The following is a 57,671-nucleotide window of genomic DNA, read 5'->3' as shown; positions in this document are numbered from 1 at the left end:
TCCCGCGGTTGCGTCGAGCAGGATTTCGCCATTGGCGAGGCTGACAAGCTGATAGCGTGCGCGCAAAGTGCGCCGTTCGCGGCCCACGGTATCGTCACTTAACACGCCCAGCCCTTCGAGCTGATCGTCGAGCCGCACCACCAGCCGGTATTGCGGGGTTTCCTTGCCGCCCGCTTCCAGCCGGTCGGTCAGCGCATTGCGGACCAGCCAGCCCGCCTGCCCTTCGATAGCGGGCACTTCCACTGCCGCCAGACCGCGCGCAACCGCTCCGCTGGAGCCACCGGCATACATTGGCTGCAACCCGCAGGCAGACAGCCCGGCCAGCAGCATCCCGGCGGCGAGGAGGCGCAGCGTCGCCATCATGCGACGATATTCACCAGCCTGTCGGGCACCACGATCACTTTGCGTACCTCCGCACCATCGAGCGAACGCTGAACCTTCTCGCTGGCGAGTGCAAGCGCTTCCAGTTCTTCGCGGGGCATCCCCTTGGCAACGGTCAGCGTATCGCGCAGCTTGCCCTTCACCTGCACGGCGATGGTCACTTCGTCATCGACCAGCAGCGCCGGATCGACCGTGGGCCAGTCCGCTTCCGCCACCAGCCCGCCGGTGCCGAGCGCTTCGGCCATCGATTCGGCCAGATGCGGCATCATCGGGGATACCAGACGCGGCAGCGTAGCGACCGCTTCGGCGCGTTCGGGCGAAGGCCCGGCTTTCTCCACCGCGCCAGTCAGTTCGTAGATCTTGGCCACCGCCTTGTTGAACTGCAACGCCTCGATATCGGCGGCGACCCCGGCAATCGTGCGGTGCATCAGCTTGGCGAGTGCCGGATTGGCATCGCCCGCTGCATCGGGCGCACCATTGGCGACGATGCGCCACAACCGCTGCACAAAACGCCCGCAGCCCTCGATCCCCGCTTCGGACCACGGCAGATCGCGTTCGGGCGGGCTGTCGCTGAGCATGAACCAGCGCACCGCGTCGGCCCCGAAGCGATCGACCATCGCATCGGGATCGACCACGTTCTTCTTCGATTTCGACATTTTGACGACTTTGCCGATATCGACTGGCTGGCCATCGGCCACCAGCACCGCGCCATCGCTGCTGCGTTCGATCTCTTCGGGGCCGTACCATATGTCGCGGTCGCCTTCGCGGCGCGAATAGGTTTCGTGCGTCACCATCCCTTGCGTGAACAGGCTGGCAAACGGTTCGGCAAAGTCGATCATCCCGCAATGCTGCAACGCGCGGGTCCAGAACCGGGCATAGAGCAAGTGCAGGATCGCGTGTTCGATCCCGCCGATATACTGTTCCACCGGCAGCCATTTGGCCACTTCATCGCGGTCGAACGGTTTATCCGCGGGCTGGCTGGCGAAACGCAGAAAATACCAGCTCGAATCGACGAACGTGTCGAGCGTGTCGGTTTCCCGCCGCGCCGCCGCGCCGCATTGCGGGCAATCGACATGCTTCCACGTGGGATGACGTTCGAGCGGGTTGCCCGGCGTCTTGAAATCGACATCGTCTGGCAGCGTCACCGGCAGCTGATCTTCGGGCACCGGCACGATCCCGCAGGCGTCGCAATGGATGAACGGGATCGGCGTGCCCCAGTACCGCTGGCGCGAAACGCCCCAGTCGCGCAGGCGCCACACTGTCTGTCCTTCGCCCCAGCCACCGGCTTCGGCGCGAACGATCACTGCGGCAATCGCTTCCTCCACCGCCATCCCGTTGAGGAAATCGGAATGGACCAGAACCCCGTCGCCCGCTTCGGCCTCGCCCGCGAACGGCGCATCGGCGTCGTCCGCGCTTCTGGCGACGACGCGGGTGATTGGCAGTTCGTATTTAGTGGCGAATTCGAAATCGCGCTGATCGTGCCCCGGCACACCCATCACCGCGCCGGTGCCATAATCCATCAGCACGAAATTGGCGATGAACACCGGCAGATGTTGCCCGGTGAACGGGTGCACCGCACCGATCCCGGTATCGAAGCCGAGCTTTTCCGCGGTTTCCAGCGCCGCGGCGGTGGTCGCCCCGCGCTTGCACTGGTCGATAAACTTCGCAGCATCGCAATTGTTGGCGGCGACACCTTGCGCGATCGGATGATCGGGCGCGACCGCGACGAAACTGGCGCCGAAAATGGTATCGGGCCGGGTGGAATAGACCTCCACCTGATTGCCATCGGAGAGATCGAAACGGAATTGCAGGCCCTGGCTCTTGCCGATCCAGTTTTCCTGCATCAGCCGAACCTTGTCGGGCCATTTGTCGAGCGTGCCCAATCCATCGAGCAGCTCTTCCGCGAACTGCGTGATCTTGAGGAACCACTGGCTCAGCTTGCGCTTTTCGACTTCGGCACCCGAACGCCAGCCCTTGCCGTCGATCACCTGTTCGTTGGCCAGCACGGTCATATCGACCGGATCCCAGTTGACCTCGCTTTCCTTGCGATAGACCAGCCCGGCTTCGTACAGGCGCAGGAACAGGGCCTGTTCGTGGCCGTAATATTCGGGATCGCACGTGGCGAATTCCCGCGTCCAGTCGAGCGCGAAGCCGATCCGTTTCAGCTGCGCTTTCATGTTGGCGATATTGTCGCGCGTCCACCCACCGGGATGCACGCCCTTTTCCATCGCCGCGTTTTCGGCGGGCATGCCGAACGCGTCCCACCCCATCGGGTGCAACACTTCGTGCCCGGTCATCCGTTTATACCGGGCAAGCACGTCGCCCATCGTATAGTTGCGGACGTGCCCGATATGGATGCGCCCCGATGGATAGGGGAACATCTCAAGCACGTAACTTTTGGGTTTGCTGCTGTCGCTGTCGGCAGTGAACGTCCCGGCTTGTTCCCAGGCACGCTGCCAGCGCCCGTCCGCCGCCGACGGATCGAAACGCTGATCGGTCATGTACTATCCTCCGGCTGGGAAATCAGCCCGCGATGGCCTGACGGCGCAGTTCGCGCGCCTTGGTCAGGATGATATCTTCCAGTTTCTGCACAGTGGCCGCCTGCACCGGAGCATCGACCCAGGCGCCGTTCTGGTTCACTTCACGGCTGGCGGCGACGCGGATGGCATCGGCGCGCAGATCCTGATCGAGGATCGACACGGTCACCTTCACCCGTTCGCCGGGGTTCTGCGGGTTGGAATACCAGTCGGTCACGATCACGCCGCCGTTGCTGTCCGCCTGAAGCAGCGGTGCGAAGCTGACCGTTTCCAGCGCCGCGCGCCAGAGATATGAATTGACGCCGATCGTCGTCACATTGGCAGCGGCAAGGTCCGCCTTGGGCCGGTCACGACCGCCGCAGGCAGCGAGGGTGGCGATGGCCGCAACGGCAATGGCGGCGCGGGCGATACGGGTGGTGGTCGAACTGGCGGTCATGATGGGGGTCGATCGTCCTCGATAAGTCTCTGTCGAGCCTCTAGAGCGCGCGGCTCCGGCAAGCAAGGTGTCGCGCAGTAAATGCGTTTGTTGGCGGTGAATGGCCGCTGAACCTCTATTCGGTGGACCGGTTGTGGAAAAGAGGCAACAGGTAAACCGGCAAAGCCACGCGGTGCATCGAAAAACTTGTAAAAACTGGCGCGTTTTCGTTATCGTTCGAATTAACCCAGATCCGGAGGCGAGTCGATTTTTCAACCGCCATCGCGAACGGGGCAAGGGGTGGCCGGTAACCGAGTCGCTCATTGAAGGTTAAGGTCGGCAGGCGTTGAATAGTACGCCGCCCGTAATAGGGCCGGTCGCATAAGGGACGAGACAGGGTTTTACCGTGGGCAGGCGTGGCAACAGCATCGGCAGCAAGGCGTTCAAACGCTTCGGCACGCCTGCTGTTCTGGGCGCTGCCGCCGCGGCCGCTCTGGCCGTCCCCACCGCAGGGCTTGCAGTGACCGCAGTCGGTTCGCAGACTGCCGGGGGCGAACGCCCGCTCGGCTCGATCGCCACGTTCACGCCTGCCAATGTCGATCCGGCAATCGCCCGGCGGCTGGCCGCCAAGATCGCGGCAAGCGGCAAATCGCTGCGCTTCACCCCTGCGGCATCGCCCGCCAGCGACGCCCGCACGGTAACCGTCGCCATCCGCATCGACGATGACAGCGCCCGCGCCATTTCGGTGCACAACGCCATCGCTTCCGCCAAGGGCGAAGCGGGCAACGGCCCGTCGATCGCCAGCCTGGCGTCAACGCGGTACAATCTGGGCATCGCCCGCGGATACCAGTCTTTCGCGAAGCCCGATCCGGTCAAGCTCGACATATCGGATACGCCGATGGCCGACCTGTCTACATTCGATTCAGGCGACAAAAAAGACGACAAACCCAGCCGGTTGCAGGCGCGCATTTCGGTGGAGCGCGACGGAAACGTTGGCCGCGCACCGCGCACTCTGGGCGCAGCCGGCCAGCAATCGGTCGATGTCGGCGGTGCATTCCGCGTATCGCGCAACCTCGACGTGACAGCGGGCGTCCGCCTGTCGCAGGATCGCGACCGCCTGGCGCCGCTGACCGATTCGGTTCAGGATAATCAGGCGGTCTATGTCGGCACTCAGTTCCGCTTCTGATCGCATCGTTTAACCGCATCGCTGGCACTTGTTCGTGCCGAATATAGCGAATTCGTATGAACAGCCCCGCTGCCAGCGGGGTTTTTCTTTGTCCCCGGCGACTGTTCGCCTAGGTTCGACTTTGGAGAGTCGAGACAACCTGAACAGGCACGGGAGTAATTATGACACGCGTTGCAATCGTTACCGGGGGCACCCGCGGGATCGGGGAAGCGATCAGCCTTGCGCTGAAAGAACAGGGCCGCACAGTCGTCGCCAATTATGCAGGCAACGACACGAAGGCGAAAGAATTTGCCGATCGGCACGGCATCGCCGTGATGAAGTGGGATGTGGGCGATCACGATGCCTGCATCGAAGGCTGCAAACAGATCACCACCGATTTTGGCGATGTCGATATCGTCGTCAACAACGCCGGGATCACCCGCGACGGTACTTTACACAAGATGACCTTCGACGACTGGAACGACGTGATGCGCGTCAATCTGGGTGGTTGCTTCAATATGGCCAAGGCCTGCTTCCCCGGAATGCGCGAACGTGGCTGGGGCCGGATCGTCAATATCGGCAGCATCAACGGGCAGGCGGGCCAGTATGGCCAGGTCAACTATGCCGCTGCGAAGAGCGGGATTCACGGCTTCACGAAAGCGCTGGCGCAGGAAGGCGCTAAATTCGGTGTGACAGTAAACGCCATCGCCCCCGGCTATATCGACACCGATATGGTGGCCGCCGTGCCGGACACGGTGCTGGAGAAAATCGTCGCCAAAATTCCGGTGGGCCGCCTCGGCCATGCCGAAGAAATCGCCCGCGGGGTCGCTTTCCTGACCAGCGAAGACGGCGGCTTCGTCACCGGATCGACCATGAGCATCAACGGCGGCCAGCATATGTATTGATCGGGTTGGGACGCCGGACACCGGCGCCCTGCCCCCCAACGGCTCAGTCGATCAGGATGCCGACGACCTTCCACGCGCCGCCTTCCTTCTGCAGCGTGACTGTCTCGATAACGTCGGCTTTGTTAGCGAACGTGGTCCTGAACCGCACCTCCTGAAAGCCGTGCGGCGGCGCATTGAGGTAGCGGATGGTTTGCAGGTCGCGCGAAACCACCGCACCGAGCGGGACGCGCACCTGCTGAGACGCTTCGGCCCAGCCTGCAACCGTATTGGCATCGTGGAAGCTCTTGCCCGCACTGTCGAAAGCCCCCTGCCAGTTACCGGCATCGCCCAGCGCGAGCCAGTTGCGAGCGGCAGCCTCCACCGCAGAGTCGCGCGCTGCATCTTCTGCCGATGGTGGGCTTGCGCCATCGGCCATCGGGCCATTGGTCATCAGGGGGGCGGACAGCAGCAGAGCTGCAGCTAGCAAAGACATCGCGATACCTCCGATCAGCAAGGCGCCTGTGCGCCCCACGCCCCACCCGCCACCGTGGCGAGTTCCGGGGAGAGGCACAGGTTCGCCGGTTGCGGCGGATTCGGCTTCCCCCAAATTCTTGCGGGCAAGAAAATCGGGGGTCGCGCTTTCTTCCGCCATCAGCATCCGCGCGGCCTCGCGGCTGCTCGACACTTCCAGCTTGCGCCGCGCCCCGCGCAGTCGCTCGTTGACGGTATGCACCGATATATCGAGGTGGCGGGCTGCCGACTTGGCATCGTATCCCCGCACGATCAGGCGGAGAGTCTGCTTCTCCTTGTCGGTCAGTGCATCAAGTCCATCGCCCATCCATTGTGGGTAAGACCCTGCCCGGCGACGATCCACCCCAAAAAATTCGTAGGCCTGTCTGCCCCTTGGCTATACCCTGTTGGCAATGAACGCACCTTACCACCCCCCTGTGAAACGTTCGGTCGCCATCGCCGGGCACCGCACCTCGATCAGCCTCGAACCTCTGTTCTGGGACATGCTGCGCGCTGCGGCAGCGCGCGAGCAGGTGCCGCTGTCCGCCATCGTCGCACGGATCGATGAGGAGCGGATACGGGCGGAACACCCGTGCGGGCTGGCGGGCGCGATCCGCATATGGCTGGTCGCACGGCACATCGGTGATGGCGGCGAGGCAGCAGAGGCGGGAAATATGCCGCGCTGATGCGGTAGCGATTGCGAAACCCACACCTGCCGTCGCCCCGGACCTGATCCGGAACCCAGCTTTTCTTGCGCGCCGCATTCGAGGAAGCTGGACCCCGGCTCGGGGGCCGGGGTGACGGGGATGGCGGGGAAGGTGCCACAATACCCACACCCCGCGCTCCCACCGCTCCCCTCGTCATTGCGAGGAGCCGCAGGCGACGCGGCAATCCATCACCCGCCCTCGCCCCTGCCACAACCGAAGTAGGGGGCGGAGCAGTCCGGCCATGGATTGCTTCACTCCGTTCGCAATGACGAGCAGAGGGTGGCGTGAATTATCGCTGGCCTTGGCGCGGGTTGCGGGTGCACCGCGAACCCCCGTCAGCCTCGCGCTCCGGCGCGTGTCAACCCGCTCCACCCCCAGCGCTTCCGGCCCCTACCCCGCCCGGAGTGCGCCAATACCGGCAGCGCCAACAAAAGCCCAAAGCACATCGTCGCCCCGGACCTGATCCGGGGCCCGGCTTTTCTTGCGCGCCGCGTGGGACGGAGCTGGACCCCGGCTCGGGGGCCGGGGCGACGGGGATGGTGGGGAGGTGCCACAATACCCACACCCCGCGCTCCCACCGCTCCCCTCGTCATTGCGAGGAGCCGCAGGCGACGCGGCAATCCATCACCCGCCCTCGCCCCGGCCACAACCGAAGTGAGGGGCGGACAGTCAGGCCATGGATTGCTTCACTCCGTTCGCAATGACGAAGTGGGGGGCGGTGCGGACTATCGCTGGCCATGCAGCGGATAGCAGGTCCACCGCGAATCACGTCAGACGCGCGCTCCCGCGAGTACCATCTCCCACGGCTTCGCACGGCGACCCGCGCGTCAGTAATTCGCAGGCGGATCGCTGGCCGGGAAGCTCTGGTCGCTGGTCTCGTCCTCCGCGCTCCATTTGCGGCGTGGGGTGTCGCGCATGGCCGATGGCCCGGCATCGCGAACGTCGACATTACCCTGATTTCCAGCAAAGGCCGCACGGTCGCTGCCCTGCCGTTTTTCAAAATATTTGTACCCGGCATAACCCAAGGCACCGAGCGCGGCGAGTTTCAGTAAAGCCATGATAAACCTCTCTTTCTCATCCCATCAACGAGCAGGATGGCGGAAAGGTCCGCGCTTTGCCTCAGTCGTCGCCCACCCGTTCGACTTGTGCGCCGACCAGAGCGAGTTTCTCTTCCAGCCGTTCGTATCCCCGGTCGAGGTGATAGAGGCGGCGCACCTGCGTCTGCCCTTCGGCGGCAAGCCCGGCGATCACCAGGCTCATCGACGCGCGCAGATCGGTCGCCATCACTTCCGCCCCGTGCAGTTTCGGCACGCCCTTGACGATGGCGGTGCGGCCGCTGGTTTCGATATCGGCCCCCATGCGCGCCAGTTCGGGCACGTGCATATAACGGTTTTCGAAGATCGTTTCGGTCAGCACACTGGTGCCTTCGGCCACTGTCAGCAGAGCCATCAGCTGCGCCTGCATATCGGTGGCGAGGCCGGGATAGGGGGCGGTGGAAAGATTGGTCGCCTTCAGCGGCCCCTCGGCGGCGATCCGCACCCCTTTCTTATCCGCATCGTACGTCACGCCGATGTTACGCAGCGCGTGGAGCGTGGCCTCCATCTCGTCCGCCCTGGCACCATCGAGATAGACTTCGCCGCCGGTAATCGCCGCGGCGCAGGCATAGGACCCGGCCTCGATCCGGTCGGCCATCACGCGGTAAGTCGCACCGTGCAGCCGCTTCACCCCGTGCACCGTCAGTTCGGAACTGCCGATCCCCTCGATCTCCGCCCCCATCGCCACCAGCAGGTTGCACAGGTCGACGATTTCCGGCTCCCGCGCGGCATTGCGCAGGCGACAGGTGCCATTGGCGAGCACAGCGGCCATCAGCGCATTTTCCGTCGCCCCCACCGAAACCACGGGAAAATCGAACTCTCCCCCCGGCAACCCGCCATCGGGGGCATGGGCACGGACATAGCCCTGCGCCAGTTCGATCTGCGCGCCGAATGCCTCCAGCGCTTTCAGATGCAGGTCGATCGGGCGGTTGCCGATGGCGCAGCCGCCGGGCAGCGAGACAGTCGCTTCGCCCATCCGCGCCAGCATCGGGCCAAGCACGAGGATCGAAGCGCGCATCTTGCGCACCAGATCGTAAGGCGCGACAGTGCCGGTGATCCGGGTCGCCTCCAGCGTCATCACCCGGCCGAAATCTTCCGGCCTGCTGCCCTGAATCGCGGTGGTGACGCCGAACTGGTTCATCAGATGCTGGAACCCGTCGATATCGGCCAGCCGCGGCAAGTTCCGCAATGTCAGCGGTTCATCTGTCAGCAGCGCGCAGGGGATCAGCGTCAGCGCGGCGTTTTTCGCGCCGGAAATCGGGATCGTGCCGCTCAGGCGTTTGCCGCCTTCGATAATAATCTTGTCCATTGCGCGGCATTAGCGTGTTTCAGGACGCTCGCAAGTCGCGGTTGCACCGGGGCGGCGCAGTGCTTATCGCTGGTACATGACCGACCGCAAGCCGATCAAGAAAGCCGTGTTCCCCGTCGCCGGGCTCGGCACCCGTTTCCTGCCCGCGACCAAGGCCATTCCCAAGGAACTGCTGCCGATCGTCGATCGCCCGCTGATCCAGTATGCCGTGGACGAAGCGCGCGAAGCGGGGATCGAACAGATGATCTTCGTCACCGGGCGCGGCAAGACCGCCATCGTCGAACATTTCGACATCGCTTACGAGCTGGAAACGACAATGGCCGAGCGCGGCAAATCGCTCGACGTGCTGGCCCCCACGCGCTTCACCCCCGGCGATATCATCACTGTGCGCCAGCAGGTGCCGCTGGGCCTCGGCCACGCGATCTGGTGCGCCCGCGCCATCGTGGGGGACGAACCGTTCGCGATCCTGCTGCCCGATGAACTGATGATCGGCCAGCCCGGTTGCATGAAACAGATGGTGGAAGCCTATAATCAGGTCGGCGGCAATCTGATCAGCGTGCTGGAAGTGCCGCAGGAATCGGTATCGAGCTATGGCGTGATCGCACCCGGCGCAACCGTGTGCGACACGCTGACCGAAGTGACCGGGCTGGTGGAAAAACCGCCGGTGGAACATGCCCCGTCGAACAAGATCCTTTCAGGCCGCTACATCCTGCAACCCGAAGTCATGCGGACGCTGGAAGATCAGGAGAAAGGCGCAGGCGGCGAGATCCAGCTGACCGACGCAATGGCCCGGATGATCGGCAGCCAGCCGTTCCACGCGGTGACATTCGACGGCAACCGTTATGACTGCGGCAGCAAGACCGGCTTTGTGGAGGCAACCCTCGCCCTCGCCCTGCAACGCGAAGACATGGGCGATGAAGTGCGCGCCATCGCGCAACGGTTACTGGCGGAATAGCGTATCGCGGCAGCGGGATGGGGCGAAATTCGCGGCTCGGTTTTCGGCCGCGTAAGTCTCCGGCCAGAGTGCCCCGGCCCCCCGGCCACCCTCCACTCGTCATTGCGAGCGTAGCGAAGCAATCCATGGCCTGACTCTCCCGTCCCTTACTCTGGTTGTGGCCGGGGCGAGGGCGGGCCATGGATTGCCACGTCGCCTGCGGCTCCTCGCAATGACGAGGGGGAGCGGTGGGAGCGCGGGGTGTGGGGTGCGGGTATTGTGGCACCTTCCCACCATCGCCGTCACCCCGGCCTGCGAGCCGGGGTCCAGCTTCCTCCCACGCGGCGCGCAAGAAAAGCCGGGCCCCGGATCAGGTCCGGGGCGACGGTGTGCTTTGGGCTTTTGTTGGCGCTGGTGCCGGTATTGGCGCACTCCGGGCGGGGTAGGGGCCGGAGCGCGAGGCTGACGGGGGTTCGCGGTGCACCCGCTACCCGCGCCAAGGCCAGCGATAATTCACGCCGCCCTCTGCTCGTCATTGCGAGCGCAGTGAAGCAATCCATGGCCTGACTGTCCCTCCCCTTACTCCGGTTGTGGCTGGGTGAGGGCGGTCGATGGATTGCCACGTCGCCTGCGGCTCCTCGCAATGACGAGGGGAGAGGGAGGTGCGGATGTTGTGGCACTTCCCCACCATCGCCGTCACCCCGGCCACCGAGCCGGGGTCCAGCTCCCTCCCACGCGGCGCGCAAGAAAAGCTGGGCCCCGGATCAGGTCCGGGGCGACGTGGGAGAGTGGGGCATTTGCCCCCCGCTCAGCCCCCGCCAGCCCCAGCCACCCTCACCCCCCGGTCACGCATCCTCCCCCTGTGCAGCCATCGCCGCATATTCATCGCGCAATTCGCGCTTATAGAGCTTGCCATTGGCCTCTCGCGGCAGTTGCGCGCGGAAATCGATCTGGCGCGGCATCTTGATGCGGGCGAGACTGGGGGCGAGGAAGGCGCGCAGCTCTTCCTCCAGCGCAGGCCCGGCATCGGCCATATCGACCGGCTGCACCACCGCCACCACCCGTTCGCCCATATCGGGATCGGGCGCGCCGATCACCGCGGCGTCCATCACCTTCTCGTGCGTGACCAGCAGGTTCTCGATTTCCTGCGGGTAGATATTGACCCCGCCCGAGATAATCATGTGGCTCTTGCGGTCGGTCAGATAGAGGAACCCGTCTTCATCGACATGGCCGATATCGCCCAGCGTCATCCACCCTTCGGGATGCATCGCCTCCGCCGTCTTTTCGGGGTCGTTATGATACGTGGGCAGAACGTCGTTTTCGAAATAGAGCAGGCCGTCGGTCCCCGCGGGCACTTCGGTTCCGTCCGGCCCGCAGACGTGCAGCTTGCCATGAATCGCACGGCCCACGCTGCCCTGATGGGTCAGCCAGTCTTCGCTGCGGATCAATGTCATGCCGATCCCTTCGGACCCGGCATAATATTCCAGTACGATCGGCCCCCACCATTCGATCATCGCCTGCTTCACCGGCACCGGGCACGGGGCGGCGGCGTGGATCGCGCGGCGGTGGCTCGACAGATCGTAACGGGTGCGAACATCCTCCTCCAGCTTGAGCATTCGGATGAAATGGGTCGGCACCCACTGGCTGTCGGTTACGCGATATTTTTCGATTGCCGCCAGCGCCGCTTCGGGGTCGAATTTCTCCATGATCACCACCGTACCGCCCAGCCGGTGGACCGTGCAGCACCACGCCAGCGGAGCGGCATGATACAGCGGTGCGGGGGAGAGATAGACCATCTCGCCATCGCCCGGCATCCCCACGCCCATCACCGCCAGCCCGACCAGCGCGTTGGTTTCCTGAATATCCTCGCTCGGCGGGGGCGGCGGCTTCACGCCTTTGGGTCGCCCTGTCGTGCCCGAGCTGTAGAGCATATAGGCGCCCGGTGCCTGATCGGGGATCGGCGTGGCCGGTTGTTGTGCCAGCGCGGCGGAGAAATCGTCCGCCCCGTCGCCACCTACGATCATCTGGCGGCAATCGGGGCATTCGTCGCGCAGCGCCGCACTGACATCGGCAAAATACGGGGTCGTGATCAGCGTCTTCGCCCCGGAATCGCGCAGGATATAGGCAACCTCGGGCGCGGTCAGCCGGGTGGAAACCGGCACCAGCATCGTGCCCGCACGTTGCGATCCCCACACCAGCGGCAGATAGAGCGCGTTGTTTTCCATCAGCACGCCAAAGGCATCGCCGCGCCCGAACCCGTTGGCGCGCAACCATTGGGCAAAGCGGTTGGCGGTCGCGTCCATTTCGGCATAGGTCACCGTTTCACCGCTGTCGGCCATGATAATCGCCGGGCGGTCGGCACGGGTTTGCGCGTGGCTTACCGGGTGCATCCATCTCTCTCCATTGCGACTCCTTTTGCGGAGTTCGATCCCGGAGAGACTAGTTGCAATCGGCAACCGGGCAAGCAAAAAGGCGGCGGGATCGCTCCCGGCCGCCTTTTTGCTTGTTCGCGGTGATTGCGAAGCGGGCGGGTTACTCGCCGCCGCGACCGCCGGTGCTGTCCGCCGCCAGCATGACGCGGCGCTGGGCATCCGATTCAACCATATACGGGATCGGGTTGACTGCCTGGCCATCGACGCGGACTTCGTAATGCAGGTGCGGGCCGGTCGAACGGCCGGTGCTGCCGACGTAGCCGATCACTTCGCCTTTCTTCACCCGCTCGCCAGCGGCAACCGCCAGACGCGACAGGTGGGCATAGCGGGTCTGAAGCGATGCGCCGTGATCGATCGCGATATAGAGGCCATAGCTGGAAAAACGATCGGCGCGCTGCACCACACCGTCTGCCGTGGCATAGACCGGGGTGCCGGTCGGCGCGGCCAGATCGATGCCCTTGTGCGCGCGGCGGCCACCGATCACGGGGTGTTCGCGCATCCCGTAATTGCTGCTGGTGCGGGCGCCATCGACCGGCATCTGCGACGGGATCGATACAGCGATGGATGTTGCCGGCGGTGCCGACGGACCGTTCTGATCGAGCGAGCGCCACGATGCGAACAGTTTCTTGAACTGCTCGTCCCCGCCGGAGATCGACGATGCCTTGGCATCGCGCACCGGGGCGGAAATGTCGGTAGCGGCGGCGGCGCTGGCATTGGCCAGTGCCGGGCTCATCCCTGCAGTGAAAAAAGCGGCAACCGATGCGATCACGGCGAAGATTCGGCGTTGCAAACTGCTTACGACCACGAAATCCCGTCCTTGTTTTTGCCGCACATGCAATGCGCGGTACGATCCGAAGGTATCGGCGAAACAAACCCGAAGGCCCGCTTCGCGAAAAATTTCTGAGACTTTACGGAACCCCCCGCCGTCTCGTGGATTATGGGTTAACCGTTGAAAGATTTACGAAGCAAGCGCAGCGCACGCTTCCAGCGATAAACCGGCTGCTGAACGCGCTGAGTCGTTGAACGGAGGCTTCAGCCCACCCCTAAAGTGCCGTCGAACCAGCCGAATCCAGAGATTTTCTGCTGATTCACCAAGCGATTCAGCGATTGCGCCCAGATACCGCGCGCCAATCGCGACATGGCGGATTTCATCGTCAAGAATGCGCTGCAGCAGGCGTGCCCCCGATTCGTCGCCCTGCGCCCGCACCCGGTCGCGCGTGGCCGGGGTGACATCCAGCCCGCGCGCCTCCAGCACCATCGGCACAATCGCCAGTCGCGCGGCAACATCGTGCGCCGTCTCTTCCGCCGCCTGCCACAGCCCGTCGTGCGCGGGCAGCGCGCCGTAATGGCTGCCCAACTGGCGCAGTTTGCGGTCGATCAGCGCGAAATGCATCGCCTCGTCCGCGGCCACCGCCAGAAAATCGCTGACGAATTCCGCCCCCATCTCGCTGCCGAACCGCCCCGCCATATCGAGCGCGAGATCGATGGCGACGAATTCGATATGCGCCAGCGAATGCCACAGCGCGATGCGCGCCCGTTCCGATCCCCCGCGTCCGCGCTTGGGCATGCGGTTGGGTGGCAACAGCTCCGGCGCTGCGGGCCGCGCCGGGCGGTCGGGCATCGCCGCATCGAACCCCCACGCCAGCCGCCCCAGCCGCCAGTCGCGCGCGACCTGCCGCGCGGCGAACACCTTCGCCTGCGGATCGGCGGTCAGCAACGCGGCCCGGATCGCCGCCCCAACAATGGCGGGCGCGGCAGTTGGGCCGGCGGTGGTCAGATCTGTGGCGGCCGGGTCTGCCACAGCTTGAGACACAATGGTCGTGGATGGCGGATTGCTCAAAGCGCCTTCGCTGCCTCCAGCACTTCCTGCGCGTGGCCCTTGACCCGCACTTTGCTCCAGATGCGGGCAATCGTACCATCGGCGGCCAGCAGATAGGTGCTGCGGATCATGCCCATATAGGTCCGGCCGTAATTCTTCTTCTCGCCCCACACGCCCAGCGCATCGGACAGGCCGCCTTCTTCCGCATCGGTGGCCAGCGGCACCTTCAGATCCTGTTTTTCGATGAAGTTGCGGTGTTTTTGCGGCGAATCCTTGCTTACCCCAAGCAATGCGATCCCGTGTGCGGCGAATTCATCCGCCAATGTGGTGAAATCCTTCGCCTCGGTGGTGCATCCGGGGGTATTGTCCTTTGGATAGAACCAGATAACCGCCTTCTTTCCTGTCAAAGATGATGGTGAAATGGTGCCGCCGTCGGGGGTTTCCATTGCGATATCGGGCATTTTGTCGCCCACTTGCGGGAAAGTCATATCAGATCGTCTCCAGTTTCTCTCCGAATGCCTCGGCCCAGGCGGCGGCCACTTCCTGCCGCGCCGCCGTAAAGGCGCGTAAAAGCGCCGAAAAATCGCTCTCGCCACAGGCCTCGGCCAATGCCTGCGCCGCGTCCGCGCCGGGCTCGGCAAGGTCGGGCGACAGCAGCCGACCCGCCACCAGCAGGCGCGTCATCAGCAGCCGCGCCTGCACCACGGCGGGCGGCAGCAGGCCCTGCTCCACCAGCTCTTCAACAGCAACTCCCAGCCGTGGATTGAAGGCGGTGCGCTCGCGTAACTGCAGGTAATGTATCAGGAATTCCAGATCGACCAGCCCGCCGCGCGCCAGCTTGGCATCGAGCGGACCCTTGGCCGGTTTGTGCCGCGCCATCTCCGCACGCATCTTCAGCGCATCGGTCCGCAGCTTCTCCGGGTCGCGTTCCTGATGCAGCACACTGTCGATAATCGCCTGTAATTGCTGGCGAACTTCGTTCGATCCGGTGAGCGGGCGGGCACGGGTGAGCGCCATATGCTCCCACGTCCACGCCTCATTTTTCTGATATTGTTCAAAGCTTTGGAAGCTGACAGCCAGTGGCCCCTGCGCGCCCTGAGGCCGCAGCCGCGTATCCACTTCGTACAGCGCCCCCTCCGCCGTCGGCACCGACAGCGCAGCGCTGACCCGCTGCGCCAGCCGGTTGAAATAGAGCGTGACGCCAAGCGGCCTGCCCCCGTCCGACTCCCCCTCAAAGTCACCGGAAAACAGATAGATAACATCGAGGTCAGAGGCATATGTCAGCGCCCCGCCACCAAACCGGCCCAGCCCCAGCACAACCAGTTCGCGCCCCGGCACCCGCCCATGAACGCGGGCAAATTCCTCCTCCGCCGCCGCCTGCGCCACCAACAACGCCGCTTCCGCCGTCCGTGCCAGCGCAGTGGCAATTTCCAGAGGATCGTGAACCGCAGCAATGGTTTGCAGGCCAAGAGCGAAGCGTTCCTCCCCCGTCACGATGCGGATTCGGTCGAGCTTGCGTTCGTAATCGTCGCCGGTTTCGCCCCGCTCCATCTCAGCAGCGAGGTCCGCGACACTGCCCGGCAAATCGAGCGCGGTCTTGTCGATCAGCGCATCGAGCAATTCGGGTCGCAGCCCCAAAGCATCGGCCAGCGGCGGCGCAAGTATCAGAATTCGCACGAGTTGATCGAGCAGAGCCGGGCGCGCTTCCAGCAGGCGGAACAGATTCAGCGCACTCGGCGCAGCGGCCAGCACCCGTTCCCACCGGTTGATCGCCTGCACCGGATCGGGCGCCTTGGCGAACCGTTCCAGCAAGGCGGGCAACAACGCCTCGAACGCACCCCGCGCCGCTTCGGATCGCAAGGCGCGGATGCGGCCATCGCTCCACCCTTCAATCCGCTGCGCCAGATGCACCGGTTGAGGAAAGCCAAGCATTTCCAGCTTGTTGGCCAGCGCATCGCCAGCCACCACGCCCGTCGGGCTGCTATCCGCATCGTCCGCGATCAGGGCATCGTATCGCTCCGCCACCTGCCCCGTAATCGCCTCCAGTTCAGCGATCAGCGCCGCCCCGTCCGCCAATCCATCGAGATGCGCGACATTGTCCAGCGCATCGCCCGCAGGCAGCACATGGGTCTGATGATCCTCCACCATCTGCAAGCGGTGCTCGATTGTCCGCAGCCGGTCGTAACTCTCGCCCAGAACACGCGCATCCTCGCGCCCGATCCGCCCCGCTGCCGCCAGTGCATCCAGCGTCGCCCGCGTACCGCGCAGCCGCAACGAAGGATCGCGCCCCCCGTGGATAAGCTGATGAGTCTGCGCGAAAAATTCAACTTCGCGAATACCGCCCCGGCCCAGCTTCACATTAAAGCCCGGCCCCGGCACCGTAGGCCCGGCATGGCTGGCGCGGATCCGCGCAGTCAGCCGCCGGATTTCAACGATAGCCCCGAAATCGAGGCTCCGCCGCCAGACGAACGGACGGATCGCCGCCAGAAAATCCTCCCCCGCCACGACATCCCCGGCGCAGGCACGCGCCCGGATAAAAGCCGCCCGCTCCCACGCCAGTGCGGAGCTTTCATAATGCGACAACGCCGCATTGACCGAGATCGCCAGCGGGCTGACTTCCGATGCCGGGCGCAGTCGCAAATCGACCCGAAAAACATAGCCTTCGGCGGTATTTTCGCTCAACATGCGAACGATCTCGCGGGCATAACGCTGCGCTGCCTCGCCCGGTTCGTCCCGCTCGCGCCGCGGCAGGGTTTCCGGGTCGTAGAGCAGGATCGGGTCAATATCCGAGCTGTAGTTCAGTTCCCCCGCGCCATGCTTGCCCAATGCCAGCGCAATCATCCCGGCAGGCTCCGCGTCGGGCACGCGGCTGCGAATAGTGGCGGCAATCGCGCGGTCGAGCGCCCTGTCCGCCAGCGCCGATAACTCACTGGTAATCCGCAACAAAGGAAACGCACCCGCCAGATCGCCAATCGCCAGCGCCGTCGCCAGCGCCAGTCGTTCGCGGCGCAGCGCGACGCCCGTATCCTCGATCCCGTCACCCGCCGACTTAGCCAGCGCCAGTGCCCCTTCGCCATCGCCCGCTGCCAGCAAGGCCGCCAGATCCGGCTGCCGGTCAAGCGCACGGGCAAGGAATGGCGCATGGTTGCGCGCCCGCTCTATCGCTGCTGTCCAGTCTCCGCTCATCGCCTGCGTCACTGCCCGTTTGCCCGCAGCGGCGCAAGAACCTGCCCTTGCCCTTGGCCCCGTCGAATGCATAAGAGTGCGGGCAAAGGAGATTTTCCGGTATGATCCGCACACTGTTCGCCGCAACGGCCACGCTCGCACTTGCTGCATGTGCCACTACACCCGCACCGGAAGCGCCCGCCGCATCGCTCACCAGTGCCGAAGAAGCGGTGGCCCCGTCTGTCCCGATCATGAAGGCCATGACCAAGCGCCTTTCCGCCGACGATTTCGAAGGGCGCGCACCCAGCACCGCGACAGAGCCCAAAGTGCTTGATTACATTGTGGCCGAATTCAAAAGGGCAGGCTTGCAACCGGGCAACAATGGCCAGTGGTTGCAGGAAGTACCGACAGTGGAAATCACCGGCGGCCATTATACACCGATGGCGATCACCGGCGGTTCGCAGCCGTTGTCGTTCGCGTTCGGCGATCAGTATGTCGCCACCAGTTACCGCGTCACTCCGCACACCCGTGTCGAGAACAGCCCGCTGGTCTTCGTCGGCTATGGCATCAACGCCCCCGAACTGGGGTGGAACGATTATGCCGGGGTGGACATGAAGGGCAAAACCGCCGTCATCCTCGTCAACGATCCCGACTATGCGATGGAAAGTCAGGACGGGCTCTTCAAAGGGCGTCGGATGACGTATTACGGCCGCTGGACTTACAAGTTCGAAGAGGCCGCGCGTCAGGGTGCCGCCGCTGCGATCATCGTCCACGACACGTTTCCCGCCGCCTATGGCTGGAACGTCGTCAATTCGAGCTGGACCGGCGCGCAGTACTATGTCCAGAAACCGAACAACGCGATGGATCAGACGCAGGCCAATGGCTGGATACAGAAACCTGCCGCCGAAGCGATCCTGAAAGATGCCGGGATGGACCTCGCCACGCTGACCGCAGCCGCGCAGAAGAAAGGGTTCAAGGCGGTGCCGCTGGGCCTCAACATCAGCTTCGGGTTCGACAATGCGATCCGCAAATCGACATCGCATAACGTGGTCGGCATTCTGCCGGGCAAGACGCGGCCTGACGAATATGTGCTCTATTCCGCGCACTGGGACCATCTGGGCCGCTGCACCCCCGATGCGACCGGCGACGACATCTGCAACGGCGCGGTCGACAACGCCACCGGCGTCGGCGCGATCACCGCACTGGCCGACGCCAGCCACCGCGCAGGCGGCGCGGCACGCAGTCAGGTCTTCATCGCGCTGACGCTGGAGGAATCGGGCCTGCTCGGTTCGGAGTACTACGCACAGAACCCGATCTATCCGCTCAACCGCACCGTTGGCGGCGTGAATATCGATGCACTGCTGCCCGGCGGGCGGGTGCGGGATTATGCGATGACCGGTGGCGACAAATCGGACCTCAACGACCTGTTCCGGCAGGCTCTGAAAGAACAGGGCCTGCTCGAAGCGCCTGAAGGCACACCTGAAAAGGGCCACTATTACCGTTCCGACCATTTCAGCTTTGCCAAGCGCGGGGTGCCGATGTTCACCGCCGGACGTGGCAGCGACTGGGTCGATGGCGGCAAGGAAGCAGGCGAGGCCGCAGAGGAAGAATACACCAAACACCACTACCACGCGCCGAGCGACGAATGGTCGGACGACTGGAACTGGGCCGGGCTGACGCAGGATCTGGCGCTGTATTACCGTCTGGGCCAGATGCTGGCCAACGGCGACACATGGCCCAACTGGCGCGCCACAGACGAATTCCGCGCCATTCGCGACAAGTCCTGCGCCGCCAATCCCGGCGGTTGCTGACCCCACCCATCGGATACGCCAGATGACCGCACGTATGCCGCCCGAATGGGCTCCGCAGGAATGGCTGTGGATCGGTTTTCCGCACGATGCCGACGAATGGCCCGGCTTCCTCGAACCGGCGCAGGAACAGATCGCTGTATTCGCCAATGCCGTGGCGGAAAGCGGGCAGGACGTGCGCCTGCTTGTGCGCGACGGCGCCAACGAAGCGCGGGCGAAGGCACTGGTGTCTGCCGCCGTCACGCTGGAGCGGCGTGTGTATGGCGATGTCTGGCTGCGCGATACCGGCCCCTTGGTGCGCGAGGACGGATCGGCGCTACGCTGCCATTTCAACGGGTGGGGCGGCAAGTACCTGATGGATGGCGATCAGACCATCGGTGCGGAACTGGCGCGCGATGCAGGCCTGCCCGTGGTGGAGAGCGACTGGGTTCTGGAAGGCGGCGCTCTCGATGGCGACGGCACCGGGCTGGTTGCCACCACCGAACAGTGCCTGCTCAACCCCAATCGCAACCCGGAGCTTTCGCGGGACGATATCGAAGCGCGGCTCGCCCGCGACCTTGGGTTCGACCGGGTGCTGTGGCTGGGTGACGGACTGATAAACGATCACACCGACGGACACGTGGATAATCTGGCCCGTTTCGTTGGCCCTAACAGGCTGGCTCTGCCACGCCCCACAGGGTCGAACGACCCGAATGCCGCGATCTACGCCGATGCCAGCGCGCGCGCGCAAGACTTCGGAGTGGAGGTGTGTGAAATCCCCTCACCCGGCCTGATTACGCGCGGCGATTGGGTCGAACCGGCCAGCTACGCCAATTTCGCGATCACGAGCCATCTGGTTGTCGTGCCGACATTTGGCTCTCAGCACGATGAAGACGGGGTTGCAGCGATTGCCGCGCTGTTCCCCGACCGAACAACCATCGGCCTGTCGGGCGATGCCGTGCTGGCGGGCGGCGGCGGGTTCCACTGTGCCAGCCAGCAGATGCCGCGCCTGTAATCGCTCTGACATTCGGGCCTTAACCGCTCATTAGGAATCCGGGCGCACAATGGGCGCATGGCCACGGCAATCGCCCTTGCAAAAACAGCCCTGGAGCATCGTGCATTCGCAATGGCGCGTGCGCTGATCGTTGGTGGCTGCGCTCTGGCGCTGATCTTCGCAGGTCGCGCGTTGCCGTTCTGAGCTAGCTGAGCAGTTTCACCAGCGCCACAGCCGCCGCAGCAGCCAGCATCAGCGCGACAAAGCTGCGCCACAACCTATCGCTGACTTTCCCGAATGCCAGCGAACCCAGCCAGTTGCCCACCAGCACCGCCGGGAACAACAGCGCCGCCAGCACCAGATAGTGCCACTCCATCACCCCCAGCGCCGCCCCGGATACGAGGCTGCTGGTCGACGCGATGGTGAAAATCAGCAGCATCGATGCCTTCGCCACTTGCCGCGGGATAGCTCTGCCAACATAGTACGGTACGACAGGCGGACCGGGCATCCCGGCAAATCCGGTCAGCAGACCCGTGGCAAGACCTGTTGCGCCAGTATGCAAATGCCCTGGCAAATCCGCTGCGCGCTGCGGAAGCAGGATCGCGGCAAACGCTGACAGCGCGACGAACGCGATCAGCACGCGGGCAATATCGGGTGGCGTGATCGAGAGCAGCCACAGCCCCGGTGCAACTGCCAGAAGGACCCATGCGGCGATGACCAATGCAGACCGCTCCGCATGGCGCGCGATGAACCGCGCATCGCTCAACCCGATCAGCACGGACACGCCATTGGTGACCAGCACCGCCTCCACCGGGGTAACCGCCAATGCCAGCACCGGCACCAGCAGGATCGCCATGCCGAACCCGGCCAGCCCGCGAACAAACGCCGCAACAAATGCAGTCGCCAACGCCGCGACAATCTGAACAAGGGTAAACCCGGCGAGTGCGATCACATGCAAAGCCCCGGCAGGCTAATCAACGCAAATCAGGCGGAGTCGCCTCGCCCTTCAACATGGCAATCGCTTCGGCGAGCGGGAGCACTTTCTGTTGCTGCTCACCCAGAGTGCGGATCGCGACTGTACCCTCGTCCGCCTCACGCTTGCCGACGACCAGCAAGTGCGGAACTTTCGCGTGGCTATGTTCGCGCACTTTGTAGTTGATCTTCTCGTTACGCAGATCGGTTTCGGTACGAATGCCCGCCGCGGTCAGTTGCGCGGCGACATCGTTGGCATAGTCATCCGCGTCGGAAACAATCGTAGCGACGACTGCCTGCGTCGGTGCCAGCCACAGCGGCAGGCGGCCTGCATTGTGTTCGATCAGAATGCCGATAAACCGTTCATACGAACCGAAGATCGCGCGGTGCAGCATGACCGGGCGATGTTTCTCGCCATCTTCCCCGACATAGCTGGCATCGAGCCGTTCGGGCAGCACGCGGTCCGACTGGATCGTACCGACCTGCCAGGTGCGACCGATGGCGTCGGTCAGGTGCCATTCCAGCTTGGGCGCATAGAACGCCCCTTCGCCGGGGAGCTCTTCCCATCCGTATTCTTCGGTTGCCATACCGGCATCGGCCACGGCCTGACGCAGTTCCTCTTCGGCTTTGTCCCAATCGGCATCGGAACCATACCGCTGCTCAGGCCGAAGCGCGAGCTTGACCGAATAAGTGAAACCGAAATCGCGATAGATACGGTCGGCCAGTTCGCAGAACTTGCGAACCTCATCGACAATCTGATCTTCGCGGCAGAAGATGTGCGCGTCGTCCTGCGTGAACTGGCGCACGCGCATCAGACCATGCAGCGCCCCGTGCGGTTCGTTGCGGTGACAACACCCGTTTTCGTAAATCCGCATCGGCAGATCGCGATACGATTTGATGCCCTGCCGGAAAATCAGCACATGCGCCGGACAGTTCATCGGCTTCAGCGCCATCCACGCGGCATCATCCGACACCAACGGCCCTTCGTCTTCCACATTGGGCACTTCGTCGGGGATGACGAACATGTTTTCGCGATATTTGCCCCAGTGGCCGGACTGCTCCCACTGGCGCGCGTCCATCACTTGCGGGGTTTTCACTTCGCGATAGCCTGCCGCGTCGATTGCCCGGCGCATATACGCTTCCAGTTCGCGCCAGATGCGGAAACCCTTGGGGTGCCAGAACACACTGCCGTGCGCCTCTTCCTGCAAATGGAACAGGTCCATCTCGCGGCCGAGTTTGCGGTGGTCGCGCTTGGCGGCTTCTTCCAGGCGATGCAGATGTTCGTTGAGCTGTTTCTTGTTGAGCCAGCCAGTCCCGTAGATTCGCGTCAGCTGGGCGTTGTTCTGATCGCCGCGCCAGTATGCCCCCGCCACGCGCATCAGCTTGAACGCCTGCGGATCGAGCTTGCCGGTGCTCGGCAAGTGCGGACCACGGCACATGTCGAGCCAATCGTCGCCTGACCAGTACACCGTCAGATCTTCACCCTCCGGCAGTTCTTTGGCCCATTCGGCCTTGAACACTTCGCCTTCGGACTGCCACCGTTCGATCAGATTTTCGCGGCTCCACACTTCGCGGCGCAGCGGCTTATCAGCTGCGATAATCCGCCGCATTTCTTCTTCAATGGCGGGCAGATCGTCCATGCTGAACGGATCACGGCTGTCGGGCGCCTTCACATCATAGTAGAACCCGTCATCGGTTGCCGGGCCGAACGTGATTTGCGTCCCCGGCCACAGCGACTGGATCGCTTCGGCCAGAACGTGCGCGTAATCGTGGCGCGCCAGTTCGAGGGCATCCGCCTCGTCCCGCGCGGTGACCAGCGCCAGTTGAGCGTCGCCATCGAACGGGCGCGTCAAATCGCGCAGTTCGCCGTCGACTCGCGCCGCCAGCGCCGCTTTGGCCAGCCCGGGCCCGATAGAGGCCGCAACATCGGCAGGCGTAGAGCCGACCGGCATTTCCTTCACCGATCCGTCTGGGAGAGCGATCTTGAGCAGTTCCGTCATCGTATCCGTCCATTTGGTATGGCGCGCCCATGACACAGGCAGGCGCAAACCGGAAGGCGTCGGATTACGATTCGCGAATTCGGGAGGTGACGCCACGCCGCCCGAACCCGGACGGCAGGAGCCGTACCTAACGCACGACCACCCGCCCCCGGATCCCGGGGGTAGTGGTAGTAGTCGTGATGGCACGCACTTGCGTCATTGCGCCGCTATATAGGCACGAAATCCGATCCGGTCGAGTGTGGATTGGCAAGCTTTTGCCATGAGCCATACGATTACGTCTCCGTAAAACGGCGCGCACCGTAAGTCGTGCTCATACTGTGGGTTTTGGCCACGACATCCGACCGCTTGCGGATCGTATCCATGAACCGCCATTCGCTACTGGCCCGTTCGGGGGTGAGTTCCACCGCCATATAACCGCGGTTCGCGGTTTCGGCCCATTTGAGGTCAGAGCTGCTGGCGACCAGTTCGCGGGCGGTGTCCTGCGGTTTCTTCCAGCCCAGATATGCCTCGGCACCAGGGGATGTCACCGAATGTCCGGCGAATTCGACCCCGGCTCCATCCAGTTCGCACGCCCATGCATTGTGACTGTCACCCGACAACACCACCAGATTCGCATCGGCCTCTTTCGCTGCATCCAGCAGACGTTGCCGCGCGGCGGGATAACCGTCCCAGGAATCGAGATTGAAGGGGATGCCGACTTTTGAAGCCAGAACGCCCGCTGCGAGCCGCTGACGCACATAATCGGGCGTATCTGCGGACAACCCTTCGGCAACTTCAGGCGGCAGAAACAGCGAACCCATCACAATCTGTTGCACCAGCACCTGCCACTTGCGGCCCGCACCAACGGAATGCTTCAAGCCGGATGACAGCCACTGCTGTTGATCCGCTCCCATCAGATTACGTGCGGGATTTTCCCAGTCGCGCGTTTTGAACGCTTCCAGCGCTGCCTGCATGTGCGCCGGATCGGTGCCTTTGAGCGCAGCGGCCAGATCGAGCTGTTGGTCACGCCCGGTCAGCCGGGTCTCCAACCGGAACAGCGTTGCCAGATCTCCGATGTCGTAGCTGGCCCAGTTGGCATCGCTAACCGGCATCCATTCACGATAGGCGCGCATGGCGGCAGCCTTGCGAACACTCCATTGTCCTTCGGTGTCGGGTTGATGATTTTCGGCCCCGCCCTTCCACGAATCGTTGGCGCTTTCGTGATCGTCCCACACCGTGATTGTCGGATAGATCTGGTGCAGGCGGGCCAAATCGGGATCACGGCGATAGCTGGCATAGCGGGCCCGGTAATCGGCCAGATGTATCGTTTCGCCCAGCGGTTCGGGCACGCGCCCAGCAACGGCCTGCGACTTGGCCGGATAGTGGCCGTAATCGTATTCGTAGAAGTAATCGCCCAGATGTACGGCAAGGTCGAACGCATCCTGTTCGCAGGCATGGCGATATGCATTGAACCAGCCAAATCCCATGTTGGAGCAGGAAAATACCGCCATGCGGAACCGGTCTGTGGCCCCTTCAGGCAAAGTGCGGGTTCGCCCAACGGGGGATGTCGCTCCGTTCGGTGCGACGAACCGATAGAAATACCAACGGCGCGGCTCCAGCCCGGTGGCCACTGCCTTGGCGCAACAATCGTGTTCAGGGGATGCCTCCACGGAACCACCGGCAACGATAGCTCCAAAATCCTCTCGATCGCTCACTTCGAACTGTAGCGCTGTTGGTTGGGAGGCCACGAAACGGGTCCATAGCAAGACAGATCGCGCCGCGGGTTCGCCGCTGGCAATTCCGTGGGTGAAGCCGCTGCCGAACGGCGCACCCGTGTGTGCCGCCAGCGGTGCAACCGCGAGCGTCCCGAGCGAGAAAGCGCTCATTCCAAAAAAACTGCGGCGGGTCAGAGGCGAAGCGGCAGGCAAGGCCGCGTTAGGCTGGTCAGTCATGCGCCAACGCTAAGCCCCGATAGCGACGGAATGAAGACACAATATCGCCAAGCGTCATCGACATTATGTATGGCAAACTTGACACATCGCCTTCGCATGTCTAGTAAGCTTTACATATTGAAGAGGGACATTGACATGACAACCATCCAAAGAAGCCTTGTACTCGCCGCTGCCATGCTTTTGACCGCACTGGCTGCGGTTTTCGACATCATCCCTGCTGCGTTTGCGGAATATACACCGCTCGGTTTGCTGGTGTTTTTGCCGTGGGCCCTGTCAGGGCAGCGCCAATGCAGCCTGAGGAAGAGCAAGGAATCCTGAGCGATGGCGGGGATCGTGGATAAAATCGCGGGTCGCCGGCCCTGGATGTGGGCGCTGGCATTTGCCGGAGCGATGGGGATTGTCGCATGGTTCGAACACCGCCATGTCCTTGGCGGCATCCGCTCCCTCCCGTTTGTAGCGGCAGGCTGCCTGTTTCTGATTCCACTGGCAAAATCAGCCAACAATTGCGCCTCGGCCAGTGGGACTCTTACGCCCGCCATGCGCCAATATAACCGGCGGATGATGATATGGGCGGTCTCGTATATCGTATTGCTCGGCATTGCGATGTCGATCCGCCACAATCTCGACCCGCAAGGGCCGCTACTATGGCTGATCGCAGTTCTGCCCAGCTTGCCCATGTTGTTCTTCATCTGGGCAATGGTGCGATACCTGAAGGAAGAGACAGACGAGTATCTGCGGTTACGCAACACACTAAGTGCCTTGTTCGGGCTTGCGCTGCTGCTTGGCGTTGGAACGTTCTGGGGCTTTCTCGAAGCGTTTAAGGTCGTTCCGCATGTCGATGCATGGTGGGTTGTTCCGGTGTGGGCAATGGGCATGGGTCTCGCCAATGTCTTTCAGGTGATGCGCGACCGCAAAGGCAACGATCAATGAAAAACCGGCTCAAAGTATTGCGCGCCGAGCGCGACTGGAGCCAGCAGGATCTGGCTGAGCGGCTGGAAGTCAGTCGACAGTCAGTCAATGCCATCGAAACAGGGAAGTACGATCCCTCTCTCCCCCTCGCTTTTCGTATCGCGGAGCTGTTCGGCCAACCGATAGAGGCAATCTTCCTGCGCGATTGACCGCAGGGGCCGCATAGGACCATTGTGGCATGATGCACGACATTCAATACCACAGTTTCGACGACGGTCGCCGGCTCGCTTTTCGCCATTGCAGCGGCAGCGGCCCGGCAATCGTGTTTCTGCCCGGCTATATGTCGGACATGGACGGCAGCAAGGCCACTGCGCTGTTCGACTGGGCGCAAGCGAACGGGCGCGAATGCCTGCTGCTCGACTACTCTGGATGCGGCCGTTCGAGCGGCGACTTCGCCGATGGTACATTGTCGACGTGGCGGGATGAGGTCGCCACTCTGATCGATGCCTATACCTGTCATCCGGCTATTCTGGTCGGATCTTCAATGGGAGGCTGGTTGATGTTGTTGGTGGGCGAAGCGATCGGCCACCGTTTGCACACGCTCGTGGGTATCGCCGCGGCGCCGGACTTCACCGAATGGGGCATCGACGCCGCCGCCAGAGCGAATCTTCTGCATGGGGAAACGGTGTACGAAGAGAACCCCTACGGCCCTGAGCCGACGCCGACTCACGCTACATTCTGGGCCGATGGGCAGGCTAACCGGCGCCTTATCGGCGAAATCGCGCTCGATTGCCCGGCACGCTTGCTGCACGGGCAGCAAGATAACGATGTCCCGTGGGAGATTTCGCTGCAACTGGCACAGGCGCTGCGTTCGACCGACGTTCACCTGACGCTTGTCAAAGATGGCGACCATCGACTGTCGCGCGAACAAGATATCGCCTTGTTGTTGCAGACAGTGGCCACCATCTGAAGGTTTGCCATGCTTACTCTCCTCCTCCCAATTCTGATGCAGGTCGGCCCGAACCCTTCTGGTGGCCTCAGCCCCATCGAACAACTCGACATGAACAATCGCCCGCCGCGCACTCGCGCCAATCGAGATGCCCAGGAGCGCACGCCCAGCGCTCTGGAAACCTGCCTCGACACAGCGCGCACCGCGCCGGAAAAGGCACATGCCATCTCGGTCGAATGGATCAAGCGAACCACCGGAGAGCAACGCGCTGCAGGCGAACATTGTCTGGGAGTCGCGGCAGGCAATATGGGCGAATGGGACGCTGCCCGCGCAGCTTTCATCGCTGCCCGTGCGGATGCCGAAGACGCCGCGTTTCGCACACGAATGAGCGCACTGGCAGGCAGCGCCGCGCTCGCTTCCGGGGATGCGGCAGGCGCTCTTGCACTGCTCGATGCAGCGAAGAGCGAAGACCCACTCGATCCGTCAGTGAGAGGGGCCATCGCCCTTGATCGCGCCTCGGCCCTTGTGGCGCTCGACAGGGCCGACGACGCCACTTCCGCGCTAGCCGAAGCGCGCGCTGCGATGCCGGGCGATCCGCAAGCCTGGTTGCTTTCAGCTACGTTGGCCCGGCGAACGGGCGACCTTGCCACTGCTCAGGCACAAATCGAAAAGGCCGTATCACTCGATCCGCAAGATCCGGCCATCGGACTGGAAGCGGGCGTGATCGCCATACTGGCAGGGCACAGCGAAGCGGCCCGCAAGTCGTGGCAGTCAGTGATGGAAACCGCACCTGACAGCGAACAGGCGCAAACCGCCAAAGATTATCTCGCTCAAATCGGAGAAGGCGCGCAATGATTCCGCTGTCGGTCCTCGATCTCGTCCCCGTTCGCGAAGGTGGTACATTGGCAGAGGCATATTCTGCCACCGTTTCATTGGCGCAAGCTGCCGAACGATTGGGATACAAGCGGTTCTGGATCGCCGAACATCACGCGATGGAAGGGATCGCAGGCGGGGCAACATCGGTCGTTATCGGCCATGTCGGCGCCGCGACGCACACGATCCGCCTCGGTGCCGGCGGGATCATGCTACCCAACCATAATCCGTTTGTGATTGCCGAACAGTTCGGCACCCTCGATGCTCTGTTCCCCGGGCGCATCGACCTTGGACTGGGTCGCGCGCCTGGCGCAGGGCCAGAACTGCAACGCGCCCTGCGGAAAGACCTGCACCGTGCCGCCGAAATGTTCCCCACCGACGTGGCGGAACTGCGCGCCTTGCTAACAGGGGAACCGGAACTGCCAATCCGCGCCACCCCCGGCTATGGATCGCAGGTCGAGATGTGGATGCTGGGCTCCAGCCTTTTCGGAGCCCAACTCGCTGCGAAGCTTGGCATGCCCTATGCTTTCGCCAGCCATTTCGCGCCCGACCATCTGGATGCGGCGCTGGCGCTGTATCGCGAGCGGTTCGAGCCATCGCAATGGCTGGACAAACCGTATGCGATGGCGGCGATGACCGTATTTACGGCCGAAACCGATGCCGAAGCGGAGCTGATCGCCAGTTCGCAGCAACAGAGTTTTGTTCGCTTGCGGACCGGCAATCCGGGCAAACTGCCACCCCCGGTAAAGGGGTATATCGACACATTGCCTCCACAGGCTCAGGCAATCCTGGCCAATATCGGTCAGGCAAGCGCTATCGGATCACCGGACACAGTCCGCGCGTCAATCGGGCGTTTTATCGAACGCACACAGGCAGACGAAATCGTCGTTTCCGGTGCGACCTTCGATCCGGCGACACGGGTTCGTTCGCTCGAATTAACGATGGAAGCCCTGGCCTGAAAATTTGGCGTCAGTCCCCTCTAGCCCCCGTCACCCATTCCGGCCTAAGGGAGAGGGCGAGCCGCTCGAACGCTACGTCACTGCTGCCTTGCAGTCGCGCAAGCACGGGCCTATCACAGCCAGATTGCTGCGCTGTGCAGCAATAATATAACAGGGCTCGAAGACATTTGGCGGGCCGACGGAGCACTACGGATGTCCGCTGAAGCAGCTGATTCTACTTCTGGTTCCACTTCACGCATATCGACCGATGCCGCACTGGCGAAGTCTCTCGCCCGCCTCATTCGCGATTCGTTGCTGCCGGGGGATGAACCGCTGAGCAAAGCCCGCGTGGAAGATGTCGCGCAATTCCTGATCGAATCAGCGGCGCAGCGCGGACCCGGCGAACCGTCTATCACGCTCAATTCGGCATCGGGCGACCGGCGATTCATGCGTCTGGCTCTGGTCAACGATGATATGCCGTTTCTGGTCGATTCGATTGCGGCCACGATCGCGGCACACGGAATTTCGATTGATCAGTTGGTTCACCCTGTCGTTCGCATGAAGCGGACCGATTCAGGCGAACTGGCGGAAATCCTTTCATGTGAAGCTGAAGGCGGCCAGCACGAGTCGTTGATTTATATCGAAACACCGCGTGTCGATGCACGCCAGCGCCGGGCACTCGAAAAAGATCTGCGGACAACGCTTTCAGACGTCCGCGCTGCGGTAACCGACTGGCAAAAAATGCGTACCGCGATGCTGGACGATGCAGCCAGTGTTACCGATACCGAAGGTGCCGCTCTGCTGCGCTGGCTGGAAGGCGGCATGCTGACACAGCTCGGCCATGTCACACGTCGTCGCGACGGCAGCCATTCGGCAATGCTGGGCATCTGCCGCAAAAGCGCAAAGGAAATCCTCGCAGACGCATCATTTGACCGCGCCTTCGCGTGGTTCGATGGATGTGGCCGCGAAACAGCTCGTAGCCCGCTGATTGTTAAAGCGAACCGTATTTCCAATGTTCATCGCCGGGTCCCGCTCGATCTGTTTATCGTGCCTGTGCTCGAAGGCGATGAGGTGACCGCACTTTCGATCCACGCGGGCGTCTGGACCAGTTCCGCGCTTGCCGCCGCGCCCGGCTCGGTGCCACGTCTACGCACTCAACTCGCTGAGCTGAATGCCAAGTTCGGGTTCGATCCCAACGGCCATGCAGGGAAATCGCTGGTCCACGCGCTGACCATGCTGCCACACGATGTGCTGATCGGTTTTTCCGACGCGGACATCGAACATGTCGCAACCACGATGATGAGCCTGGTCGACCGTCCGCGCCCGCGGCTCGTTCTGGTGGAAGCTCCGCTCAGCCGTCATCTGTTCGCATTCGTCTGGTTACCGCGCGATCTGCTGTCCACGCAGGTCCGCACACGCATTCAGGAAATGCTCGAAACCGGCGCAGGCGCTGTGGCGCTTGACTGGAGCTTGCAGGTCGAAGGCGGCAATCTGGCGATGATCCGCTATGTGCTCGATTATCGTTCGGGCGAAGGTTCGCCCGATGCCGCGGCAATCGAAGCGAGCATTCAGGCTTTGCTGCGCGGCTGGAGCGAAGCGGTCGAAAGCGAACTGGCGACGGATGAAGACCCCGCTCGCGCTGCTGCTCTCGCTACTCGGTTTGCCGATGCTTTCCCGACTGCCTACCGCGCCGATTATGGCCCGGCAGAGGCCGCACAGGATATTCGCCGTCTGCGTCGGCTTGCCGCCCATCATGAGGATGGCCCCACCACTGCGAGCACTGCCCCTCAGCGCGATGTCCGTCTGTATCGCCACGAAGACGATCCGTCGAACCGACTACGCCTGAAAATCTATCAATCGGAAGGCGCTTTGGCTCTTTCCGATGCCGTGCCGGCGTTGGAAAACTTCGGATTTCGCGTATTGGAAGAAGTGCCTACTTTTCTCGATGAAGGAAAGCTGGGCACCATCCATGATTTCACGCTCGGACTGAACGAAGCGGATGATACCGAACAGCTTCTCGGTCGCACGCCACAGATCGAGGAAGCAATCGCTGCCGTACTCAATGGCGGGGCGGAAGATGATCCATTCAACCGCCTCGTAGTCGGCACCGGGCTCGAAGCGCGCGAGGCTGACTGGCTGCGCGCGTTCTATCGCTATCTGCGTCAGGCGGGAATCGGTTACACGATCTACACTGTCGTCGATGCACTACAACGGGCGCCCGACGTTACTCGCGCACTGGTCGGCCTGTTCGCGGCCGAACACGATCCGGCATTCGCGGGGGACCGCAAAGCAGCCGCAGAGATGCAGGAAGAAGCGATCCGCAAGGGCTTGCTTAATGTCGCTGCGATCAACGACGATCGGCTGCTGCGGCTCTATCAAGCCCTGATCGGCGCAATTCTGCGGACCAACGCTTTCGCGCCCGCTGCGCGCGAAGCTTTGGCCTTTAAGATCGATTCACACCTCGTTCCGGGCCTGCCCAAACCGATTCCGTGGCGCGAAATCTTCGTTTATTCGCGCCGTTTGGAAGGGATTCACTTGCGCGCGGGGCCTGTGGCGCGCGGCGGCTTGCGCTGGTCCGACCGGCGCGACGACTTCCGCACCGAAATCCTTGGTCTGATGAAAGCGCAGCGCGTCAAAAACGCGGTGATCGTGCCGACAGGGGCGAAGGGCGGTTTCTATCCCAAGCAATTGCCCGATCCCACGCGCGACCGCGAAGGCTGGGCTGCTGAAGGCAAGGCCAGCTATCAGGCGTTTATCCGCACTCTGTTGTCGATCACCGACAACCTCGTCGATGACAAGGTCGTTCATCCGCGAGAAGTTGTGATTCGCGACGGTGACGATCCTTACTTCGTCGTTGCCGCGGACAAGGGAACTGCCTCGTTCTCCGACGTTGCCAATGCCATTGCTGAGAGCCAGAACTTCTGGCTCGACGATGCATTCGCCAGCGGCGGCTCCAACGGATACGACCACAAGGCAATGGGCATCACCGCCCGCGGCGCATGGGTTTCCGTCACGCGTCACTTCCTCGAAATGGGTATCGACGTCCAGAAGGATCCGGTGCGCGTGGTTGGCTGTGGCGACATGTCGGGCGACGTGTTCGGCAATGGCATGTTACTGTCCAAATCGATCAAGCTGGTTGCTGCGTTCGATCACCGCCACATCTTCCTCGATCCCGACCCTGACGCGGCGGCAAGCTGGAAAGAGCGCAAGCGTCTGTTCGATCTGCCCCGTTCGAGCTGGGAGGATTACGACCCCTCGCTGATTTCCAAAGGGGGCGGCGTATTCGCTCGCTCGCTCAAGAAAGTTCCACTGAGCAAGCAGGTTCGCGAGGCGCTCGGTATCGACAGTAGCGAACTGGAACCGGAAGCACTGATTTCCGCCATCCTGAAAAGCCCGGTCGACCTGCTGTGGTTCGGCGGGATCGGCACTTACATCAAGGCCTCGACCCAGAGCAACGCGGAGGTTGGCGATCCGGCGAACGACGCATTGCGGGTGAACGGCGCAGATTTGCGTGTTCGCGTCGTCGGGGAAGGTGCCAACCTTGGAGTCACCCAGGCCGGGCGGATTGAGTTTTCGCTGAATGGCGGCCGGATCAATGCCGACTTCATCGACAATTCCGCCGGGGTCGATTGTTCGGATAACGAGGTCAACATCAAGATCGCGCTGGCCGCCGCCCGTCGCGCCGGTCGCCTTTCGGAAAAGAGCCGCAATGCCTTGCTGGTCGAAATGACCGACGAGGTGGCGCAGCTTGTTCTGGAAGATAATCGTTTGCAAGCGCTGGCATTGTCTATCGCTGAGAGCGGAGGCAGCAAAGCAGTGGCCGCTCAGATCCGTCTCATCGAATCTCTGGAAGATCGCGGCTACCTCGATCGCAAGACCGAGGGGCTGGCTGATAGCGAGACACTAAACCGCAGAGCAAGCGATGGCGCAGGCCTTACCCGGCCTGAACTGGCCGTTCTGCTTTCATCGGCCAAGCTGGCATTGCAGGATGCGATAGAAGGCAGCGATCTTCCCGAAGATCCGCAGGTAGAGGCCCTGTTGCTCAACGCATTCCCCGAACCGATGCGTAGCAAGTACCGTACATTCATCGAAGGCCATCGCCTGCGGCGCGAAATCATCGCCACCAAACTGGCAAATCGGATCATCAACCGGCTGGGGCCGGTCCATCCGTTCGAACTGGCGGAAGAGGAAGGAGCGGGGCTGGCCAACATCGCCAGCGCGTTTGTCGCTGCTGAACACCTGTTCGCTATCGACGCGCTGTGGGATCAGCTGGAAACTGCCAGGATGCCGGAAATTGCCCGCATCGTGCTGTTCAACCGCGTCGCCGTCGCTATGCGGAGCCAGATGGCCGACCTATTGCGTGCCGGGGCCGGGCCGCTGTCACCCAGCAAGCTTGTGGGTGATATCGGTAAAGGTGTGAAGCATCTGGCCAAAGACACGGAAGAGTTGCTCGGTGCCGAATCGCTCCAGCATTCGGCCCGATTGCGCGCCGAATTGATCGAGGTAGGTGCCAGCGAATCGTTGGCGGGCGAAGTTACGCACCTGTTCGATCTCGATGGCGCTGTCGGCCTTGCCCAGCTCGCGCGGGACGTCGATATCGCCCCCCGCAAACTGACCGGCGCCTTTACCCTCCTTGGCGCACAACTCGGTCTCGACTGGGCACAAGGCGTGGCGGCACTGATGAACCCGTCCGACGTGTGGGAACGCCTGCTCGTTGCCGGGCTAGCCCGCGATTTTCAGCAGATGCGGCTGGAGTTTCTTAGCCGCATCGCCCGCCGAAAAGATGCAAGGGCCAATCCAACCGCAGCGGTCGATGCGTGGACGGAGACTCACGCCGACGGGATTCGCCAATTCCGTTCGATGATCGCACGCGCGCAGGCTCACAGCCCGGTTTCACCGGCCATGCTGGCCCAGATCGCAAGCCAGGCGCGCAACCTGTTGGGGCGCTGACGTCGCACCTATCCGGCGATTCATCTTGCAGAATCCACAAGCGCGCTTGACCTGAAGCCGATTTGCCTCAAGTCAAGCGCGCATGGAGAGTGCAGACATCGTCATCGTCGGCGCAGGGCACGGCGGCGCGCAAGCCGCTATCGCTTTGCGTCAGCAGGGTTTCACTGGCTCGATCATGATGATCGGACGCGACAGTGAACCGCCTTACGAGCGGCCGCCGTTGTCGAAAGAATACCTTGCGCGGGACAAGCCGTTCGAACGCATCTACATTCGTCCGCCTCAGTTCTGGGAAGAACGCGAGGTTACTCTGCGACTTGGCAATGTGGTAACTGGCGTCGATCCGCAAACACACACCGTCAGGCTTATGGACGGGACGGAAATCGGTTATGGTAAGCTGATCTGGGCAGCGGGTGGCGATCCGCGCCGCCTGTCGTGCGCGGGGGCCGATCTCAATGGAATCCACGCAGTACGCGATCGCGCCGATGTCGACCGGATGATGGCGGAGCTGGATGACGGTGCGAAGCGTGTCGTTGTAATCGGCGGCGGCTATATCGGGCTGGAAGCGGCCGCTGTGCTGACCAAACTGGGATGCAAGGTAACCCTGCTCGAAGCGCTTCCTCGCGTGCTGGCGCGGGTCGCAGGCGAAGATCTTTCACAGTTCTATCAACAACAACACACTGCCCGCGGAGTCGACCTGCGAACCGAAGCAATGGTCGACAAGCTCGAAGGTGAGAATGGCTGGGTGCGCCGCGTCGTGCTGGCTGACGGGAGCAGTGTCGAGTGCGATATGGTCGTCGTCGGGATTGGTATCGTGCCCGCAGTCGGCCCGCTGATCGCAGCGGGGGCAGCCGGGGCCAACGGGGTCGATGTGGACGAGCATTGCCGGACTTCGCTGGAGGACGTCTATGCGATTGGCGACTGTGCGGCCCATGCCAATGCATTCGCAGACGGAGCGGTGATCCGGCTGGAATCTGTCCAGAATGCCAATGACATGGCAACCACCGCCGCCCGCGATATCATGGGTGAGCCGGTTCCTTACAACGCTCTGCCGTGGTTCTGGTCAAATCAGCACGATCTCAAGTTGCAGACCGCCGGGCTATCGCTCGGTCACGACACGACAGTGCTGCGTGGCGATCCGGCAGATGGGAAATTTTCCGTTATATATCTGAAAGATGGTCGTGTAATTGCGCTCGATTGCGTGAATTCGACCAAGGATTATGTGCAGGGCCGCAAACTGGTGGAAGCCCGCATTTCCCCCGATCCCGACGTACTGGCCAATCCGGAAATCCCTTTAAAAGAGCTGGTTTAGCGCCCACTCCGCCGCTTCGGCCACCACCGGATCGGGATCGGCGGTCAAAGCGCGAACCTGCGGCCCAAGTGCCTGATCGCTGCTATTCCCTGCGGCAATCAGGCAGTTACGGACGAAGCGATTACGCCCGATCCGCTTGATCGGACTGCCGGAAAACAGCGCACGAAATCCCGCGTCATCCAAGGCCAGCAATTCCAGCAACTTAGGCGCCACCAACTCGGCCCGAGGCAGGAAAGCACGATGGGTTGCTGCACTGCTTGCAAACTTGTTCCAGGGGCAAACTGCGAGGCAATCGTCACAGCCATAAATGCGATTTCCCAATGCCTTACGGAACTCATGCGGGATCGGTCCGGCATGTTCAATTGTGAGGTAAGAGAGACAGCGGCGCGCATTCAACTGATAGGGTCTCGGAAATGCACTGGTAGGGCACGCTGTTTGACAGCTAGAGCATGATCCGCAGCGATCGTCATGCATCGCGTCGGGCGTGAACGGCAAAGTGGTGTAGATCGCGCCAAGAAACAGCCACGATCCATGTTCGCGGCTGACCAGATTGGTATGCTTGCCTTGCCACCCGATTCCGGCGGCCTGCCCCAACGGCTTTTCCATCACCGGTGCGGTATCGACAAACACCTTCACCTCCGCCCCCGGCGCTTCGGCCACCAGCCAGCGAGCAAGGCGCTTAAGGGCCTTCTTCACGGTGTCGTGATAATCGCGACCCTGAGCATAGACCGAAATCCGCGCACGATCCGCCTGCTCGGCCAGCGCCAGCGGATCATGGTGCGGAGTATAGGCCATGCCCAGCGCGATCACGCTGCGCGCGGCAGGCCACAGCCCTTGGGGAGAGCGCCGTTCATCGGCACGGCGCTCCATCCATTCCATCGCGCCGTGGTGTCCTTCGCCCAGCCATTCGGCATAGCGGCATGCGCGCAGCGGGTCTTCGTCGGCAGAGGCAAACCCCACCGCGACGAAGCCTTCGTCGCGCGCACGCCCGGCTGTGCGGGAACGCAGTTCGTCGATTTCCAGTCGTTCAACCAAACTTGGTCTTGCTCCCATGCACCATCCACGGCTAGTTCGCACGTCATGGACGCCGCGCCAAGCGTAACTCCCGTTTCCGAAAACGCCATGCGCCCGCTTGCGATTGAGGCACGCGGGCTGGTCAAGCGATTTGACGGTACGACTGCGGTCGACGGGGTCGATATTTCTGTGCCCGAAGGGGCGATCTACGGCATTCTGGGCCCCAATGGTGCTGGGAAGACCACGACCTTGCGGATGCTGCTGGGGATTATCGATCCCGACGAAGGGGTTCGCAAGGTATTCGGCCATTCGCGCCCGCACGATATCGGCCGCCTGATCGGATACCTGCCGGAAGAACGCGGGCTGTATCCGGCGATGAAGGCGGTGGACGCCATCGGTTTTCTGGGTGCCTTGCGCGGAATGCCATTGGCGGAAGCGACCGCGCGCGGGCGCGAGCTGCTGGAAGAAAACGGCCTCGGTCACGCCGCCGACAAGCAGATTCGCCAGCTATCGAAAGGCATGGCGCAGACTGTGCAATTGCTGGGCACACTGGTGCACCGGCCCAGACTGGTCGTGCTGGACGAGCCATTCAGCGGGCTTGACGCACTTAATCAGGGCAAGCTGGAACGGATGATCCGCGCCCTGGCGGAAGACGGGACCACGGTCATTTTCTCCACCCACGTCATCGCCCATGCAGAGCGGTTGTGTGAAGGGGTGGCAATCATTGCCGGGGGCAAAGTGCCCTATGCAGGCAGTGTCGATGCCGCGCGAGACCGTATTCCGGCGCAGGTCCGGCTGGAAACCCGCGCCCGCGAAGGGGCATGGCGCGCCGCCTTGCCTGCCGATGCCCGGCACGAAGGCGATTACTGGTATTTCTCCCTGCCCGACAGCGGGATCGAACCTCTGCTGCGCGCACTGATCGAAGGGGAAGCAGGCATCCTGTCGCTATCGATCGAGCGGGCCGGGCTGCACGATGCCTTTGTCCATATCGCAGGCGAAGCGGCGGCACGCGCTCTGGAAGAAGGCAATGCGGCGGAGCAAGACCAATGACCGGACAGACCGCACCCGCTGCCCGCCTGTCACTGTTACGCGCTGCTTTCGTTATCGCCCGACGCGATTTTCTGGCGATCCTGCTGTCGAAGGCGTTTTTCTTCTTCCTGCTCGGCCCGATCATCCTGATCGCAGTCAGCGGGGGAGCCGGGGCGATCGGTGCCAAGGCCGCGAAGAATGCCCATCCCGCGCAACTCGCCGTCGCAATGCCGACAGAGCAGGCCCACGCCTTCGCCGCTGCCCATGATCGCATCGATCCGCTGGTGTCGCTGCCCGCAATCACGCTGGTCGATCCGGTCCAGGCCAGCGACCCTGCCGCGTTGCTTCAGCGCAGTGGCGAGAACTACGGCGCTGTACTGACCGGTTCGCTGACGCAGCCGGTGCTGACCGGGACAGAAGATCAGATCAGGAAATGGCAAGGCGAAGTCGCGCTGCTGGCGGCCACCGCATCGGGCGCGGACCAGCAGTCTTTCCCGCGGGTCGTCACCGAATCGACAACGACAAGCGGTGCCGCCAAGAAAAGCGCGCGCGCGGGTACGGCAACCGCCGCGCTGACGCTGCTGTTCCTGCTGACGATGTTGCTGGCAGGCATGGTGCTCTCGAACCTCGTCGAAGAAAAGGCGAACAAGATTATCGAAGTGCTGGCCGCATCAATCCCGATGGACGCGGTTTTCCTCGGCAAGCTGTTCGCTATGCTGGCGGTCAGCTTTGTGGGAATCGCGGTCTGGGGCGGTATCGGGCTGGCGATTATGGGGGCGACAGGCGGATTGACGGCATCCCTGCCCGTTCCGGCGGTTGGCTGGCCGCTGTTCGTCGTGCTGTTCCTGCTGTATTTCGCAATGGCTTACCTGATTATCGGTTCGGTCTTCCTCGCTATCGGTGCGATGGCCCCGACTGTGCGCGATGTGCAGACCTTGTCGATGCCGGCCACGATGCTGCAACTGGGCGTGTTCTTTCTGGCGACATATGCCAGCACCGATCTGGGATCGCCAGTCGAGCTGGCCGCTGTGATATTTCCGCCCAGCTCCCCTTATGCGATGATTTCGCGCGCGGCGCAGGTGCCCGATCTGTGGCCGCACCTGGTGGCACTGGCATGGCAGGCGATGTGGGTGGTGCTTTTCGTGCGTGCCGGGTCCGCCATGTTCCGCCGCCGCGTGATGAAATCCGGCCCGCAGCAGAGCGGAAAACGCCGTCTTTTCGGCAAGGTCGCGCGCTAAGCCGGACAATAGATCAGTCGCAATCGGCAACTGACTATTGACAGTGCGGTAAGTAACGGCAGGATAGGCTCCGACAGAGGCGTCCCGATATGGAGTCGCCCGACAGGAGAGAATGCGATGGCGACTCAGGCAGCCGAAAAGCCCACCACATGGCGCACCGAACCGCGCGCGGTCGATGCGCTCGACGCAGCGCTCAAGGCCAATCCGCAGGCAATGCCGGTGCACCCGGAAAAGTGGGATGTCAGCCGCAGCGATATCTACGTGGAAGATCGCTGGCAGCCGATCTTTGCCGAAATGCGCGCGGCAGGCGATCTGCACAAGATCGAAAACAGCCCATACGGCCCGCACTGGAACGTCGTAAGCCACAAGGCGATCCAGCATATCGAAGCGCTGCCTGAGCTGTATTCTTCAAGCTGGGAATATGGCGGCATCACGATCCTCGACCGGATGGACGATGCCCAGCTTGAAGAGCTGGGCCGCGAACGGTTCGAACTGCCGATGTTCATCGCGATGGATCGGCCCAAACACACCGGCCAGCGGCGCACCGTTGCCCCCAAATTCACGCCAAGCGCAATGGCCGGAATGGACGATGAAATCCGCCAACGCACCGGCGAACTGCTCGATTCGCTGCCACGCGGCGAGGTTTTCGACTGGGTGGACAAAGTCTCCATCGAATTGACCACCGGCATGCTGGCGATCCTTTTCGACTTCCCCTGGAAGGATCGCCGGCTGCTCACTTTCTGGTCCGACTGGGCAGGCGACACCGAAATCGCTCTGGTTCGCGAACTGGACGATCAACGGATGGATATCCTGCGCGAGATGGCCGCCTATTTCCAGCAGTTGTGGATCGAACGCGCCAACAAGGAGCCTGGCCCGGATCTGATTTCGATGATGATCCATTCCCCTGCGATGAACCAGATGGACCCGCAGGAATTCATGGGCAATCTGGTGCTGCTGATCGTGGGCGGCAACGACACCACCCGCAACACCATGAGCGGGATCATTCATGCCTTCGACAAATTCCCCGATCAGCGCAAACTGTTCGAAGAAGATCCCAGTCTGATTCCCAACGCAGTGCAGGAATGCATCCGTTACCAGACCCCGCTGGCCCATATGCGCCGCACCGCCACCGAAGACAGCGAATTGTTCGGCCAGACTGTGAAAGCGGGCGAGAAGCTGATCCTGTGGTATCTTTCCGCGAACCGTGACGAAACGGTGTTCGAAAACGCAGACAAGCTCGATATCACGCGCGAGAATGCCCGGCGTCACCTCGCCTTTGGTTATGGCATCCACCGCTGCGTTGGCGCGCGGCTTGCCGAAATGCAGCTCCGCATCCTGCTCGAAGAAATGCACAAGCGCCGGATGCGGGTGCATGTCGCAGGCGATGTGGAACGAGTGCGGGCAAACTTCGTCCACGGGTTCCGCAAGCTGGAAGTGGAAATCACCGAATTTTGATCCCGGCGCGACGGGGCGGGCGTTCAGCGCAGGTTATCGCCAACATGGCGATCGGGCGATGATTCGCTCCGCCTCCCGTCGTTCGTTCCTGTCTTTACTGGGGGCGACTGTGGCCGTCGCCGGTCTGGCGGCATGTGGTGGGAAAGCCGAAGCGCGAACCTTTCCCGTCACGATGAGCGACGCACAGTGGCGAAGGAAGCTGACCAGGGCGCAATACCATATCCTGCGCGAAGCGGGGACGGAGCGAGCATACAGCTCCCCTCTCAATAAAGAACATCGCGCGGGCACGTTCCTCTGCGCTGGCTGCGCCCACCCGCTCTATTCATCCAAAACCAAATACGACAGCGGCACGGGCTGGCCCAGCTTTTGGAAACCCCTGCCTCGCGCCATCGTGACCGACCGGGATTTCAAGCTCGGCTACCCTCGTACAGAAGTGCTCTGCGCGCGGTGCGGCGGGCATCTCGGCCATGTGTTCGATGACGGCCCGAAGCCGACGGGCAAACGCTATTGCATGAACGGCGCGGCGATGATGTTCCACCCTGCCTGACCGGCCTGCCCTACAGTGGCGGCACTACCGGCACACCTATCGGGCAATGAAAAAGGGCGACGAAGCCAAGCCCCCCCGCCCTTTTGCAATAATATCTTTGCGGATATCGCGCCGTTTAGCGAACTCGCCCGCGCTGAACGAGGTTAAGTACGGCCAGCAGAACGACAGCCCCGACAAATGCAGTGATCAGATACATGATCCACCCGGCGTTGGTTGTCAGGAACCCGGTCATTGTGCCGATCCAGCTACCAATCAGGCCGCCGACCACGCCGACGATGATATTCAGAAAGATGCCCATCGATGCATCGCGGTTCATAACCATGCTGGCCAGCCAGCCAGCGATACCGCCGATAATGATCGTTGCAATCCAGCCCATTTCCGTAATCCTCCTGTTTAGCGCGCGGAAAATGCTACGCTTCGCATGGCAAACAAACGAAGCACACGACCGTGCGTTCCCCTCCGCCCGGAATTCCGGTGCGGAAGGCAGGATGATGCCCGCAAATCGGGCCGACTGCAACTTGAGCGCAATCAGTACTTGAGCTGGCGTTCGTAGAGATCGCGATAGTGCTGGATACGGGTGACGCGCAGACCCTGCATTCCCGAACGATCGACTGCGCGCTGCCACGAAGCGAACTCTTCGAGAGTCAGGTTATAGCGTTCGAGTACTTCGTCGATCGTCAGCAGGCCACCATTGACCGCCGCGACCACTTCCGCCTTGCGGCGCACGACCCAGCGTTTGGTGTCGGGCTTCGGCAAATCTCCCAGAGAAAGGGGTTCGCCAAGCGGCCCGATTACCGATGCCGGCCGGATTTTCTGGTTCTCGATCATGGGGTTTCTCGGTCACTCTTGCCCGTGTTGATGTTCGTTGCCGGGCAATCTGCCGGAACACCTTTGCCAACGCCTGAAACACAGTGGTTAACGGGCTCTTCGCTATTATCTCGCCCGGCAATCGCCGGGGCAAAGCTGGCGCTGGCATTCGCTTGCGCCAGCGAGTCATGCAGATCACGCGCAGCCGCTAGCCTCGCCACGAGTTCCCCCCAATCAACGCGGCGCATCGCGCCGGACGGTGGAGCGGGGGAAGCATCAACAAAGGTGTGTCGTTCGATCATGCTCCATTGTCTAGCCGAGCACCGGTCAACATTCGGTAAAATCCAAATTCATTGGTGGTTAGGATGAGTTACCGATTTCCTGCACCTGACCTGCGGTTTGCCGCAGGGTGCCCCGCCCCCAACCGCTGGCCAGCGGCGCGCGGTGCGTGTATGGGCCCGCAACACCATATGAACACCTCCGTTATTCCCCCTATGGCCATCGACGCCGCAACCGCCGCCGCGCTGTTCGATCTGCCACGCCCGGCCAGCGAATGCCGCATCGTGGTCGCAATGTCGGGTGGGGTCGATTCGTCGGTCGTCGCCGCGCTGGCCGCTGCCAGCGGGGCCGAAACGATCGGCATTACGCTGCAGCTATACGATTATGGCGCTGCCACCGGACGCAAAGGCGCCTGTTGCGCGGGCGACGATATCCGCGATGCCCGCGCCGTGGCCGACAGGCTGGGCATCGCGCATTACGTGTTCGATCACGAAAGCGCATTTCGCGAAGAAGTCGTCGAGCGGTTTGCCGATGATTACCTGTCGGGCCGCACACCGGTGCCCTGCATCCGCTGCAACATGGGACCGAAGTTCACCGACCTGCTGCGTATGGCACGCGAGCTTGGGGCCGACTGTCTGGCAACGGGCCATTATGTTCGGCGGGTGGAAGGTGCTGCGGGCCCGGAACTTCACCGCGCACTCGATCCGGCGCGCGATCAGTCGTACTTCCTCTACGGCACAACGGAAGAGCAGCTCGATTTCCTGCGCTTCCCGCTCGGCGGCCTTCCCAAGTCCGAAGTGCGCGCACTGGCCGAAACCGCGGGCCTGCGTGTGGCGGGCAAGCCCGACAGTCAGGATATCTGCTTCGTCCCCGATGGCAATTACGCAGGGATCGTCACCAAGCTGCGCCCTGAAGGCGCGCGACCCGGCGCAATCGTCCATGCGGCCACCGGCGAAACGCTGGGCCGGCATCCGGGGGTGATTCACTTCACCGTCGGCCAGCGGCGCGGTCTGGAAATCGGCGGCCAGCCCGAACCGCTCTATGTCATCGGGATCGATGCCGACAGCGCTGAGGTACGCGTGGGACCGAAGGCAATGCTGGCCGTCAGCGCCGCCCGCCTGACCGAAACCAACCGCATCGGCCCCCTGCCGACAGACGAACCGCTGACAGCAAAGGTTCGCAGTCTGGCAAAGCCTGTTCCGATCAGCCTCGAAGGGCCGCTGGGGGACAATGCCGACACCACGATCCACTTCGCCAATCCCGAATTCGGCGTGGCCCCTGGCCAGGCCGCAGTGATCTACGCCGGAGGCCGCGTGGTGGGCGGCGGCTGGATAGATGGGACGGAAGGCTGATCATAACGCAATTACGAAACAACCCGAAGAACGCATGGTGATTCAGGCACTGCCTGATAACAAGAAGGTTCATGCTCATGCCCACCCCACTGGTTATTATTGGCACTGGCGGTCACGCAGTTAGCGCAACGAATGTCGCGCTCTCTTCCGGGTACGAAGTCGTATCTTATGTAGACGACAAAAATCATGCATCAGAATTTGCAGGCATTCCGATTATCAAAGTTGAAGATTGCCTATCTCAATTTTATAATTACAATTTATTTATTGCCATCGGAGACAACTATATTCGAGAGAAAGTATCTTCCGAAATTAAGAAGATGATGCCCAATGCGCGATTTCCGTCTCTCATCCATTCAGCAAGTGCTGTGGGATGGAATGCACAAATAGGTGCCGGATCAATACTCATGCCTTTCGCGAACGTTGGCCCCAACTCTATTGTGGGGAGCGGGTGCATTCTGAATACAGGATCTTCTATTGATCACGATTGCCGCATGAATGCATTTTCATCTATCGCTCCCGGTGTATTTTGCGGAGGCAATGTGCACATTGGTACACGATCTGCCGTGTCCATCGGAGCGAATATTAAACACGGAATCAATATTGGATCAGATGTGGTAATTGGCGCAAACAGCTATGTTAATACCACAATTGATGACAATATTGTTGCTTATGGAAGCCCGTGTAAAAAGGTACGGTCTCGCAAAAAGGGCACACCATATCTCAGATGACAGGAGTCATCTTATAATATTAAGTCAATATTTAATTGCCTTCAGTGATCCCACCTCTGCAACACACAACCATATCCCTTACGGAAACTCGCTGTATCGCTGGCCAATAGCGGGAAACGAGCCGTCACGCTTTTCGCTTCGGCGTCTTTTGACAGGCGGATCAGCTCCATCCCTGCGATCTTGTCCTTGGCACAGTCGTCAAGGCTGCGCCCTGCGATATAGACGCACGAACAGGCCACTCGCGCGCTGTAAGCCGATCCGGCGCGCGCATAGCCAAGTGCTGCATTGCCGAACACCGCCCATAGGGCCAGACCTGCGACCGCGATGACTGCAAACCAGATCAGTATGCCGCGCCGCGGACCGGCATTTGCCTTGCGAGAACGGGTTTTTGGCGTTGCCAAGCGGGAATCCCCCATGCCAGAAGCGACGCGACCGATGCGCCATTTATCGCCCCTTATCGCTTGCCTCGCCTTCCTGCCAGCCCTTGCCGGCTGCGGCACAGATGCGGAGGCACCGCCTCCCCCGCTGAGCAAGGAAGCAATGTCCGCCGTGGCCAAAAATCCCGGCGCTCCGCGCGCGCAACTGGCTCGTGCAGTCGATAATCTGTTCGTCGATTCGCAATTGGGGGAAACCCGCGCGGTCGTGGTAATGCACGGCGGCTACATCGCTGCCGAACGATATGAACCGGGCTATGACAAGAACACCCGCTTCATATCTTGGTCGATGGCCAAGACCGTAACGGCCGTGATGATCGGGATGCTAGTAGCCGATGGGCGGCTGCGACTCGATGAATCGCCGCCAGTGCCGCGCTGGCGACGCCCAGGCGATCCGCGCGGCGAAATCACCTTGCGCCAGTTGCTGCAAATGCGCAGCGGACTGCGCCACACCGAAGCGGGCAATCCGCCCTACGAATCGAGCGAAGTGCGGATGCTGTTCCTCGACGGGCGCGACGATATGGCCGACTTCGCCGAGAGCCAGCCGCTAGAGGCAGAACCGGGCAGCAAATTCGAATACTCCAGCGCAACCTCGGTGATTCTGGCTGACATCGCCGCTCGGGTTCTCAGCCGCTCGGACGATCCCGATGCGCGGCGCAGAGCAGTGGCCGATTACCTACAAAGCCGCCTGTTCGGCCCGCTGGGCATGGATTCGATGGTGCCGGAATTCGACGCAAGCGGCACGCTGATCGGCGGCAGCGTGATACAGGGAACCGCGCGCGACTGGGCCAAATTTGGCGAGTTTCTACGCAACAAGGGCTCTTATCGCGGGAGCCAGTTGATCCCCCGCCGCTGGATCGAGTTTATGACGACGCCCAGCCCGCGATCCGCCAATTATGGCGCGCAAACATGGCTGAATCGCAAAGCGGAAAACGAGGAAGATCCATTGTTTGCCACACGCGGCCCGAAGGACTTGTTTGCCGCCATCGGCCACATGGGGCAGTACATTCTCGTCGATCCCGATCGCAAGCTGACGGTGGTGCGATTGGGTCAGTCGGATGCGGAAGAGCGAAAAGTGCTGCTGCCGCGACTGGCCGATGTGGTCGACCTTTATCCAGGCAAATAGAAGCGGCCTTCCACTACAGTCACGCACTGCCCACCGAGCCATGCCAGTTCCCCATCAAGACGACAGGTCAGATCGCCGCCCCGTGCCGATGCCTGATGTGCGGTGAACGCATTTCGGCCCAGCTTCTCCGCCCAGAACGGAGTGAGGGCTGCATGGGCCGATCCGGTCACCGAATCCTCGTCCACACCGCCGCCGGGTACGAATACCCGGCTAACCACATCGGTTCGCGCGCCCGGTGCAGTGCAGATAAACTGATCGTCCCCCAGATTGCCAAGCGCGCGCAGATCGGGATCGAGCCCACGCACTGTTGCTTCGCTATCGAACAGATAGATGCCGTAGCGATCGTCGCTGCGCCACACTTCCACTGGCACTGCGCCCAGCAGCGCGACCGCTTCGGACCATGCGCTGGCCTGAGTTGCAATTGTCGGCAAAGCGACTTCATACCCGGCGTCGCTGCGACGCACCTCGAGAATTCCGGCTTTGCGTGTGCGAAACGTCACCCTGTCACTGCTGCCGAAACCGTTAGGCGGGTCAAGCAGCACGTGCCCGCTGGCCAGCGTTGCATGGCCACATAGCCGAATTTCCATCTGGGGAGTGAACCAGCGTAATTCCCAATCCGCCGCACCGCTCGCATCGCGCACGAGGAAGGCAGTTTCAGCAAAGTTGTTTTCTTCGCCAATGGCCTGAAGCACAGCATCGGGTAGCCATTCATCCAGCACCATCACCGCTGCCTGATTGCCAGCGAATGGGCGGTCGGCGAAAGCATCGACATGCCAATAAGGGATGTTCATTGCCCGTCCCCTGCACCGGGCAATAATTCTTCCGCCGCCTGACCGGTTTCATTGATCAGCCCTTCGGGGTCAGGGTGGATCAGCACCTCCACCCCGGGAAATTCCCTGGCGATCCGCGCTTCGGCCTGATCCATCAGGTCGTGAACCTGCACAATAGTCATGCCCGGGTCGACCGCCATGTGGAACTGCACGAAATCGTCCGCCCCGCTGGTGCGGGTGCGTAGATCGTGAACCCCGCGGATATCGGGATGCTTGGCCAGCACCGCGAGAAATTCCTCGCGCCGTTCTTCCGGCCATTCGCGATCCATCAGGTGATCGATAGCTTCGCCTGCCGCCCGCCACGCTCCCCATGCCAGCCACAGGGCGATGGCCAAACCGAACAGAGGGTCAGCAGAGGAAAAGCCGAGGTATTGATCGACAACCAATGCGGCGATCACGCCAAGGTTGAGGAACAGATCGGACTTATAGTGCACATTGTCGGTCCTGACCGCCAGGCTCCCTGTGCGCGCGATCACATGGCGCTGCCACACCAGCAGAGCAAATGTTCCTAGGATCGCAATCGTCGATACCAGAATGCCATCGTCCGCCGCCTGTGTTGGCGTGCTGCTCAGCAGCTGTTGGACAGCACGCCATGCAATGCCAATCGCGGAAATCACGATCAGGATGACCTGAAAGATCGCCGCCAATGCCTCTGCCTTGCCGTGGCCGAAACGGTGATCGTGATCCGCAGGCTGTGCGGCGACCCATACTCCGATCAATGCGGCGATGCTCGCGATCAGATCAAGCGACGTGTCGGCAAGGCTGCCCAGCATCGCCGCAGACCCGGTCTTCCACGCCGCCCATCCTTTCAGGGCGCCAAGAAATAGCGCCATCGATATCGATGCCAGTGCAGCGCTGCGGGTCAGCCGCGCGCGTTCATCGCTGGCAATCGCCGTCATGGATAGAGCAGCCTGCTATTCCACCCGCCATCCGCAGTACGGGTAAAACGGCGCCGGTCGTGCAACCGGTTGGGTCGGTCGAGCCAGAATTCGATCGCCACAGGATCGAGCGTAAATCCGGTCCAGTGCGCCGGGCGCGGCACATCGCCGCCACTATATTGTTCCTCGACCTCTGCGACACGGGCGAGATATTCGGCACGCTCCAACAGCGGTCGCGACTGGTCGGATGCTGCCGATCCGACCTGGCTGACGTAAGGGCGGGAATGGAAATAGGCGTCCGCCCGTTCGGGCGAGACTTCCGTCAAAGGCCCTTCGATGCGAATCTGGCGGCGCAGGCTTTTCCAGTGAAACAGCAGCGCGACGCGCGGATTGGCAAGAATTTCGCCGCCCTTCCGGCTTTCTGCATTGGTGTAGAACGTGAATCCTTCCGGCCCCCATTCCTTCAACAGCACCATGCGGACAGATGGCACGCCATCGGGCGTTGCCGTGGCCAGCGCCATCGCATTCGAATCGTTAGGCTCGCTCTCGCGCGCCTCGGCAAACCATTCCCCGAAAATTGCGAATGGATCGGTGGCGGGAATCTCGGATACGGCGTTGTTCATAGGGGACGCTCCTACTGCAAGGTTCGAATGGAACACAGCCCTGAATCGAAAAATCCTGCCGCGCCTTGTCGTCGCGCAACATCGTTGTGCGCTTACCATTTAAACCGCCCGCTTGCGCGCGGGCGCTGCTACACCTAGCTAACACGGCATGGCAGCCGATCCTTACACCACACTGGGCGTTTCCCGTTCCGCAAACGAGAAGGACATCAAGTCCGCCTATCGCAAACTTGCGAAGGAACTTCATCCCGACCGGAACAAGGATAACCCAAAGGCGGCCGAACGCTTCAGCGAAGTCACACAGGCCTATGATCTGCTGGCCGACAAAGACAAACGCGCACAGTTCGATCGCGGCGAAATCGATGCCGATGGCAACCCGACCAATCCGTTCGCCGGAATGGGCGGCGGGGCCCGCAGTGACGGCTTCGGTGGCGGATTCAATCCCAATATGGGTGGTGGAACCCGCAGCGGCGGCTTCAGTACCGAAGATGTCGATATTTCCGACTTGTTCGAGGGATTGTTCGGCGGCGGTGATGCTCGCCAGTCGCGCGGCGGATTCGCTGGTGGGTTCGGGGGAATGGGTGGCCAGCAAAGGCGGCAAGCCCCTCCACCCAAGGGCGCGGATATCGCTTATCGTCTGAAAGTGCCGTTTATCGACGCTGCCACGCGTGCGGACCAACGGATCACGCTGGCCGATGGCAAAACGATCGACCTCAAGCTGCCTGCCGGAGTCGAAGACGGCACTCAGATGCGCCTGAAGGGCAAAGGACAGCAAGGTCCCGGCGGTGCCGGGGACGGGCTGGTAACGATCTCTGTCGAACCGCACGCTTTCTTCCGTCGAGACGGCAACAATGTCCGGCTCGATCTGCCGATCACTCTGACAGAGGCGGTCGAAGGCGCGAAAGTGAAAGTGCCCACTGTCGATGGCCCGGTGATGCTGACGATTAAACCAGGAACCAGCGGCGGGACCGTGATGCGCCTGGGCAGCAAGGGTTTTTCGGGCAAAGATGGCAAACGTGGCAACCAGTTGGTGACTATCGAGATCGCATTGCCCGATGATATTTCCGAACTGGCCAAACAGCTCGAAGGCTGGCAGGACCGTTCCAATCCGCGCGCCGACCTAGGGGTCTGACAACACCACCAGCTCGGCTTCCGTAATTGGGGGACGAATGCCGCACCGGATCGAAATCGAACCAGAAGAGCGGCAGGTTCAAGGGCTGTCACCAGAGGAACGGCGGCGGTTTGCGCTTACCCATCCGGAAGCTTTGCGCCAGCGGGTTGAAAGCAAAGTCGGCCCCGGAACGCGTTTCTTCGAAATCGCGAAGCGTGTGTTTCTGGGCGCCTATCGCGACGGGTTCATCCATGCCGGAAACCTTGCCTACATGGCGATTGTCGCCATTTTCCCGTTCTTTATTTTAGGCGCAGCTCTGTTTTCGCTGGTGGGCGAAGGGGGCGAACGCGCAGCGGCGATCGATGCAGTGCTCTATGCTCTGCCCCCGATGGTAGGCAACGTGATCGGCCCCGTCGCCCGCACAGTGGTGGAGGCGCGCAGCGGTTGGCTGTTGTGGGCGGGCGGCCTTGTCGGATTATGGACGGTCTCCAGCCTCATCGAAACCATCCGCGACATGCTCCGTCGGGCGTATGGTACGCCCGCAACGCTGGCATTCTGGAAGTATCGGCTGTTTTCGTTCGGGGTTATCGTGGCATCTGTCGTGCTGCTGATGGTTTCGCTGCTGGCGCAAGTCATCATTGGGGCGGCGCAGGAAGTGATTTCTGCCTATTTCCCCTGGCTGAGCGATGCAGTCACCGATCTGCGCCTGTCGCGCCTGATCCCGGCATTCGGTCTCTATGCCTCGCTCTACCTGTTGTTCTACACGCTTACGCCCAAGGCATATCGCCAACGGCGTTACCCCAAGTGGCCCGGGGCGCTGGCCACGACTATCTGGTGGCTGGCAGTAACCGTTGCCCTGCCGCCCCTGATCCGGCGTTTCTTCAGCTACGATCTGACATACGGCAGCCTTGCAGGGATCATGATTGCGCTGTTTTTCTTCTATCTCGTCGGGCTCGGCATGGTGCTTGGCGCCGAACTCAACGCCGCACTGGCCGAAACGCCTGAGGAGGAAATCAACACGATTGGTCAGGTGGACGATCGGATGCGTGAAGCTGCACGACGCGCAGGTGCGACTGCCGGCGGCGGCGCGGGCGATGGTGAGGGCGGGGGCGAAACAGACTGAGACACCGCGGCACTGCTCGGTGTCGTAGCGTCAATCGCATCTGGCATCGCGGCAACACGCCCTCGCAAAGCGAGCGGAAATTCGACGAACGCACTTCCCATTCGCGCGCAAACACGCTTAGGGACTTCGTCACGACAACCGGAAAGCAGTATAAGAGGTATCGGGATGACCGGTCTGATGGCAGGCAAGCGCGGGCTGATAATGGGCCTGGCAAACGACAAGTCCCTTGCATGGGGCATCGCCCGGAAACTGAGCGAACATGGCGCTGAACTGGCGTTCTCCTATCAAGGCGATGCCCTGAAAAAGCGGGTCGAACCACTTGCGGAGCAACTGGGTAGCGACTTCCTTATCGAATGCGACGTGTCCGATATGGATGCACTGGATACCGCGTTCGATACGCTGAAAAGCCGATGGAACACGATAGATTTCGTGGTCCATGCCATCGGGTTTTCCGACAAGAACGAACTGCGCGGGAAGTACCTCGATACAAGCCTCGACAACTTCCTGATGACCATGAATATTTCGGCCTACAGTCTGGTCGCTGTGGCGAAACGCGCCGCTGCCATGATGCCGCCCAAGGCAGAAGACGGCTCCGGCGGCGGATCGATCCTGACGTTGAGCTACTACGGTGCAGAAAAGGTCATCCCGCATTACAACGTAATGGGTGTGGCCAAGGCGGCGCTCGAAACCAGTGTACAGTACCTCGCCAACGATCTCGGCCCCGACAATATTCGCGTGAACGCGATCAGTGCCGGCCCAATCAAGACGCTGGCAGCCAGCGGGATCGGCGATTTCCGCTACATTCTCAAATGGAACGAGCTGAATTCCCCCTTGCGTCGCAATGTCACCATCGACGATGTCGGCGGCGCAGGGCTATACTTGCTGTCCGACCTTTCGAGCGGGGTTACCGGGGAGACACATCATGTCGATGCTGGCTATCATCTGGTCGGCATGAAACAGGAAGACGCGCCCGATATTGCGTTGGGGTGATTGTGACGAAGCTGCTCGAAAGTGGACGAATAGACGAACTGGGACTACAGAGCACCTTTCACTAGTTAGCCACCGCATCGTGGCAGCTTTCGCCTGCCCGTTGCGTTCAGGATTTCTATGAGTCGCACTCAGTCAAAACGTCGCCATAAACCGGCTCCTTCTGTTTCACAGAAGCGGAGCTTGAAGGAGGTGCTCACCTCCGACAACGCAAAATTCCTGACGCTGAGTGGTTTTTTCGTTCTGCTTTTTCTCACGGGAGGCAGTTCTCGGCCGGATATGGCCGCATTGATCGTATTGCGCCCAATTTCCATTTTAGTCCTGGGATATGGACTGATAACGCTCACTGCTTCTCAAATGCGCCAATATTGGCCTGTATTTGCTCTTGTAATAGCAATGATTGCATTAGCAATCGTCCAGCTCGTGCCACTCCCTCCGTCCATTTGGCATAATCTTCCCGGCCATTCAGTTTTCGCGCAGATCGATTCCATTCTTGGCCTTCAGGACTTGTGGCGCCCCTGGACACTCGATCCTGCCGGGACGCGCAACGCGCTGATGTCTCTCGCAGTCCCTCTGGCCGTTTTAGTGCTAGGCGCGCAGCTTGGGAGAGATCATCAAATCCGCCTTCTTAGCGTCATTCTGGCGCTGGGCGCGTTGAGTGTTGTCTTCGCCACCCTTCAGCTTGCAGGCGATCCTCACGGCCCACTCTATCTTTATCGTATCACCAACGATGGCGCCGCTGTCGGGCTCTTTGCCAACCGAAATCACCAGGCGGTTTTTCTATCCAGCCTGATTCCTTTGCTGTTCGTCTGGGCTCGAAACACCGGCAGAAGCACGGGCTCGCATGGTCGAGATAGCCATCATCATGCAGGCTCCTTACACATCGTAATCGCTTCTGCAGGTGCAGCGATCCTGATGCTTCTGTCTCTGGTGACCGGTTCGCGGGCAGGCCTGATGACACTTCTCATATCGGTTCTCGCAACAGGAGCACTTATCTCGTTCATACCGCCGGCTCGATCCTCATCCTCGGCAAAAAAGCAGTCTCAGCTACGGCGATTTGCACCATTGGGAGTGGGTATTCTGGCCTTGGTCGGCTTTGGCGTGCTTACCGCAGTGATGGGTCGCAACCTTGCGCTCGACAGGCTGCTCGGCTCCGATCCAGGCGCAGACGCACGTGCCGATTTCACACCGCAAACATTCGACCTAGCTCTCAATAATTTGCCTTGGGGTACGGGACTAGGTTCGTTCGAGCGTGTGTACAGAATGGCGGAACCAGATTCCTTACTTAACCCAGCGTATGCAAACCATGCGCATAACGACTTTGTCGAAATACTGCTTACCACCGGCTTGTTCGGCATCGTTATTGCCAGTGGCTTCGCCGTTCTTTTACTATGGAGATTGCGGATTTTGACCAGGCAAGGATTGGCGAACCACATTCTCCAGATTGCATCATTAATTTCTCTTGGCCTCCTCACCCTCGCATCGTTCGTTGACTACCCCATAAGGACTCCTGCGCTTGCCGGTTTCTGCACGCTACTGCTCGTATGGGTGTTTTCTGATGCCCAGGCAGTGAAAAGACCAAATCATCCGGGAAAGGAATTCGGTTAGATCGCTACTCTGCCGCACACGAAACGTAGCGTTTGATCGAACCATCATACCGACATGAACGAGATTGCCCCAAAAACCCTGCGCCAAGGCCACCCTCTGGACCGCGCATGGGTGCAGCTTTTGATCCTGCTGACCGGAGTATGCCTGGTTCCATTCGGCTGGTTCCGTGGGCATGTTGCACCTCTCATTATCGAGAGCGGGATCAATAGCTTGCTACTTAGTATGGCTGCCACAATAGCCAGTTGGTATGGGCTGGAGCGGCTAAGATATTTCGCTTATTCCCGCCGCCTCTCATATGTTTTGCCGATCACCTCCCTGTCCTTCGGGATCGCAGCCCTCGCTATCGGCATACTCCGTATTCCATATAGTCTGGTCATTTTGTTATTGACCTATCTGGTTACCACCTTCTTGAATTTCACATTCGCCGCCCTCACGCGCGCCAGCATTCCGAAACGCTGGCTCGTACCCGGCGGTCGGATCAATGAGATTTACGAAGTGATTGGACCAGAAGATCTGCTCTCAATCGACCAAGCAGAGGCCCTTCTGGAAGAGGGTGGCCTCGAGGGCTCAATTATCGCTGATCTGCACTTTTCCCATCCTGTTGCCTGGGAGAAATTTCTGGCCGAAGCTGCCATTCAAGGCGCGCCAGTATACCACTATCGTTCTGTTCTCGAGCTATACACCGGACAGGTCCGCATTGATCATATGCGGGAAAACAACCTTGGTTCATTGATCCCGAATCTGACGTATCTAAGCGCAAAGCGGCTTGCAGATTTGGTAGGCTCGTTAATCTTGCTCCCCCTGCTTCTCCCGCTTTTCGCCATCTTGGCTGCAATAATACGTATCGATTCAACAGGGCCGGTTTTCTTCCGCCAAACCAGAGTCGGATACCGCGGAAAAACATTCCGCGTGTATAAATTTCGCACAATGCGAAGCAGGGACAATACCGACCCACAGGTAGACAAGATCAACGACGTGATTACTGCAGAGAACGATCCGCGCATCACCCGTGTGGGACGTGTGTTGCGTAAGACACGCCTCGATGAGCTTCCACAGATTTTCAACGTGATCCGTGGTGACATGAGCTGGGTCGGTCCGAGGCCGGAAGCCCTCGACTTATCCATGTTGTATGAGTCGTCTGTACCGTTTTATCGCTACAGGCATATTGTGCGGCCTGGCATAACCGGGTGGGCCCAAGTCAACCAAGGGCATGTTACCGATGTCGATGACATCGCAAGGAAACTACGATTCGATTTTTATTATGTGAGAAACGCATCTCTTTGGATTGACATACTCATCGTAATGAAAACCGTTCGCGTAATGACATCGGGTTTCGGAGCCAAATAGCTAGTCGTTTGTTACATTGCCCATCTTATATTCAGGCTTTTCATTGGAAGACGCAAGAAACCGAATCATCAATATAACCCTGCGCTTTGGAACGCTAGGGTCCCGGTTCTTATTGATATTTTTCCTGGCCAAGTTCCTCTCTCCTGCAGAAGTGGGTAACTATGGGCTCTTTACAGCAGCTGTCGGTTACACGCTATATATTGTTGGCCTCGATTTTTACGTTTTTACCACTCGTGAAATAGTACACGCTCCTGCCAAAAAAAGAGGTCACTTCCTAAAAACGCAGATCTGTATTTCGGCGATCATTTATTTAGTAGTTGCCCCTGCCTCGTTGGTGGTTTTGAGCAAGCTTGGCTGGAGTAGCGTCGCCCTTATCGCGTTTTTACCAATTCTGGTGCTGGAGCACTTCAATCAAGAAATCATGCGCTTGCTCATCGCACTCTCGGAGCAAATCACTGCCAGCATCATCTTGTTTCTGCGGCAGGGCAGTTGGGCGATCGCATCTGTCCTATTGATGGCGCTGGACCCTTCGAGCCGCCTTCTGTGGGTTGTATTGGGATTGTGGTTTCTCGGTGGCGCTCTGGCCGCCATTATCGGGGTATGGAAGGTGGCATCGCTCAAGATGGGGGGCTGGCATGACCGAATCGACTGGAGCTGGGCGCGGCGCGGACTGAAAGTCAGCTTTGCATTCTTGATAGCCACACTGGCACTTCGGGCAATACAAACCTTGGATCGCTTCTGGATTGAAGCGCTTGGCGGTGTCGAAGTAGTAGCAGCCTACGTTTTGTTTACAGGCGTAGCTAGTTCGATGATGGTATTTCTCGATGCCGGTGTCTTTGCATTCACTTATCCAGCATTGATACGCCACCACAAGCATGGTGATCGTGAGGCTTTTCAGCGAGTTCTACGAAAGTCTCTGCTTCAAACAATATTGTTCATTGGTGCGTTCTCAGTGGTCAGCCTCGCACTACTCCCTTACCTGCTCGCGTGGATCGGCAAGGCAGAGTATCTGTCCAAGGTCTCTCTTTTCCCTTGGATACTGAGCGCGTTGGCATTAAATTGCCTCGGCATGATACCGCACTATGCGCTTTACGCTTGCAGTCATGATCGCTCGATAATCGCAAGCCACATTATCGCTTTGGCTGTCTTCACCATTGCGGCATGGGCCCTCGGCCACGCTTATGGTACTCTGGCAATACCAATCGCGCTGAATTTGGCTTTCCTATCGATTCTTATCTTTAAGTCGCTTGCATATTGGGCGCTGCAACCGCACCCTCAATATCAGCAAGCAGCGTGACTCTCTCCCCAAATCTTGGCAGCAGCAAAACATGATCATCCGTTATGGCCAACAGCATATCACTCAGGCGGACATCGACGCCGTCACAGCAGTGCTCAATTCGACAAATCTCACTCAAGGGTCTGCCGGCATTGCGTTCGAACAGGCCGTATTGGCAGAAACCGGCGCCCGTCACGCATTTGCCGTAAACAGCGCAACGTCAGCGCTGCATATCGCCTGCCTCGCATTGGAGCTGGGGCCGGGAGACTGGCTCTGGACAACACCCAATACATTCGTCGCCTCTGCAAATTGTGCGCTATATTGTGGCGCCAGTGTCGATTTTGTCGATATCGATCCCAAGACCTACAACCTCTGCCCGGTCGAGCTTGAGAAGAAACTGATTAAGGCCGAAAGGGCCGGGCGCCTTCCCAAGATCGTGATCCCGGTGCATTTTTCCGGGCAGCCATGCGACATGGCGGCGATCGCCGCATTGGCGGAAAAATATGGCTTCAAAGTCATTGAGGATGCCTCGCACGCCATCGGTGGGCGGTACAAGGGAGAGCCGATCGGGAATGGCCGCTATAGCGACATCACCGTTTTCAGCTTCCACCCGGTCAAGATCGTGACAACCGGGGAAGGCGGGATGGCTTTGACCAACGATGATACGCTGGCCACCCGCATGTCGCTATATCGCAGCCATGGCATTACCCGAGATCCCCAGCTCATGACGCATGAGATGGACGGCCCATGGTATTATCAGCAAGTGGCACTCGGATATAACTACCGGATGACCGACATTCAGGCAGCACTCGGCGCAAGCCAAATGACTCGGCTGCACGGATACGTCGAGCGACGGCACGAAATTGCCAGACGTTATGACGCGTTGCTGGCGGACCTTCCGTTAACAACACCGTGGCAGAGCCCAGATAGCTACTCCGCCTTTCACCTATATGTGATTCGTCTGAATCTGGAGCAAATCGCGCCGATCACTCACAAGGAGGTGTTCGAGGAATTGCGGGCCAGGAACATAATGGTCAATCTCCATTACATCCCCGTTCATACCCAGCCCTATTATCAGAAGATGGGCTTCGACTGGGGCGATCACCCAGAGTCCGAACAGTACTACCGCGAGGCGATCAGCATCCCGATGCACCCCTCGCTCACTTCTGACGAGCAGGATTTTGTTGTCGCTTCCCTAAGGGCTGCGCTTCAACAATGAGGCTTGCCGTTATACCGGCACGGGGCGGCAGCAAGCGTATTCCACGCAAGAATATCCGACCCTTCGCCGGCCGCCCTATGATCTCTTATTCGATAGCTGCAGCGATCGAGAGTGCCCTGTTCGACCGCATCATCGTGAGTACCGATGATGCCGAAATTGCAGAAGTCGCGCGTGCATACGGCGCGGAAACCCCTTTCGTTCGCTCACCCGAGCTATCGGATGACTATGTCGGGACGATACCCGTCGTAGCTGATGCCATTCGCTGGGAGAACGAGCACCATCATCCAGTTGATGATGTGTGTTGCATCTACGCGACCGCACCATTCGTTCAGGTTGCCGATTTGCGGCGCGGGCTCGACATCCTGCATAGAACCGGGGCTGAATTTGCGTTCACTATTACGGACTATCCCGCGCCGATTCAACGCGCCCTGCGCCTGAATGCCGACGACCGACTGGAGATGTTTGAGCCAGAGCAGTTCGCGTCCCGCTCGCAAGACCTTGAAGAAGCGTGGCACGACGCGGGCCAATTCTATTGGGGGAAAGCAAGTGCCTGGCTTTCTGGACAGCCTTTGTTTGGACCTCATGCAGCACCTATCAAGTTACCACGCTATCGCGTTCAGGACATTGATACACCGGATGACTGGCAACGTGCAGAGCTTCTCTTTAAGGTGCAGACACTATAGTGGGTGAACTACGTGCCTCAAACATGCGCGTAGCTTTTCGCACGGATGCATCGCTGGAAATCGGCACAGGCCATGTCATGCGCTGCCTGACGTTGGCGTCAATGCTGCGCTCGCGTGGAGCGGAGTGCATTTTCCTGTCTCGCGCCCATGAAGGCCATTTGCTTGAACAAATCGAGCGCCAAGGCTTTACCGCCTTCGTGTTGGATGAACACCCCAGTTCATCATTGCAGAAGGGCGTTACTGCGGACGGTCAACCTCCACATGCGGCGTGGCTAGGAACATCTTGGGAAAATGATGCAGGCGACAGCCAATCCGCGCTCTCAACGTTCTCCTCGATGGGGCCAGTCGATTGGCTTGTGGTCGATCACTACGGTCTTGATATACAATGGGAACGCGCAATGCGCGAGAGCTGCATCAAACTGTTGGTGATCGACGATCTTGCCGACCGGGCGCACGATTGCGATCTTCTCCTCGATCAAAACCTTGGCCGCGATGCAGCAGATTATGCGAGTCGGGCATCGCGCAATACGCACCTGTTGATGGGGCCAGAATACGCACTTCTCCGCCCTGAGTTCTCAGAAGCGCGCGACGCCAGCCTTAGACGACGCAGTTCGCCGACTTTGCAGCAAATTCTCGTAACCATGGGCGGTGTGGACAAAGGCAATTTCACCCGCCAAGTGTTGATGGCGCTCAATGACTGTCCATTACCAGAGGACGTCCACGTGGTCGCCGTAATGGGGCCTCACGCACCTTGGCTTGCCGATATACGGGAACTCACAAACGGAATGCGCGTCGCTACATCGGTGAAAGTGGGCGTAACCAATATGGCGGAATTGATGTCAGTCTCCGATGTGGCAATTGGCGCGGGCGGGAGCACCACATGGGAACGGTGTAGCGTTGGTCTTCCAGCCGTGTTGGCCTCGATCGCCGCCAATCAGGAACGCATCACGCAAGCGGTTGTCCAGTCCGGGGCTGCGCTCGAATGCGATATGGATTCGATGCATTCAACCTTTATG

The 57,671-nt window shown here is 61.0% G+C and carries 53 protein-coding genes (2 of these 53 cut by a window edge); 31 read left to right on the top strand and 22 right to left on the bottom strand.

All coding sequences use genetic code 11. The features are described 5' to 3' along the window. The 3 genes in view from lptE to D6858_RS14930 are tightly spaced (at most 22 nt apart) and all read right to left on the bottom strand, a layout consistent with a single transcriptional unit that may run on beyond the window. Positions 1-363 carry the 5' portion of an LPS assembly lipoprotein LptE gene (gene lptE, locus D6858_RS14940; protein WP_240623865.1) on the bottom strand. Its footprint begins 138 nt before the window's first position, so 363 of the gene's 501 nt are visible here — the first part of the coding sequence; its start codon is at positions 361-363; its stop codon lies off the left edge, out of view. Then, positions 360-2,882 (bottom strand): leucine--tRNA ligase, encoded by a 2,523-nt coding sequence (leuS, locus tag D6858_RS14935; RefSeq protein WP_120112454.1) that lies wholly within the window; start codon positions 2,880-2,882, stop codon positions 360-362. The genes lptE and leuS overlap by 4 nt, the downstream gene beginning before the upstream one ends. A 22-nt stretch (positions 2,883-2,904) precedes the next feature. Next, positions 2,905-3,354, bottom strand: coding sequence for a DUF3576 domain-containing protein (locus tag D6858_RS14930; RefSeq protein WP_120112452.1), 450 nt, complete (start codon positions 3,352-3,354; stop codon positions 2,905-2,907). Between the two features lie 385 nt (positions 3,355-3,739). Here D6858_RS14930 and D6858_RS14925 point away from each other — a divergent pair, with 385 nt between their 5' ends. Both D6858_RS14925 and phbB read left to right on the top strand, forming a co-directional pair. Further along, complete coding sequence (locus D6858_RS14925; RefSeq protein WP_240623864.1) at positions 3,740-4,519, top strand: hypothetical protein; 780 nt, start codon at positions 3,740-3,742, stop codon at positions 4,517-4,519. 161 nt (positions 4,520-4,680) lie between these two features. Then, positions 4,681-5,403 carry an acetoacetyl-CoA reductase gene (gene phbB / locus D6858_RS14920; RefSeq protein WP_120112450.1) on the top strand — a complete coding sequence of 241 codons (723 nt, stop codon included), beginning with the start codon at positions 4,681-4,683 and terminating at the stop codon, positions 5,401-5,403. A 43-nt stretch (positions 5,404-5,446) separates the two neighbouring features. Here the strand turns inward: phbB and D6858_RS14915 are convergent, their stop codons facing one another. Continuing rightward, positions 5,447-6,220 (bottom strand): helix-turn-helix domain-containing protein, encoded by a 774-nt coding sequence (locus D6858_RS14915; protein WP_120112448.1) that lies wholly within the window; start codon positions 6,218-6,220, stop codon positions 5,447-5,449. 85 nt (positions 6,221-6,305) lie between these two features. Between D6858_RS14915 and D6858_RS14910 the strand changes: the two genes are divergently transcribed. After that, entirely contained in the window at positions 6,306-6,578 is a 273-nt protein-coding gene (locus D6858_RS14910) for a ribbon-helix-helix domain-containing protein (RefSeq protein WP_205443251.1), read from the top strand. Positions 6,579-7,426: 848 nt separating this feature from the next. Here the strand turns inward: D6858_RS14910 and D6858_RS14905 are convergent. Continuing rightward, positions 7,427-7,657: a hypothetical protein gene (locus D6858_RS14905; RefSeq protein WP_205443253.1), complete on the bottom strand. Its 231-nt coding sequence runs from the start codon at positions 7,655-7,657 to the stop codon at positions 7,427-7,429. Between the two features lie 61 nt (positions 7,658-7,718). Beyond that, positions 7,719-9,002 carry a UDP-N-acetylglucosamine 1-carboxyvinyltransferase gene (murA, locus tag D6858_RS14900; protein WP_120112441.1) on the bottom strand — a complete coding sequence of 428 codons (1,284 nt, stop codon included), beginning with the start codon at positions 9,000-9,002 and terminating at the stop codon, positions 7,719-7,721. 76 nt (positions 9,003-9,078) lie between these two features. Between murA and D6858_RS14895 the strand changes: the two genes are divergently transcribed. Further along, complete coding sequence (locus tag D6858_RS14895) at positions 9,079-9,957, top strand: UTP--glucose-1-phosphate uridylyltransferase (protein ID WP_120112437.1); 879 nt, start codon at positions 9,079-9,081, stop codon at positions 9,955-9,957. Between the two features lie 824 nt (positions 9,958-10,781). Here D6858_RS14895 and D6858_RS14890 read toward each other — a convergent pair. From D6858_RS14890 to D6858_RS14870, 5 genes are all read right to left on the bottom strand, one after another. Beyond that, positions 10,782-12,326, bottom strand: a complete 1,545-nt coding sequence (locus D6858_RS14890) for an acyl-CoA synthetase (protein WP_120112433.1) — start codon at positions 12,324-12,326, stop codon at positions 10,782-10,784. A 142-nt stretch (positions 12,327-12,468) separates the two neighbouring features. Next, complete coding sequence (locus D6858_RS14885; protein ID WP_338067321.1) at positions 12,469-13,173, bottom strand: M23 family metallopeptidase; 705 nt, start codon at positions 13,171-13,173, stop codon at positions 12,469-12,471. Between the two features lie 153 nt (positions 13,174-13,326). Further along, the gene (locus tag D6858_RS14880) at positions 13,327-14,169 is read right to left on the bottom strand and encodes a ferritin-like domain-containing protein (RefSeq protein ID WP_420823840.1); all 843 of its coding nucleotides are present in this window, start codon (positions 14,167-14,169) and stop codon (positions 13,327-13,329) included. A gap of 35 nt (positions 14,170-14,204) precedes the next feature. Continuing rightward, a complete protein-coding gene (locus D6858_RS14875; protein WP_120112413.1) occupies positions 14,205-14,675 on the bottom strand; it encodes a peroxiredoxin in 471 nt (156 codons plus the stop codon). Position 14,676: 1 nt separating this feature from the next. Next, positions 14,677-17,373: a bifunctional [glutamine synthetase] adenylyltransferase/[glutamine synthetase]-adenylyl-L-tyrosine phosphorylase gene (locus D6858_RS14870; protein WP_120112409.1), complete on the bottom strand. Its 2,697-nt coding sequence runs from the start codon at positions 17,371-17,373 to the stop codon at positions 14,677-14,679. Between the two features lie 101 nt (positions 17,374-17,474). Between D6858_RS14870 and D6858_RS14865 the strand changes: the two genes are divergently transcribed. From D6858_RS14865 to D6858_RS16230, 3 genes are read left to right on the top strand one after another with little or no spacing between them, the layout of a single operon-like run. Further along, positions 17,475-19,163, top strand: a complete 1,689-nt coding sequence (locus tag D6858_RS14865; RefSeq protein ID WP_120112405.1) for a M28 family metallopeptidase — start codon at positions 17,475-17,477, stop codon at positions 19,161-19,163. 22 nt (positions 19,164-19,185) lie between these two features. Next, a complete protein-coding gene (locus tag D6858_RS14860) occupies positions 19,186-20,154 on the top strand; it encodes an agmatine deiminase family protein (protein ID WP_120112402.1) in 969 nt (322 codons plus the stop codon). Between the two features lie 57 nt (positions 20,155-20,211). Beyond that, complete coding sequence (locus tag D6858_RS16230; RefSeq protein ID WP_276308693.1) at positions 20,212-20,337, top strand: hypothetical protein; 126 nt, start codon at positions 20,212-20,214, stop codon at positions 20,335-20,337. Between the two features lies 1 nt (position 20,338). On the opposite strand, the gene D6858_RS14855 is transcribed toward D6858_RS16230, so the two are convergent. The 3 genes from D6858_RS14855 to D6858_RS14845 form a co-directional block, all read right to left on the bottom strand. Beyond that, positions 20,339-21,085: a sulfite exporter TauE/SafE family protein gene (locus tag D6858_RS14855; protein WP_120112398.1), complete on the bottom strand. Its 747-nt coding sequence runs from the start codon at positions 21,083-21,085 to the stop codon at positions 20,339-20,341. Positions 21,086-21,107: 22 nt separating this feature from the next. Beyond that, positions 21,108-23,105 (bottom strand): threonine--tRNA ligase, encoded by a 1,998-nt coding sequence (gene thrS, locus D6858_RS14850; protein WP_120112750.1) that lies wholly within the window; start codon positions 23,103-23,105, stop codon positions 21,108-21,110. Positions 23,106-23,377: 272 nt separating this feature from the next. After that, complete coding sequence (locus D6858_RS14845) at positions 23,378-25,036, bottom strand: alkaline phosphatase D family protein (RefSeq protein WP_240623863.1); 1,659 nt, start codon at positions 25,034-25,036, stop codon at positions 23,378-23,380. 135 nt (positions 25,037-25,171) lie between these two features. Here D6858_RS14845 and D6858_RS14840 point away from each other — a divergent pair, with 135 nt between their 5' ends. From D6858_RS14840 to D6858_RS14805, 8 genes are all read left to right on the top strand, one after another. Further along, positions 25,172-25,354, top strand: coding sequence for a hypothetical protein (locus tag D6858_RS14840; protein ID WP_133305308.1), 183 nt, complete (start codon positions 25,172-25,174; stop codon positions 25,352-25,354). A 3-nt stretch (positions 25,355-25,357) separates the two neighbouring features. Beyond that, entirely contained in the window at positions 25,358-25,966 is a 609-nt protein-coding gene (locus D6858_RS14835) for a hypothetical protein (RefSeq protein WP_120112390.1), read from the top strand. Then, positions 25,963-26,154 carry a helix-turn-helix transcriptional regulator gene (locus tag D6858_RS14830; RefSeq protein ID WP_102154673.1) on the top strand — a complete coding sequence of 64 codons (192 nt, stop codon included), beginning with the start codon at positions 25,963-25,965 and terminating at the stop codon, positions 26,152-26,154. The genes D6858_RS14835 and D6858_RS14830 overlap by 4 nt, the downstream gene beginning before the upstream one ends. A 32-nt stretch (positions 26,155-26,186) precedes the next feature. After that, a complete protein-coding gene (locus tag D6858_RS14825) occupies positions 26,187-26,915 on the top strand; it encodes an alpha/beta fold hydrolase (RefSeq protein ID WP_120112746.1) in 729 nt (242 codons plus the stop codon). 9 nt (positions 26,916-26,924) lie between these two features. Beyond that, a complete protein-coding gene (locus D6858_RS14820) occupies positions 26,925-27,749 on the top strand; it encodes a tetratricopeptide repeat protein (RefSeq protein WP_120112385.1) in 825 nt (274 codons plus the stop codon). After that, positions 27,746-28,726 carry an LLM class flavin-dependent oxidoreductase gene (locus tag D6858_RS14815; RefSeq protein ID WP_120112381.1) on the top strand — a complete coding sequence of 327 codons (981 nt, stop codon included), beginning with the start codon at positions 27,746-27,748 and terminating at the stop codon, positions 28,724-28,726. Before D6858_RS14820 ends, D6858_RS14815 begins: the two co-directional genes overlap by 4 nt. A 192-nt stretch (positions 28,727-28,918) precedes the next feature. Then, positions 28,919-33,655 (top strand): NAD-glutamate dehydrogenase, encoded by a 4,737-nt coding sequence (locus tag D6858_RS14810; protein WP_120112377.1) that lies wholly within the window; start codon positions 28,919-28,921, stop codon positions 33,653-33,655. A gap of 82 nt (positions 33,656-33,737) precedes the next feature. Then, positions 33,738-34,964: an NAD(P)/FAD-dependent oxidoreductase gene (locus tag D6858_RS14805; RefSeq protein WP_120112373.1), complete on the top strand. Its 1,227-nt coding sequence runs from the start codon at positions 33,738-33,740 to the stop codon at positions 34,962-34,964. On the opposite strand, the gene queG is transcribed toward D6858_RS14805, so the two are convergent. Continuing rightward, on the bottom strand, positions 34,947-36,017 hold the full coding sequence (gene queG / locus D6858_RS14800; protein ID WP_120112369.1) for a tRNA epoxyqueuosine(34) reductase QueG: 1,071 nt from the start codon (positions 36,015-36,017) through the stop codon (positions 34,947-34,949). The two genes, D6858_RS14805 and queG, sit on opposite strands and share 18 nt — an antisense overlap. A 27-nt stretch (positions 36,018-36,044) precedes the next feature. Between queG and D6858_RS14795 the strand changes: the two genes are divergently transcribed. From D6858_RS14795 to msrB, 4 genes are all read left to right on the top strand, one after another. After that, positions 36,045-37,028, top strand: coding sequence for an ABC transporter ATP-binding protein (locus tag D6858_RS14795; RefSeq protein WP_120112365.1), 984 nt, complete (start codon positions 36,045-36,047; stop codon positions 37,026-37,028). Then, on the top strand, positions 37,025-38,245 hold the full coding sequence (locus D6858_RS14790; protein ID WP_120112362.1) for an ABC transporter permease: 1,221 nt from the start codon (positions 37,025-37,027) through the stop codon (positions 38,243-38,245). The genes D6858_RS14795 and D6858_RS14790 overlap by 4 nt, the downstream gene beginning before the upstream one ends. A 117-nt stretch (positions 38,246-38,362) precedes the next feature. Further along, the gene (locus tag D6858_RS14785) at positions 38,363-39,700 is read left to right on the top strand and encodes a cytochrome P450 (protein WP_102154681.1); all 1,338 of its coding nucleotides are present in this window, start codon (positions 38,363-38,365) and stop codon (positions 39,698-39,700) included. A gap of 58 nt (positions 39,701-39,758) precedes the next feature. Then, positions 39,759-40,247 carry a peptide-methionine (R)-S-oxide reductase MsrB gene (gene msrB, locus D6858_RS14780; protein WP_120112359.1) on the top strand — a complete coding sequence of 163 codons (489 nt, stop codon included), beginning with the start codon at positions 39,759-39,761 and terminating at the stop codon, positions 40,245-40,247. 115 nt (positions 40,248-40,362) lie between these two features. On the opposite strand, the gene D6858_RS14775 is transcribed toward msrB, so the two are convergent. From D6858_RS14775 to D6858_RS15915, 3 genes are all read right to left on the bottom strand, one after another. Further along, positions 40,363-40,623: a GlsB/YeaQ/YmgE family stress response membrane protein gene (locus D6858_RS14775; RefSeq protein ID WP_120112357.1), complete on the bottom strand. Its 261-nt coding sequence runs from the start codon at positions 40,621-40,623 to the stop codon at positions 40,363-40,365. Positions 40,624-40,775: 152 nt separating this feature from the next. Next, positions 40,776-41,075: a CtrA inhibitor SciP gene (gene sciP / locus D6858_RS14770; protein ID WP_120112354.1), complete on the bottom strand. Its 300-nt coding sequence runs from the start codon at positions 41,073-41,075 to the stop codon at positions 40,776-40,778. Beyond that, entirely contained in the window at positions 41,072-41,356 is a 285-nt protein-coding gene (locus D6858_RS15915; protein WP_123639890.1) for a hypothetical protein, read from the bottom strand. The genes sciP and D6858_RS15915 overlap by 4 nt, the downstream gene beginning before the upstream one ends. Before the next feature lie 192 nt (positions 41,357-41,548). Here D6858_RS15915 and mnmA point away from each other — a divergent pair, with 192 nt between their 5' ends. Both mnmA and D6858_RS14760 read left to right on the top strand, forming a co-directional pair. Then, on the top strand, positions 41,549-42,685 hold the full coding sequence (gene mnmA, locus D6858_RS14765; protein ID WP_120112350.1) for a tRNA 2-thiouridine(34) synthase MnmA: 1,137 nt from the start codon (positions 41,549-41,551) through the stop codon (positions 42,683-42,685). 77 nt (positions 42,686-42,762) lie between these two features. Next, positions 42,763-43,413, top strand: coding sequence for a NeuD/PglB/VioB family sugar acetyltransferase (locus tag D6858_RS14760; protein WP_205664974.1), 651 nt, complete (start codon positions 42,763-42,765; stop codon positions 43,411-43,413). A 41-nt stretch (positions 43,414-43,454) separates the two neighbouring features. Here D6858_RS14760 and D6858_RS14755 read toward each other — a convergent pair whose 3' ends face one another. Next, positions 43,455-43,814 carry a hypothetical protein gene (locus D6858_RS14755; RefSeq protein WP_223805162.1) on the bottom strand — a complete coding sequence of 120 codons (360 nt, stop codon included), beginning with the start codon at positions 43,812-43,814 and terminating at the stop codon, positions 43,455-43,457. Between the two features lie 13 nt (positions 43,815-43,827). On the opposite strand from D6858_RS14755, the gene D6858_RS14750 reads away from it, so the two are divergent. Further along, a complete protein-coding gene (locus D6858_RS14750) occupies positions 43,828-44,973 on the top strand; it encodes a serine hydrolase domain-containing protein (RefSeq protein ID WP_120112342.1) in 1,146 nt (381 codons plus the stop codon). Here the strand turns inward: D6858_RS14750 and D6858_RS14745 are convergent. From D6858_RS14745 to pdxH, 3 genes are read right to left on the bottom strand one after another with little or no spacing between them, the layout of a single operon-like run. Further along, positions 44,958-45,764 carry a PhzF family phenazine biosynthesis protein gene (locus D6858_RS14745; RefSeq protein ID WP_120112339.1) on the bottom strand — a complete coding sequence of 269 codons (807 nt, stop codon included), beginning with the start codon at positions 45,762-45,764 and terminating at the stop codon, positions 44,958-44,960. The two genes, D6858_RS14750 and D6858_RS14745, sit on opposite strands and share 16 nt — an antisense overlap. Continuing rightward, a complete protein-coding gene (locus D6858_RS14740) occupies positions 45,761-46,702 on the bottom strand; it encodes a cation diffusion facilitator family transporter (protein WP_120112336.1) in 942 nt (313 codons plus the stop codon). The genes D6858_RS14745 and D6858_RS14740 overlap by 4 nt, the downstream gene beginning before the upstream one ends. Continuing rightward, positions 46,699-47,304 carry a pyridoxamine 5'-phosphate oxidase gene (gene pdxH, locus D6858_RS14735; RefSeq protein WP_102154691.1) on the bottom strand — a complete coding sequence of 202 codons (606 nt, stop codon included), beginning with the start codon at positions 47,302-47,304 and terminating at the stop codon, positions 46,699-46,701. The genes D6858_RS14740 and pdxH overlap by 4 nt, the downstream gene beginning before the upstream one ends. Positions 47,305-47,452: 148 nt before the next feature. On the opposite strand from pdxH, the gene D6858_RS14730 reads away from it, so the two are divergent. The 9 genes from D6858_RS14730 to pseG form a co-directional block, all read left to right on the top strand. Further along, positions 47,453-48,433: a DnaJ C-terminal domain-containing protein gene (locus D6858_RS14730; RefSeq protein WP_120112334.1), complete on the top strand. Its 981-nt coding sequence runs from the start codon at positions 47,453-47,455 to the stop codon at positions 48,431-48,433. Positions 48,434-48,470: 37 nt separating this feature from the next. Continuing rightward, positions 48,471-49,535, top strand: a complete 1,065-nt coding sequence (locus tag D6858_RS14725; RefSeq protein WP_120112331.1) for a YihY/virulence factor BrkB family protein — start codon at positions 48,471-48,473, stop codon at positions 49,533-49,535. 165 nt (positions 49,536-49,700) lie between these two features. Then, on the top strand, positions 49,701-50,525 hold the full coding sequence (gene fabI / locus D6858_RS14720) for an enoyl-ACP reductase FabI (protein WP_120112327.1): 825 nt from the start codon (positions 49,701-49,703) through the stop codon (positions 50,523-50,525). Between the two features lie 117 nt (positions 50,526-50,642). After that, positions 50,643-52,130: an O-antigen ligase family protein gene (locus tag D6858_RS14715; RefSeq protein WP_120112323.1), complete on the top strand. Its 1,488-nt coding sequence runs from the start codon at positions 50,643-50,645 to the stop codon at positions 52,128-52,130. A gap of 54 nt (positions 52,131-52,184) precedes the next feature. Further along, the gene (locus D6858_RS14710) at positions 52,185-53,477 is read left to right on the top strand and encodes an exopolysaccharide biosynthesis polyprenyl glycosylphosphotransferase (protein ID WP_120112319.1); all 1,293 of its coding nucleotides are present in this window, start codon (positions 52,185-52,187) and stop codon (positions 53,475-53,477) included. A gap of 43 nt (positions 53,478-53,520) precedes the next feature. Next, entirely contained in the window at positions 53,521-54,774 is a 1,254-nt protein-coding gene (locus D6858_RS14705) for a lipopolysaccharide biosynthesis protein (RefSeq protein ID WP_165859716.1), read from the top strand. A gap of 31 nt (positions 54,775-54,805) precedes the next feature. After that, positions 54,806-55,972 (top strand): UDP-4-amino-4,6-dideoxy-N-acetyl-beta-L-altrosamine transaminase, encoded by a 1,167-nt coding sequence (pseC, locus tag D6858_RS14700; RefSeq protein WP_205664971.1) that lies wholly within the window; start codon positions 54,806-54,808, stop codon positions 55,970-55,972. Further along, positions 55,969-56,655 (top strand): pseudaminic acid cytidylyltransferase, encoded by a 687-nt coding sequence (gene pseF, locus D6858_RS14695; RefSeq protein ID WP_120112314.1) that lies wholly within the window; start codon positions 55,969-55,971, stop codon positions 56,653-56,655. Before pseC ends, pseF begins: the two co-directional genes overlap by 4 nt. Then, on the top strand, positions 56,655-57,671 hold the 5' portion of the coding sequence (pseG, locus tag D6858_RS14690) for a UDP-2,4-diacetamido-2,4,6-trideoxy-beta-L-altropyranose hydrolase (protein ID WP_133305307.1). 123 nt of this gene lie beyond the right edge of the window; the window shows 1,017 of its 1,140 coding nt (coding positions 1-1,017); it begins with the start codon at positions 56,655-56,657; its stop codon lies off the right edge, out of view. The genes pseF and pseG overlap by 1 nt, the downstream gene beginning before the upstream one ends.

The organism is Tsuneonella suprasediminis, from assembly GCF_003605755.1.
GTDB lineage: Bacteria > Pseudomonadota > Alphaproteobacteria > Sphingomonadales > Sphingomonadaceae > Tsuneonella > Tsuneonella suprasediminis.
Note: the sequence above shows the minus strand (reverse complement) of the source record. Positions and strands in the feature narration are given on the sequence as shown.

Coding starts and splice junctions, on each gene's coding strand:
- phbB (WP_120112450.1), top strand. CDS start 4,681: ATGACACGCGTTGCAATCGTTACCGGGGGCACCCGCGGGATCGGGGAA.
- D6858_RS14820 (WP_120112385.1), top strand. CDS start 26,925: ATGCTTACTCTCCTCCTCCCAATTCTGATGCAGGTCGGCCCGAACCCT.
- leuS (WP_120112454.1), bottom strand. CDS start 2,882: ATGACCGATCAGCGTTTCGATCCGTCGGCGGCGGACGGGCGCTGGCAG.
- D6858_RS14860 (WP_120112402.1), top strand. CDS start 19,186: ATGACCGCACGTATGCCGCCCGAATGGGCTCCGCAGGAATGGCTGTGG.
- D6858_RS14805 (WP_120112373.1), top strand. CDS start 33,738: ATGGAGAGTGCAGACATCGTCATCGTCGGCGCAGGGCACGGCGGCGCG.
- pseF (WP_120112314.1), top strand. CDS start 55,969: ATGAGGCTTGCCGTTATACCGGCACGGGGCGGCAGCAAGCGTATTCCA.
- D6858_RS14740 (WP_120112336.1), bottom strand. CDS start 46,702: ATGACGGCGATTGCCAGCGATGAACGCGCGCGGCTGACCCGCAGCGCT.
- D6858_RS14930 (WP_120112452.1), bottom strand. CDS start 3,354: ATGACCGCCAGTTCGACCACCACCCGTATCGCCCGCGCCGCCATTGCC.
- D6858_RS14790 (WP_120112362.1), top strand. CDS start 37,025: ATGACCGGACAGACCGCACCCGCTGCCCGCCTGTCACTGTTACGCGCT.
- D6858_RS14835 (WP_120112390.1), top strand. CDS start 25,358: ATGGCGGGGATCGTGGATAAAATCGCGGGTCGCCGGCCCTGGATGTGG.
- D6858_RS14745 (WP_120112339.1), bottom strand. CDS start 45,764: ATGAACATCCCTTATTGGCATGTCGATGCTTTCGCCGACCGCCCATTC.
- D6858_RS14875 (WP_120112413.1), bottom strand. CDS start 14,675: ATGACTTTCCCGCAAGTGGGCGACAAAATGCCCGATATCGCAATGGAA.
- queG (WP_120112369.1), bottom strand. CDS start 36,017: ATGGGAGCAAGACCAAGTTTGGTTGAACGACTGGAAATCGACGAACTG.
- D6858_RS14915 (WP_120112448.1), bottom strand. CDS start 6,220: ATGGGCGATGGACTTGATGCACTGACCGACAAGGAGAAGCAGACTCTC.
- pdxH (WP_102154691.1), bottom strand. CDS start 47,304: ATGAACAACGCCGTATCCGAGATTCCCGCCACCGATCCATTCGCAATT.
- D6858_RS14785 (WP_102154681.1), top strand. CDS start 38,363: ATGGCGACTCAGGCAGCCGAAAAGCCCACCACATGGCGCACCGAACCG.
- pseC (WP_205664971.1), top strand. CDS start 54,806: ATGATCATCCGTTATGGCCAACAGCATATCACTCAGGCGGACATCGAC.
- mnmA (WP_120112350.1), top strand. CDS start 41,549: ATGGCCATCGACGCCGCAACCGCCGCCGCGCTGTTCGATCTGCCACGC.
- D6858_RS14760 (WP_205664974.1), top strand. CDS start 42,763: ATGCCCACCCCACTGGTTATTATTGGCACTGGCGGTCACGCAGTTAGC.
- D6858_RS14895 (WP_120112437.1), top strand. CDS start 9,079: ATGACCGACCGCAAGCCGATCAAGAAAGCCGTGTTCCCCGTCGCCGGG.
- D6858_RS14845 (WP_240623863.1), bottom strand. CDS start 25,036: ATGACTGACCAGCCTAACGCGGCCTTGCCTGCCGCTTCGCCTCTGACC.
- D6858_RS14865 (WP_120112405.1), top strand. CDS start 17,475: ATGATCCGCACACTGTTCGCCGCAACGGCCACGCTCGCACTTGCTGCA.
- D6858_RS14810 (WP_120112377.1), top strand. CDS start 28,919: ATGTCCGCTGAAGCAGCTGATTCTACTTCTGGTTCCACTTCACGCATA.
- D6858_RS14750 (WP_120112342.1), top strand. CDS start 43,828: ATGCCAGAAGCGACGCGACCGATGCGCCATTTATCGCCCCTTATCGCT.
- thrS (WP_120112750.1), bottom strand. CDS start 23,105: ATGACGGAACTGCTCAAGATCGCTCTCCCAGACGGATCGGTGAAGGAA.
- D6858_RS14840 (WP_133305308.1), top strand. CDS start 25,172: ATGACAACCATCCAAAGAAGCCTTGTACTCGCCGCTGCCATGCTTTTG.
- D6858_RS14710 (WP_120112319.1), top strand. CDS start 52,185: ATGAACGAGATTGCCCCAAAAACCCTGCGCCAAGGCCACCCTCTGGAC.
- D6858_RS14905 (WP_205443253.1), bottom strand. CDS start 7,657: ATGGCTTTACTGAAACTCGCCGCGCTCGGTGCCTTGGGTTATGCCGGG.
- D6858_RS16230 (WP_276308693.1), top strand. CDS start 20,212: ATGGCCACGGCAATCGCCCTTGCAAAAACAGCCCTGGAGCATCGTGCA.
- D6858_RS14715 (WP_120112323.1), top strand. CDS start 50,643: ATGAGTCGCACTCAGTCAAAACGTCGCCATAAACCGGCTCCTTCTGTT.
- D6858_RS15915 (WP_123639890.1), bottom strand. CDS start 41,356: ATGATCGAACGACACACCTTTGTTGATGCTTCCCCCGCTCCACCGTCC.
- msrB (WP_120112359.1), top strand. CDS start 39,759: ATGATTCGCTCCGCCTCCCGTCGTTCGTTCCTGTCTTTACTGGGGGCG.
- D6858_RS14725 (WP_120112331.1), top strand. CDS start 48,471: ATGCCGCACCGGATCGAAATCGAACCAGAAGAGCGGCAGGTTCAAGGG.
- D6858_RS14815 (WP_120112381.1), top strand. CDS start 27,746: ATGATTCCGCTGTCGGTCCTCGATCTCGTCCCCGTTCGCGAAGGTGGT.
- D6858_RS14870 (WP_120112409.1), bottom strand. CDS start 17,373: ATGAGCGGAGACTGGACAGCAGCGATAGAGCGGGCGCGCAACCATGCG.
- D6858_RS14825 (WP_120112746.1), top strand. CDS start 26,187: ATGCACGACATTCAATACCACAGTTTCGACGACGGTCGCCGGCTCGCT.
- D6858_RS14830 (WP_102154673.1), top strand. CDS start 25,963: ATGAAAAACCGGCTCAAAGTATTGCGCGCCGAGCGCGACTGGAGCCAG.
- fabI (WP_120112327.1), top strand. CDS start 49,701: ATGACCGGTCTGATGGCAGGCAAGCGCGGGCTGATAATGGGCCTGGCA.
- D6858_RS14795 (WP_120112365.1), top strand. CDS start 36,045: ATGGACGCCGCGCCAAGCGTAACTCCCGTTTCCGAAAACGCCATGCGC.
- D6858_RS14890 (WP_120112433.1), bottom strand. CDS start 12,326: ATGCACCCGGTAAGCCACGCGCAAACCCGTGCCGACCGCCCGGCGATT.
- sciP (WP_120112354.1), bottom strand. CDS start 41,075: ATGATCGAGAACCAGAAAATCCGGCCGGCATCGGTAATCGGGCCGCTT.
- murA (WP_120112441.1), bottom strand. CDS start 9,002: ATGGACAAGATTATTATCGAAGGCGGCAAACGCCTGAGCGGCACGATC.
- D6858_RS14910 (WP_205443251.1), top strand. CDS start 6,306: ATGAACGCACCTTACCACCCCCCTGTGAAACGTTCGGTCGCCATCGCC.
- D6858_RS14775 (WP_120112357.1), bottom strand. CDS start 40,623: ATGGGCTGGATTGCAACGATCATTATCGGCGGTATCGCTGGCTGGCTG.
- D6858_RS14730 (WP_120112334.1), top strand. CDS start 47,453: ATGGCAGCCGATCCTTACACCACACTGGGCGTTTCCCGTTCCGCAAAC.